Source organism: Streptomyces sp. NPDC101234, from assembly GCF_044767525.1.
In the GTDB taxonomy this organism is placed as follows: Bacteria; Actinomycetota; Actinomycetes; order Streptomycetales; family Streptomycetaceae; genus Streptomyces; species Streptomyces sasae.
This window is the reverse complement of record NZ_JBIWOA010000022.1, coordinates 1-57,671: the sequence shown is the minus strand read 5'-3', so window position 1 is coordinate 57,671 and position 57,671 is coordinate 1. Positions and strand designations below refer to the sequence as shown.

The 57,671-nt window shown below is 69.1% G+C and carries 42 protein-coding genes and 1 pseudogene (1 of these 43 running past the window's edge); 26 read left to right on the top strand and 17 right to left on the bottom strand.

Going from position 1 to position 57,671, the window contains the following annotated elements:
* Nucleotides 1–413, bottom strand: partial view of a LacI family DNA-binding transcriptional regulator gene (locus tag ACIRR9_RS34060; protein WP_403759893.1) — the start only. Its footprint begins 646 nt before the window's first position; 413 of the gene's 1,059 nt are visible here — the first part of the coding sequence; the start codon lies at nucleotides 411–413; its stop codon lies off the left edge, out of view.
* 149 nt (nucleotides 414–562) lie between these two features.
* Between ACIRR9_RS34060 and ACIRR9_RS34055 the strand changes: the two genes are divergently transcribed.
* From ACIRR9_RS34055 to ACIRR9_RS34040, 4 genes are all read left to right on the top strand, one after another.
* Nucleotides 563–1,690 (top strand): substrate-binding domain-containing protein, encoded by a 1,128-nt coding sequence (locus tag ACIRR9_RS34055; protein WP_403759890.1) that lies wholly within the window; start codon nucleotides 563–565, stop codon nucleotides 1,688–1,690.
* 104 nt (nucleotides 1,691–1,794) lie between these two features.
* Nucleotides 1,795–2,829, top strand: coding sequence for an ABC transporter permease (locus ACIRR9_RS34050; protein ID WP_403759887.1), 1,035 nt, complete (start codon nucleotides 1,795–1,797; stop codon nucleotides 2,827–2,829).
* Nucleotides 2,826–3,608 (top strand): ATP-binding cassette domain-containing protein, encoded by a 783-nt coding sequence (locus ACIRR9_RS34045; RefSeq protein WP_403759884.1) that lies wholly within the window; start codon nucleotides 2,826–2,828, stop codon nucleotides 3,606–3,608. The genes ACIRR9_RS34050 and ACIRR9_RS34045 overlap by 4 nt, the downstream gene beginning before the upstream one ends.
* A 16-nt stretch (nucleotides 3,609–3,624) precedes the next feature.
* A complete protein-coding gene (locus ACIRR9_RS34040; protein ID WP_403759881.1) occupies nucleotides 3,625–4,698 on the top strand; it encodes an aldose 1-epimerase in 1,074 nt (357 codons plus the stop codon).
* 502 nt (nucleotides 4,699–5,200) lie between these two features.
* On the opposite strand, the gene ACIRR9_RS34035 is transcribed toward ACIRR9_RS34040, so the two are convergent.
* Complete coding sequence (locus ACIRR9_RS34035; RefSeq protein ID WP_403759878.1) at nucleotides 5,201–10,180, bottom strand: LamG-like jellyroll fold domain-containing protein; 4,980 nt, start codon at nucleotides 10,178–10,180, stop codon at nucleotides 5,201–5,203.
* A 445-nt stretch (nucleotides 10,181–10,625) separates the two neighbouring features.
* Between ACIRR9_RS34035 and ACIRR9_RS34030 the strand changes: the two genes are divergently transcribed.
* The 4 genes from ACIRR9_RS34030 (at nucleotide 10,626) to ACIRR9_RS34015 (ending at nucleotide 19,020) form a co-directional block, all read left to right on the top strand.
* Nucleotides 10,626–16,931, top strand: coding sequence for an RHS repeat-associated core domain-containing protein (locus ACIRR9_RS34030; RefSeq protein WP_403759875.1), 6,306 nt, complete (start codon nucleotides 10,626–10,628; stop codon nucleotides 16,929–16,931).
* Nucleotides 16,931–17,767, top strand: a complete 837-nt coding sequence (locus ACIRR9_RS34025) for a DUF4253 domain-containing protein (RefSeq protein ID WP_403759872.1) — start codon at nucleotides 16,931–16,933, stop codon at nucleotides 17,765–17,767. Before ACIRR9_RS34030 ends, ACIRR9_RS34025 begins: the two co-directional genes overlap by 1 nt.
* A 226-nt stretch (nucleotides 17,768–17,993) precedes the next feature.
* On the top strand, nucleotides 17,994–18,536 hold the full coding sequence (locus tag ACIRR9_RS34020) for a hypothetical protein (protein ID WP_403759869.1): 543 nt from the start codon (nucleotides 17,994–17,996) through the stop codon (nucleotides 18,534–18,536).
* Between the two features lies 1 nt (nucleotide 18,537).
* The gene (locus ACIRR9_RS34015) at nucleotides 18,538–19,020 is read left to right on the top strand and encodes a hypothetical protein (protein WP_403759866.1); all 483 of its coding nucleotides are present in this window, start codon (nucleotides 18,538–18,540) and stop codon (nucleotides 19,018–19,020) included.
* A 4-nt stretch (nucleotides 19,021–19,024) separates the two neighbouring features.
* Here ACIRR9_RS34015 and ACIRR9_RS34010 read toward each other — a convergent pair whose 3' ends face one another.
* Nucleotides 19,025–19,468, bottom strand: coding sequence for a DUF6262 family protein (locus tag ACIRR9_RS34010; protein WP_403759863.1), 444 nt, complete (start codon nucleotides 19,466–19,468; stop codon nucleotides 19,025–19,027).
* Nucleotides 19,465–20,307, bottom strand: coding sequence for a tyrosine-type recombinase/integrase (locus ACIRR9_RS34005; RefSeq protein WP_403759860.1), 843 nt, complete (start codon nucleotides 20,305–20,307; stop codon nucleotides 19,465–19,467). The genes ACIRR9_RS34010 and ACIRR9_RS34005 overlap by 4 nt, the downstream gene beginning before the upstream one ends.
* Here ACIRR9_RS34005 and ACIRR9_RS34000 point away from each other — a divergent pair.
* The 4 genes and pseudogenes from ACIRR9_RS34000 to ACIRR9_RS33985 all read left to right on the top strand — a co-directional run.
* Nucleotides 20,285–20,764, top strand: a complete 480-nt coding sequence (locus ACIRR9_RS34000) for a hypothetical protein (protein WP_403759857.1) — start codon at nucleotides 20,285–20,287, stop codon at nucleotides 20,762–20,764. The two genes, ACIRR9_RS34005 and ACIRR9_RS34000, sit on opposite strands and share 23 nt — an antisense overlap.
* A 358-nt stretch (nucleotides 20,765–21,122) precedes the next feature.
* Complete coding sequence (locus ACIRR9_RS33995) at nucleotides 21,123–21,473, top strand: hypothetical protein (protein ID WP_403759854.1); 351 nt, start codon at nucleotides 21,123–21,125, stop codon at nucleotides 21,471–21,473.
* A gap of 655 nt (nucleotides 21,474–22,128) precedes the next feature.
* A complete protein-coding gene (locus ACIRR9_RS33990) occupies nucleotides 22,129–22,509 on the top strand; it encodes a hypothetical protein (protein WP_403759851.1) in 381 nt (126 codons plus the stop codon).
* A gap of 765 nt (nucleotides 22,510–23,274) precedes the next feature.
* A pseudogene (locus ACIRR9_RS33985) lies at nucleotides 23,275–23,531 on the top strand (RraA family protein); the annotation flags it as partial.
* 1,011 nt (nucleotides 23,532–24,542) lie between these two features.
* Here the strand turns inward: ACIRR9_RS33985 and ACIRR9_RS33980 are convergent.
* The 7 genes from ACIRR9_RS33980 to ACIRR9_RS33950 all read right to left on the bottom strand — a co-directional run bounded on the left by ACIRR9_RS33980 (nucleotide 24,543) and on the right by ACIRR9_RS33950 (nucleotide 33,629).
* Nucleotides 24,543–25,886: a helix-turn-helix domain-containing protein gene (locus ACIRR9_RS33980; RefSeq protein WP_403759849.1), complete on the bottom strand. Its 1,344-nt coding sequence runs from the start codon at nucleotides 25,884–25,886 to the stop codon at nucleotides 24,543–24,545.
* A gap of 232 nt (nucleotides 25,887–26,118) precedes the next feature.
* Entirely contained in the window at nucleotides 26,119–27,471 is a 1,353-nt protein-coding gene (locus ACIRR9_RS33975) for a DUF455 family protein (RefSeq protein WP_403759846.1), read from the bottom strand.
* Nucleotides 27,472–27,544: 73 nt separating this feature from the next.
* Complete coding sequence (locus tag ACIRR9_RS33970; protein ID WP_123973495.1) at nucleotides 27,545–28,669, bottom strand: radical SAM protein; 1,125 nt, start codon at nucleotides 28,667–28,669, stop codon at nucleotides 27,545–27,547.
* Nucleotides 28,670–28,773: 104 nt separating this feature from the next.
* The gene (locus tag ACIRR9_RS33965) at nucleotides 28,774–29,820 is read right to left on the bottom strand and encodes a sulfotransferase family protein (protein ID WP_403759843.1); all 1,047 of its coding nucleotides are present in this window, start codon (nucleotides 29,818–29,820) and stop codon (nucleotides 28,774–28,776) included.
* Nucleotides 29,817–31,409 (bottom strand): glycosyltransferase, encoded by a 1,593-nt coding sequence (locus ACIRR9_RS33960; protein ID WP_403759840.1) that lies wholly within the window; start codon nucleotides 31,407–31,409, stop codon nucleotides 29,817–29,819. The genes ACIRR9_RS33965 and ACIRR9_RS33960 overlap by 4 nt, the downstream gene beginning before the upstream one ends.
* 19 nt (nucleotides 31,410–31,428) lie before the next feature.
* Entirely contained in the window at nucleotides 31,429–32,523 is a 1,095-nt protein-coding gene (locus tag ACIRR9_RS33955; RefSeq protein WP_403759837.1) for a Gfo/Idh/MocA family protein, read from the bottom strand.
* On the bottom strand, nucleotides 32,520–33,629 hold the full coding sequence (locus tag ACIRR9_RS33950) for a radical SAM protein (protein ID WP_365347236.1): 1,110 nt from the start codon (nucleotides 33,627–33,629) through the stop codon (nucleotides 32,520–32,522). The genes ACIRR9_RS33955 and ACIRR9_RS33950 overlap by 4 nt, the downstream gene beginning before the upstream one ends.
* 197 nt (nucleotides 33,630–33,826) lie before the next feature.
* On the opposite strand from ACIRR9_RS33950, the gene ACIRR9_RS33945 reads away from it, so the two are divergent.
* The 4 genes from ACIRR9_RS33945 (at nucleotide 33,827) to ACIRR9_RS33930 (ending at nucleotide 38,892) form a co-directional block, all read left to right on the top strand.
* Entirely contained in the window at nucleotides 33,827–35,149 is a 1,323-nt protein-coding gene (locus ACIRR9_RS33945; RefSeq protein ID WP_403759834.1) for an alanine--tRNA ligase-related protein, read from the top strand.
* 61 nt (nucleotides 35,150–35,210) lie between these two features.
* Nucleotides 35,211–37,019 carry an alanine--tRNA ligase gene (locus ACIRR9_RS33940; RefSeq protein WP_403759831.1) on the top strand — a complete coding sequence of 603 codons (1,809 nt, stop codon included), beginning with the start codon at nucleotides 35,211–35,213 and terminating at the stop codon, nucleotides 37,017–37,019.
* Nucleotides 37,016–38,074, top strand: a complete 1,059-nt coding sequence (locus ACIRR9_RS33935; protein ID WP_403759828.1) for a hypothetical protein — start codon at nucleotides 37,016–37,018, stop codon at nucleotides 38,072–38,074. Before ACIRR9_RS33940 ends, ACIRR9_RS33935 begins: the two co-directional genes overlap by 4 nt.
* Before the next feature lie 74 nt (nucleotides 38,075–38,148).
* Nucleotides 38,149–38,892: a class I SAM-dependent methyltransferase gene (locus ACIRR9_RS33930; RefSeq protein WP_403759826.1), complete on the top strand. Its 744-nt coding sequence runs from the start codon at nucleotides 38,149–38,151 to the stop codon at nucleotides 38,890–38,892.
* A gap of 65 nt (nucleotides 38,893–38,957) precedes the next feature.
* Here ACIRR9_RS33930 and ACIRR9_RS33925 read toward each other — a convergent pair whose 3' ends face one another.
* The 4 genes from ACIRR9_RS33925 to ACIRR9_RS33910 are packed head-to-tail and all read right to left on the bottom strand — an operon-like array spanning nucleotide 38,958 to nucleotide 43,163.
* Nucleotides 38,958–39,863, bottom strand: a complete 906-nt coding sequence (locus ACIRR9_RS33925; protein ID WP_403759823.1) for a DUF4931 domain-containing protein — start codon at nucleotides 39,861–39,863, stop codon at nucleotides 38,958–38,960.
* Nucleotides 39,860–40,753 (bottom strand): sugar phosphate isomerase/epimerase family protein, encoded by an 894-nt coding sequence (locus ACIRR9_RS33920; RefSeq protein ID WP_403759820.1) that lies wholly within the window; start codon nucleotides 40,751–40,753, stop codon nucleotides 39,860–39,862. Before ACIRR9_RS33920 ends, ACIRR9_RS33925 begins: the two co-directional genes overlap by 4 nt.
* Nucleotides 40,750–42,054, bottom strand: coding sequence for a DegT/DnrJ/EryC1/StrS family aminotransferase (locus ACIRR9_RS33915; RefSeq protein ID WP_403759817.1), 1,305 nt, complete (start codon nucleotides 42,052–42,054; stop codon nucleotides 40,750–40,752). The genes ACIRR9_RS33920 and ACIRR9_RS33915 overlap by 4 nt, the downstream gene beginning before the upstream one ends.
* Nucleotides 42,051–43,163, bottom strand: coding sequence for a Gfo/Idh/MocA family protein (locus ACIRR9_RS33910; protein ID WP_403759815.1), 1,113 nt, complete (start codon nucleotides 43,161–43,163; stop codon nucleotides 42,051–42,053). Before ACIRR9_RS33910 ends, ACIRR9_RS33915 begins: the two co-directional genes overlap by 4 nt.
* Nucleotides 43,164–43,367: 204 nt before the next feature.
* On the opposite strand from ACIRR9_RS33910, the gene ACIRR9_RS33905 reads away from it, so the two are divergent.
* The 3 genes from ACIRR9_RS33905 to ACIRR9_RS33895 are packed head-to-tail and all read left to right on the top strand — an operon-like array spanning nucleotide 43,368 to nucleotide 45,867.
* Nucleotides 43,368–44,045 carry an SIS domain-containing protein gene (locus ACIRR9_RS33905; RefSeq protein WP_403759813.1) on the top strand — a complete coding sequence of 226 codons (678 nt, stop codon included), beginning with the start codon at nucleotides 43,368–43,370 and terminating at the stop codon, nucleotides 44,043–44,045.
* A complete protein-coding gene (locus ACIRR9_RS33900; protein ID WP_403759811.1) occupies nucleotides 44,042–44,692 on the top strand; it encodes a D-glycero-alpha-D-manno-heptose-1,7-bisphosphate 7-phosphatase in 651 nt (216 codons plus the stop codon). Before ACIRR9_RS33905 ends, ACIRR9_RS33900 begins: the two co-directional genes overlap by 4 nt.
* Nucleotides 44,689–45,867, top strand: coding sequence for a cytochrome P450 (locus tag ACIRR9_RS33895; protein WP_403759809.1), 1,179 nt, complete (start codon nucleotides 44,689–44,691; stop codon nucleotides 45,865–45,867). Before ACIRR9_RS33900 ends, ACIRR9_RS33895 begins: the two co-directional genes overlap by 4 nt.
* 44 nt (nucleotides 45,868–45,911) lie before the next feature.
* Here ACIRR9_RS33895 and ACIRR9_RS33890 read toward each other — a convergent pair whose 3' ends face one another.
* Nucleotides 45,912–46,901 carry a JmjC domain-containing protein gene (locus ACIRR9_RS33890; RefSeq protein WP_403759807.1) on the bottom strand — a complete coding sequence of 330 codons (990 nt, stop codon included), beginning with the start codon at nucleotides 46,899–46,901 and terminating at the stop codon, nucleotides 45,912–45,914.
* A 484-nt stretch (nucleotides 46,902–47,385) separates the two neighbouring features.
* On the opposite strand from ACIRR9_RS33890, the gene ACIRR9_RS33885 reads away from it, so the two are divergent.
* From ACIRR9_RS33885 to ACIRR9_RS33860, 6 genes are all read left to right on the top strand, one after another.
* Nucleotides 47,386–49,668, top strand: a complete 2,283-nt coding sequence (locus ACIRR9_RS33885) for a peptidase domain-containing ABC transporter (RefSeq protein ID WP_403759805.1) — start codon at nucleotides 47,386–47,388, stop codon at nucleotides 49,666–49,668.
* Nucleotides 49,656–51,089 carry a condensation domain-containing protein gene (locus ACIRR9_RS33880; RefSeq protein ID WP_403759803.1) on the top strand — a complete coding sequence of 478 codons (1,434 nt, stop codon included), beginning with the start codon at nucleotides 49,656–49,658 and terminating at the stop codon, nucleotides 51,087–51,089. Before ACIRR9_RS33885 ends, ACIRR9_RS33880 begins: the two co-directional genes overlap by 13 nt.
* 44 nt (nucleotides 51,090–51,133) lie before the next feature.
* Nucleotides 51,134–51,373 carry a phosphopantetheine-binding protein gene (locus tag ACIRR9_RS33875; RefSeq protein WP_365347969.1) on the top strand — a complete coding sequence of 80 codons (240 nt, stop codon included), beginning with the start codon at nucleotides 51,134–51,136 and terminating at the stop codon, nucleotides 51,371–51,373.
* A 5-nt stretch (nucleotides 51,374–51,378) separates the two neighbouring features.
* On the top strand, nucleotides 51,379–52,788 hold the full coding sequence (locus ACIRR9_RS33870) for a class I adenylate-forming enzyme family protein (RefSeq protein ID WP_403759801.1): 1,410 nt from the start codon (nucleotides 51,379–51,381) through the stop codon (nucleotides 52,786–52,788).
* Entirely contained in the window at nucleotides 52,785–54,611 is a 1,827-nt protein-coding gene (locus ACIRR9_RS33865) for an AMP-binding protein (RefSeq protein ID WP_403759799.1), read from the top strand. Before ACIRR9_RS33870 ends, ACIRR9_RS33865 begins: the two co-directional genes overlap by 4 nt.
* Nucleotides 54,612–54,726: 115 nt before the next feature.
* Complete coding sequence (locus tag ACIRR9_RS33860; RefSeq protein ID WP_365347975.1) at nucleotides 54,727–54,891, top strand: hypothetical protein; 165 nt, start codon at nucleotides 54,727–54,729, stop codon at nucleotides 54,889–54,891.
* Nucleotides 54,892–54,982: 91 nt separating this feature from the next.
* Here ACIRR9_RS33860 and ACIRR9_RS33855 read toward each other — a convergent pair whose 3' ends face one another.
* Nucleotides 54,983–55,153, bottom strand: a complete 171-nt coding sequence (locus ACIRR9_RS33855; RefSeq protein WP_403759796.1) for a hypothetical protein — start codon at nucleotides 55,151–55,153, stop codon at nucleotides 54,983–54,985.
* Between the two features lie 406 nt (nucleotides 55,154–55,559).
* Here ACIRR9_RS33855 and ACIRR9_RS33850 point away from each other — a divergent pair, with 406 nt between their 5' ends.
* Entirely contained in the window at nucleotides 55,560–56,654 is a 1,095-nt protein-coding gene (locus ACIRR9_RS33850) for an alanine--tRNA ligase-related protein (RefSeq protein WP_403759794.1), read from the top strand.
* Nucleotides 56,655–57,671: the final 1,017 nt, after the last annotated feature.

The window sequence follows — 57,671 nt, the reverse complement described above, 5'->3', positions numbered from 1 at the left end:
GGCACGATCACCAGCCCGTCGACCCGGCGGTCGATGAGCGCCTGGGCCAACTCCCGTTCCCGGGCGGGGTCCTCGTCCAGGCTGCCGACCAGGACCAGCACGCCGCGGGCGCGGGCCACGTTCTCGACGGTGCGGGTCAGGGCGGCGGAGAAGGGGTTCGCGGCGTCTTCGACGAGCATGCCGATGGTGGCGGTACGGCCGTCGCCGCGGCGCAGGCTGCTGGCCGTGAGGTTGGGACGGTAGCCCAGTTGGTCGGCGGCCTCGCGGACCCTGGCGACGATCGCCGGATCGACGGTGGGGACGCCGTTGAACACACGCGAGACCGTCTTGATGGCCACTCCGGCCAGCGCCGCGACCTCACGCATGGTGGGGCGGCTACGGGTGGCCAGGGGCACCGACTCGCCCTGAGTCATCGTTGTCTCCAACCGATTGTGCGTTACCTACTCGTTGCCCGCGCATGTCTATCAGCGTCTTGACGGCCTCGTCCATACGGGCCCAGTATCTCGCCCAGTCAACGTTGTCTCAGCGTCGGCCAAGGGACGGCTCCGAAAGGGATCACGCCATGAACATCTCCATCAGCCAGATTTCGAGCCGCCGTAGTCGGCGTACCCGGGCGGCAGCGATCGGTGTCACGGTGTGCCTCGGCGCCACCCTCGCGGCCTGCGGTTCTTCCGGCTCGGGCTCGTCCTCGTCCGCCTCGGGCGGCGGCGGGAAGGTGGGGGTCTCGCTGATCCTGAAGACGCTCACCAACCCGTACTTCGTGAGCATGGAGAAGGACGCCAAGGCCCAGGCCGCCAAGGACAACGTGAGTCTCACGGTGGCGGCGGGCAACAGCGACGGCGACACCCAGACCCAGATCACCGCCATCGACAACGCCATATCGCGCGGTGACAAGGGCATCCTGATCACCACCAACGGTGACGCCGTGAACGCCGCCCTCGGCCGGGCCAAGCAGGCCGGCCTGTTCGTGATCGCCCTGGACACCGCGCCGAACCCGGCCAGCACCGCGGACATCACCTATGCCACCGACAACGAGCAGGCGGGCAAGCTCATCGGCCAGTACGCCGCCGCCGCTCTGGACGGCAAGCCGGCGGTCATCGCCATGCTCGACCTGTTCAACAACCAGGTCGTCTCCGTCGACATCAACCGCGACCACGGCTTCCTGGAGGGCATGGGCATCGACCCGGGGAGCAAGACCGAGAACGGCAAGGAAGCCAAGTCCGGCAAGTACACCGGCGGCAAGGGCGGCACCTACAAGGTCGTCTGTCACCAGCCCACCCAGGGCGCCATCGACGGCGGCCGCACCGCGATGGAGAACTGCCTGTCGGCCAACCCGGACATCAACGTCGTCTACGCGATCAACGAGCCCGCGGGTGAGGGCGCGTACAACGCGCTGAAGGCGGCCGGCAAGGAGAAGCAGGCCGCGATCTACGCGATCGACGGCAGCTGCTCCGGCCTGAAGAACGTCACCAGCGGCGAGTTCGCCGCCGACGCGGTGCAGTACCCGGGCAAGATGGCGGCCCTCGGCGTCAGCTCGATCGCCAAGCTGGCCCGCGGCGGCAGCAAGCCCAGCGTGACCAACGGCAAGTCGTTCTACGACACCGGCACCGCCCTCGCCGCCGCCAAGTCCCTGGACGGCCTGACCGTGCAGTCCCCGTCGCAGGCCGCCTCCGCCTGCTGGGGCAGCTGACCCGCCGGGTGCGGCGCCCATGACCGCCGTCATGGCACCGGCGTCGCACCCGCACCTCACGCGCCCATGAGCCCACACCAGGGAAAACACCGGAAGGACCCCCTGTGACCACCCACGTGGACAGTCAAGCCACACCGGCACCGGCGGAGGAGTTCCTCAACAGGCCCGCCACCCTCAGCCAGCGCATCCACTCGGTGCTGCACCGCCAGCCGGCCCTCAGCCCGGCCATCGTCCTGGTGCTCGCCGCCGTCGTGTTCTCCCTGGTGAACGAACGCTTCTACGCGTTGCAGAACCTCTCGCTGGTCGCCCAGCAGACGGCCGTCATCGGTTCGCTCGCCGTCGGGCAGACGGTCATCATCCTCACCGCCGGCATCGACCTGTCGATCGGCGCGGTGATGGTGCTCTCCTCGCTGCTCATGTCGAAGCTCGTCGCGGACAACCACTGGCCCGGTGTGTTCGCCCTGCTGGCCGGCGCGGTCGTCGCGATAGCCGCCCAGGCTGTCAACGGCCTGCTGGTGACCAGGATCAAGCTGCCGCCGTTCATCGTCACCCTCGGCACCCTCAGCGTCTTCACCGCGATCACCCTCATCTACGCCAAGGGCCAGACGGTGGCGCTCCAGCCGGGAAACATCCTGCTGTGGAGCGGCCAGACGGTCTCCCTCGGGCAGCTGAACCTGACCTACGGCGTCCTCCTCATGATCGCCCTGTACGCGGTGGTCGGCTACGCGCTGCGCTACACCGCCTGGGGCCGCCACCTCTACGCGGTCGGCGACGACGTCGAGGCCGCCCGGCTGGCCGGCATCTCCGTCAACCGGGTCCTGCTCAGCGCCTACATGGTGGGCGGTTTCGCCATCGCCGTGGGCGCCTGGATCCTGGTCGGCCGGGTCGGCGGCGGCGACCCCAACAGCGGCCTCAACGCCAACCTGCAGTCCATCACCGCCGTGGTGATCGGTGGCACCAGCCTCTTCGGCGGACGCGGTGTGGTCTTCGGCTCGCTGATCGGCGCGCTGATCGTCCAGGTCTTCGTCAACGGCCTCGCGCTGGCCGGCATCGACCCCAACTACCAAGTCCTCGCAGTCGGCATCCTGGTGATCGCGGCTGTCTCCGTCGACCAGTGGATCCGGAGTGTGAAGTCGTGACGACCGCCACCGCCCCCGTTCTCGAAGCCAAGGGCCTGGTCAAGCTCTTCGGCAGGGTAGTCGGCCTGAACAGCGTCGACCTCACCCTCCACCCCGGCGAGGTCCTCGCCGTCATCGGCGACAACGGCGCCGGCAAGTCCACCCTGATCAAGTGCCTGTCCGGGGCCCTCGTCCCCGACCGGGGCAGCATCCTCGTCGACGGCAAGGAGGTCCATTTCAAGCGCCCCCAGGACGCCCGCGACGCCGGCATCGAGACCGTCTACCAGACCCTCGCCGTCGCTCCCGCGCTGGACATCGCCAGCAACCTCTTCCTCGCCCGTGAGATCCGCCGCAAGGGGATCCTCGGCTCGGTGTTCCGCATGCTCGACACCGGCGAGATGCGCAAGCAGGCCGCCGACCACATCAAGCGGCTCGGCATCGGCACGCTGCAGAACATCAACCAGGCCGTGGAGACCCTCTCCGGAGGCCAGCGCCAGTCCGTGGCCGTCGCCCGCACCGCTGCCTTCGGCGGCCGGGTGGTGATCCTCGACGAACCCACCGCAGCCCTCGGCGTCCGCGAGACCGGCCAGGTCCTCAAACTCGTCCGCGACCTGCGCGAGCAGGGCCTCGGCGTCATCCTCATCAGCCACAACATGCCCAACGTCTTCGACGTCGCCGACCGCATCCACATCCAGCGCCTCGGCGCCTGCGCCGGCGTCATCACCCCGCAGTCGCACTCCATGGAGGACGCTGTCGCCATCATGACGGGAGCGAAGAAACTCGCCCCCGAGGCGAGCTGAACGGAACGGCAGGGGAATGACCGCCGAGTACCGGATCGCCGAGAACCGCCTCGGCGGCGAACCCACCCTTGTCGTCTCCGCACCGGACGGCTCGGCACGCGCCGTCCTCTCCCTGCGCGGGGCGACGCTGCTGAGCTGGCAGGTCAGAAGCGAAGCCACCGGCCGGCTCACAGAGCTCACGGACGGCTACCGCGACGAGAAGGAACTCCTGTCCCAGGACGGCGTACGCGCGGGCCTGCTGGCCCCCTTCCCCAACCGCGTCGCCGACGCCCGCTACCACTACGACGGCCGTGACCACGACCTGCTCCCCGCCCACCGCGGGGACAGGCTGATCTACCACGGCTTCGCCCGCGAGACCCCTTTCGAGCTCGCCCACGCCACCACGACGGCCGACTCGGCCCGACTGATCCTGCGCACCACCGACATCCGACCGGGTCGCTACCCCGGCTACCCCTTCGCCATCGACCTCACCGTCGAATACGCCCTCAGCGGCAGCGAGTTGGTCATCGAGATCCGTGCGACGAACGTGGGCGACAGCACCGCCCCCTACGCGGCGGGCTGGCACCCCTACTTCACCCTGTCCCGCCCCATCGACGACCTGACCCTGCACATCCCCGCGCACACCCTGATCCGCACCGACGCAGCCCTCATCCCACTGCCCGGCGAGGACGCCCTGCTCTCCCTGGACGACTGCCCCGGCATGGACTTCCGGACACCGAAACGGCTGAGCGACGCGGTCATCGACGCCTGCTACACAGACCTGACCCCAGGCCCCGCCGGCCGGATCGAGACGGTACTGACCAACCCGGCGACCGGTGAGGAACTGCGGGTCTGGCAGCACAGCGGTCATATGCACGTGTTCACCGGCGACACCCTGGCCCGTGACCGTCGCGCCGCCATCGCCCTCGAACCCGTCGAGACGATCACCAACGCCTTCAACCGACCGGAACACGCCGCCACCCTCGCCCTCGAACCCGGTCGAAGCCGCGCATTCGCCTTCGGCGTCGAGTACGCGGTGGGACGCCCACAAGGCCGTCATCCGAGCTCGGGAGCGTTTCGACGCGCCGCTGACGATCGCCGGGTGAGGTGACTCCCTCTGTCCATCACGGACAGGGCGGCGTCGTTGTATGCAGTCGGCACCGGGTTGGTTCAGCTTCATGACGCTCGTTTGACGCTCAGAGGGTCTGATCGCCTGCCTCGGGAGCCCGACAACACGCTCTGAACTGGTGTTTCTTCGACTCGTGCATGATCCGACGTGTTTCCGATGACCTCCCACGTGGAGTGCGTCGTGATCCTGGAACCTGCCGGAAAGGGGCGCTGACCTGCGCGTTCTTGAATCCGGTAGGCCCGCTCGACCTCTTTCGGGGCCTCGGGCGGGTACACCGTGTGGAATGCGGCGGAGTGCCTGAATTCAACGCCGATGTGAGGGTGATGGCGCCTGACGTGAAGTGCCAGGCAATCTTGGAACAGGTCGCTTGATGCCTCCAGGCCGCTCAGGACGGGTAAAGACCTCAGTAGGGCTTGTGGCTCAAGCGGTTCGCCGCCGTGGGTGTTCCTGGCTGTTGGGTCAGGAGCACCCACGGCGGGAGGGGTCAGGGGATTTGTTGGTAGAGGGCGGTGACCTGGTTGGGGGTGAGGGCGTAGTTCCAGGCCTGGACGGTGCTGATCAGGCCGGGGAAGAAGTCGGTGTTGCTGCTGTTGTAGAGGCTGCGGCCGATGGTGAAGGCGTTGCCGGCGTTCCAGGAGGTGACGCCGGTGGCGGTGGCGGCGAGGCTGCCGTTGACGTAGAGCTGGGCGGTCTTTGTGGTGGCGTCGTAGGTGCCGACCAGGTGGGTCCAGGTGTTGGCGGTGGCTGCTGTTGTCGACTCGGCGACGGTGAAGGCCGGGTTGGTGGTGTCGGTGTTGGCGAAGGTGAGGGCCCATTGCGGGCTGTCGGTGTCTGCGTAGTCGTACTGGAGGGAGAAGGGGCTGTTCTGGGTGCCGTCCTGGGCGGCGACGGTGGCATTGCGGGTGGGTAGTGAGGAGAGTTTCACCCAAGCCGAGACGGAGTAGCTGCCGGTGGTGTTGAGCGCCGGGCCGGTGCTGGCGGCGTAGCCGGTGGTGCCGTCGAAGGAGAGGGTTTCGCCGCGGGTGGTGTCGTTGGTCCAGGTGGTGGTGCCGTTGAGGGTCAGGGTGTTGCTGCCGACGCCGGTGGTGTCGTTGACGGTGTAGGGGGTGTCGGTGGGGGCGGTGTCGTTGGCGATGGTGAAGCCGTCGCCGTCGTCGAGGGCCCAGGTGTCGTGGGGGGAGAGGATGGCGAGGGTTTCGGCGGCGTATCCGGAGTTGGTGAGGTTGACGTGGTCGCCGGTGTCGGCGGCCGTGGCGAGTTTGTTCTCGCCGTTGCTGGTGTCGGGCACGGCGAGGGCGGTGTCGAAGTCGGCGTAGTAGACCGGTGGAATGGACCAGGGGCTGCCTAGGTCCATGTCGCCGAGCCAGCCGTTGACGTCGGTGCGGTTGGCGTCGACGGTGCTGGTGCAGGGGTCGTTGGCGGTGGCACCGTCGCCGGCGAAGCCGTCACAAGAGGTGAGGGAGGTCAACGTGGTGGAGATGCCCCAGCCCTGGAGTTGCTGGACGAGAGTGGTGTAGCCATTGGCTTCCAGGTCGTCCGGAGTGCTGCCGCCGAGGAGGTCTTCGAGGCCCTCGTAGACGACGACGCTGCTGATGCCGGGTTGGTCGAGGATGTCGCGGTCGATGCGGGAGAGGGCTGAAGGACCGCCGAGGATTTTGGCGTTGTAGGTCTGCGGGTTGTCGGTCATGAGGTCGTTGGATTCGATGCCCTCGGCGATGGTGCCGTAGGGGCTGGGGGTGGTGGGTTCGGCGCCTTCCAGGGTGTCGGAGACGCGGCTTCCGCTGGCGACGGGGGTGGTGTTGGGCTGGAAGGCGTCGATGAGTCCGTCGCCGAGGACCGCTTGGGTCGGGGTGTGGCTGGTGGTGACGTCGACGTTGGTGACAAGGTCGGTGAACCAGCCCTGCAGGGTTCCGGTGCTGCCGTCGAAGGGTGTGCCGGTGGTGTCGGTGGTCTTGTCCCCGGCGCCGACGGTGGTGACGTACTGGTAGGCGTTGTTGGCGAAGGAGTGCTGGACCAGGTACGGCACGGAGTTGCTCAGTTGGTAGGAGACGAGGAGGTAGTGGTTGGCGGTGACGGGGAAGGTGAGCGGGTCGCTGTAGAGGGAGCCGCCCTCGGGGACGGTCACCGACTGGCTGCCGCCGAAGGTGAGGGTGGTGGGGGTGGCGGCGGGTACGGCGGAGGGGGCGCCGGATACGGAGTCCTGGGCGATGGTGGCGTGGCCGATGGTCAGCTTGCTGGTGCCGAGGGCGTTGTCGAGCTTGATGCGGACGGTGTTGCCGGAGATCGAGGCGGGCAGGGCGATACGGAAGGTCTGGTTGGAGAAGTTGGCGCCCTGGAAGTTGTACTGGCCCTCGTTGGGGTTGGCCCAGGCGCCGGTCCAGCTCTGGCCGGTCGGTGCGGAGACGGTGCTGCCGGTGGCCTCGGGGGTACCGGTGGTGGTGTTGCGGGTGGCCATGCTGAAGATGTGCAGGGACTGGGTGTGGTAGCCGATGTGGTTGCCCACGTCGGGCAGCGTCACCGAGGCGATGGTCTTGGCCGGGTCGATGGGTACGGAGAAGGCGTAGAGCCGGTGCGGGGTGGTGGTCTGTCCGGAGGTGTTGTTGCGGTGGGGCAGGACCACGGCGGCGATGGCGTCGGCGCTGACGGTCCAGCCGGGGACGGTCAGGTCGTATTTCGCGGTGGTGCCGTCGGTGTAGGTGACGGTGCCGGTCGCAGCGCAGGCTCCCACCGGGTCGGTGCCGTTGAAGCAGTAGGAACCACTCACCGCGGTGCCGGTCGGAACGTAGGGCGCGGTGTCGTCGTTGGCGATGGCGCCCGGCGTGGACAGGCCGGAGTAGCTGGATGTGGCGAGGAAGTCCAGGGCGTTTCCGGAGCCGCTGTAGGCGATGGTCTGGTTGGCGGCCAGGACGTTGTCCTTCTGCCCGGAGCCGAACGCGGGCAGGGTGAAGGTGGCCCCGTTGACGGTGACTTTGCCGCCGCTGGCCCAGCCTGCGGTGGCGAGGTCGGTGGCGGAGAAGCTGTCTCCGACGCCGTCGATGTCGGCCTGGCTGGGGGTGGCGTCGGCACTGATGCCCGTGTTGTTGAAGCACGCGGACAGGCTGGCGCAGGTGGTGTTCGGGTCTCCGGCGGCCAGGAACGGGTAGCCGGTGGCTCCGGAGTCGTCGCCTGCGGCGTCCACGGCGTACACCCACAGGGTGTGCGGGCCGGGGGAGTAGGGGGTGATGGTCACCGCGGCGGCGTTGCTCGTAGCGGGGACGACCTGGGAAGCGGGCGGGTTGGTGGTGGCGGGTGGTACGTCGACGGAGTAGACGAACTTCGTCGCGCTGGCCCCGCCGCTGGTGGCCACGTTGAAGGTGCCGGCGGTGCTGGCCGCGGCGCCTGTGCCCCCGTCGTTGTCGGTGTTGGGGTAGAGGCTGTTCTTCGAGGTGACGGTGGGGGCGCTCGGCGCGGTGGGTTCGGCGACGAAGTGGCAGGTCGGGGACTGGGTGTAGGCGGTGGAGTCCTCACCGTCGGTGACCTTGACCTGCCAGTCCACGATCTGGCCGCTGGTCAGTGAGCTGATGAAGCTGGACGGCAGGCTGTAGGTGGCGTAGGAGCCGCTGGCCAGGTTGTCGCTGCTGAGCCCGGTGTGCAGGGTGGTGGAGCCGTTGATCCAGTACTGGAAGGTCGCCTGCAGCTTGTCGCTGTCGGCGTCGGAGACTTTCGCCTTCAGCACGGGCGGGGTGCTGGCAATGGTCTTACCCATGAACGGGTAGTCGGGGCCGCTGGTGTCGCAGGCCGCGTCGTCCGCGCCGGCCACCGCTGCCATCGTCGACTTGGACGGGACGGACGGAGGCAGGTTGTAGAAGATCTCCAGGCTGGGGTTGTGCGAGAAGCGGGAGAAGCCGCCGTCGTCATGGCCGGCCTCGGCGGAGTCCTCGCTGAGCGTGGCGGTGAAGGTGGTCGAGTGACCGGCGGCGTTGTGGGCGATCGGAGTGAGCACGTTCAGCCCGTGGGTCACCGAACTGTTTGAGGCACAGTAGGTCGGGTTGTAGGCACGCGCGTAGCTTGCGGAGGTGGAGTAGCTGTTGTAGCCGGGCCGGTTGCTCCAGTCGGTGCCCGATCCGATGCCGCCGGACCAGTGCAGATTGACGGTGTAGGAGCTGGAGCAGGAAGCGGAGTAGATCTCCGTGGCGTTCACGGTGGCGGTGTTGACGTGCGCGCCGAAGATGGTGGAGGACAGCTTCCACTGGTAGATCGCGTGTTCTTTGCCCGTGTAGCAGGAGCCCTCCTGCCAGCCGTTGTAGCCGACCCCCAGGTATCCGTTGTCGGCGAGTGAACCGGTCTGGTTGTAGAAGGACTTACTGGGGCAGCCCTGTTTGACCTCGTCGAAGGCCGGGGCGGCCGGATCGTAGGGGTGCCAGTTGAACGTGGGGTCGATATAGACCGGGAAGACGGTGGAGCGGGCTTTCAGCATCCGGGAGTCCGGTACGAGGGACAGCCCCGAGGCGGACACCTCCGTACCCACCGGTGCCTCACGCGCGGCCAGTCCGGGGTGCGCGGTGTCCGAGGGGTCCGCGGCGACCTTGGCCTTGCTTGCCGTACGCGCCTTCTTGGCGGCCGGGGTCGGCAGCACGGTGTTGGAGTCCCACATCAGCGGGCTGGCCGCGTCCATGAGGTCTCGGCCACGGATGTCACGCAGTGCGAGGTTGTCCGCATTGCCCCGGGTCAGGCGGCCGCCGGTCACCTGGGTACCCAGACGCAGGGTGGCCAGCGCAGGGTTCCGGGCGGCGGCAGCGGAATTGACGACCAGCGTGTCGGTGAAGCCGCCGGCTGCGGTGGCCGAGACCACCAGGTCCACGGAGGGCAGCACGGACCGGTAGATCGCGGATCCGCCCTTGATGACGGGAGCGGGCAGCGTGCCTGGCCAGGAGACTGCCATGCTCACGCCGTCGTAATGGGTGATGGCTAACGGGGCGTGGCCGCCACCGGAGAAGGACACCGTGCCGTACGCGGTCGCGGCCGGAGACCAGGTGTCGTCACTCTTGTGATGCAGTGTCATGTCGACGGCGGTCCAACGGTTGTTCTTCTTGGTCCGCACGGGCTCGGGGTTGGCCGACAGCTGGAATCCGCCGCCGGGACTGGCGGTCACCTGCTGGACGGGGGTTGTCAACGAGCTGACCGTGACGGCCTTCCCGGTCTTCCGGGCGGTCGCCGCAGCGGTCTCCATCGCTGCAAGCTGCGCGGCTGACGGGCCGTATCCGTTCGGCAGCTGCGGCAGATCCGACTGCTCGGGCGTGTCCTTGGCCACCGGTGCGGATGCGCCGGAGGAGTAGAGGGCCCCACTCCCGGTGGCGTCCCCGGGGGTGTCGGCATAGGCGGGCGTCAGGCTCGCTGTGGCGGCGACCAGGGCAAGCGCGGCGGTGACGGCGGCTCTGCTGCGGCCGGTGGTTCTGCGTGCGCCGGGTATGTGGTGCCATCGCATGGGGAGATCCACCTCTGTCTGATGACCTGAAGATCCAGTAGTTCACGACGCTAGGAGTCCGCTGCTGTCCGTGACCAGAGGGTCAGGGTGGCTGGAGTCGATCATTCCGCCCGATTGACTAGGAAACGTTGTCATGTGAGCGACGTAAAGGTCTGGTCATGACTGAATTGGCGGGTTCGTCGAGCGTCAACGGGTGGGTAGCGTCCGCTCGGATCGAGTGATCGTTATGGACACCGAGGGGCGGGACGCTGTGGTTTCTGGTAGATACCGGGGCAGCAAGGCAGTCCGAACGGGCCAGGCCGTAGGAGCCTGGCTGAGCCGGATTGCACTGCGCGCCCCCACCGCAGCTCTCGCCACGATGGCGTTATGCGCCGGTGTCCTACAGGCAACACCGGCCGACGCGGCCGGTCGGCACCAGATACCCACCCCCGCCCATGACAAGCCGGTGCCCGTCACCGCTGTCACCTCGCACTACCACCAGCCCAAGCCCATGCCGGCCTACCGGCCCGCACACGTCTCATGGCCCTCCGGTACGGCGAAGGTCACCCTGAGCGGGGCCGGGACGAAAACGAAGCAGGCATCCGGTACCGCGATACGCGCCGGATCGCTCCCGGTGTGGATAGGCCCGCCGAAGGCCGCGGCGGAGCACAACGCCGCGCAGGCCAGGAAAAACGCGGCCGCCACTCCGTCGGGCGTCGGCGTGCGGGTGCTGCCCCGTAGCGGCGCAAGCGCCGCAGGCGTGAACGGCGTCCTACTGGGCCTGGACCGCAACGACGGCAGCAACGCCGAAAGCCGTGTCGGCCTCAAGCTGGACTACTCGGCGTTCACCGCCGCCTTCGGCGCCGACTGGGCATCCCGCCTGCACCTGGTCACGCTGCCCGCATGTGCTCTGACCACGCCGCGGCTGGCTCGCTGCCGCACCCAGACGCCGCTCATGTCGGCGAATGACAGCACCACGCACCGACTGAGCGCGAACCTCACCCTTCCCACGGTGAAGAGCAGCACCGCGACGCAAACAGCGTCGGTGGTGGTGGCGGCGACCTCGTCGGCGGGCGGAGGCGGCGGCGACTACTCCGCCACGTCACTGAAGCCGTCCGGGTCATGGCAGGCGGGCGGAAGCACCGACGCCTTCAACTGGTCCTACCCCATCGACACACCGTCGGTACCGGGCGGGCTCGAACCGAAGATCTCGCTGGACTACAACTCACAGTCCCAGGACGGTCTGACCTCCTCCACGAACAACCAGGCCTCGTGGATCGGTGACGGCTTCGAGTACAGCCCCGGCTATGTCGAGCGGTCCTACCAGTCGTGCCACCAGAACCCGACCGGCACGACCAAGACCCAGGACAACTGCTGGTCCAGCAACAACACGATCACCCTGTCGCTCGGCGGCCAGTCCACGACCCTGGTCAAGGACGACACCACCGGCGACTGGCATCCCCAGGACGACTCCGACGAGCGGGTGCAGTACAAGACCGGAGCCACCAACGGAGCCCAGAACGGCGAGTACTGGGTCGTCACCACGGACGACGGCACCCAGTACTACTTCGGGCAGAACCAACTGCCGGGCTACACAAGCGGGAACACGGCCACCAACTCCGTGTGGACTGAGCCGGTCTACGCCACCGCCTCGGATCAGCCGTGCTACAGCGCGACGTTCTCCAGCTCCTGGTGCCAGCAGGCGTACCGCTGGAACCTCGACTACGTCGTCGACACCCACCAGGACACGGTCTCGTACTTCTACACCACCGAGATCAACTACTACGCCCGTGACTTGGGCACCACCGCCAACACGTCGTACATCCGCGGCGGCTACCTCAACAAGATCATGTACGGGCAGCGAGCCGGAACGGTGTATTCCACCTCCCCGGCCGGCCAGGTCACCTTCACCGTCAACGGCCGCTGCTCCACCTCCGCCGGCGGTTGCGCGACCTCGGGGCTGTCCTCCTCGACCGCGGCGAACTGGCCCGACGTCCCGTACGACCTGAACTGCGCTAGCGGCGCCTCCTGTTCGGTGAACTCCCCGACCTTCTGGTCGGAGTACGAACTCACCGGCATCCAGACCCAGGCCCTGGTGGGCACCACCGAGACCAACGTCGACTCCTGGACCTTCGCTCACTCCTTCCCGGCCACCGGCGACTCCACCACCGCCTCCCTGTGGCTGTCCTCGATCACCCGTACCGGGCAGGACACGGCCGGCGGCGGATCGACGTCTCCGATCACGATGCACGCCGTTGCGCTCAACGGCACGCCGCTCTCCAACCGCGTCAACGTCACCAACGGCTACCCGCCCATCACCCGCCACCGGCTCAACACCATCACCACCGAGACCGGCGGCATCATCAGCATCGCCTACTCCTCGGCGGCCTGCGCATCCGGGACCCCGAGCGACCCGAGCCAGAACACCAAGCTGTGCTACCCGGCCTACTGGACCCCGGACGGGCAGACGGCTCCCATCCAGGACTGGTTCAACAAGTACATCGTCACCGGCGTGACCCAACAGGACCCGACAGGTGGCGGCGTCAATGACACCATCGCCACCCACTACACACCGGTCGGCTCCCCGGCCTGGCACTACGACGACAACCCGCTCACCCCCTCCGACCAGCGCACCTGGAACCAGTGGCGCGGCTACCAGGGCATGAAGGTGACCACCGGCACCGCCCCGGACCCGGTCACCGAGACCGACTACACCTACTTCCGGGGCATGGACGGCGACACCCTGCAGGGCAGCGCCACCCGGACCGCGACGGTCACTGACTCTCGCGGCGATACGGCTGTCGCCGACTCGGATCAGTACGCCGGTGACACGTACGAGACGATCCACTACAACGGCGCGGACAGCGGCAAGGTCGTCACCGACACCATCGACGATCCGTGGACTTCCGCCGCGACCGCGACGCACGGCCTCGGCAGCGCCCTGCCTGCCCAGCACGCCTACCTCACAGGCCAGGCCAGGGAACGCGTCTACACTCCGTTGTCCAACGGCAGTACGCGGGAGACGGAAACCGATTACACACACGACACCTACGGCAGAGTCACCAAGACCAACGACCTGGGTGACGCCTCCATCGCCGCAGACGACAAGTGCGCCACGACCAGCTTCGCGGACAACACCAACGCCTGGATCCTCAATGCGGTGGACGAGACCACCACGGTCTCGGTGAGCTGTTCCGGCACACCCTCTCTGCCGAGCGACGCGGTCTCCGACACGCGCAGTTTCTACAGCGGTTCCACCGTCTTCGGTGCGGCGCCCACGACGGGTGACGTGACGATGACGCAGAAGGCCGCCTCTTACAGCGGCTCCACCCCTACGTTCGTCACCACGTCCTCCATCACCGTGGACGAGTACGGACGCACCCTGACCGCCACTGACGCCGACAGTCGCACCACACATACGGCTTACACCCCGACTACCGGTGCTGAGCCAACGTCGGTCGCTGTCACCGACCCGCGCGGCTACGCAACCACCACGACGTACGACCCGCTGGGCGAACTCGCGCTGCAAACGACCGATCCGGGCGGTTACGTCACCAAGCAGCAGTATGACGCCCTCGGGCGGCCAACGGCCGGCTTCAAGCCGGGCATCTCTTCAGCCACCCAGAAGTTCAGTTATGCGATGTCCAACACCGGACCGTCGGTGGTCACCAGCCAGACACTCAACGACGACGGCTCCTATCGCACCAGCGAAGTCCTCTACGACGCGCTGCTGCGACAGAGAGAGGTGCAGGTCAGCGCAGAGGATGGCGGCCGACTGATCACAGATACCGTCTACAACACCGACGGCCTGGTGGCGAAGAGCACCGACTCCTACTACACCACGGGCGTGCCGTCCTCGACCCTGGTGCAAGCACAGGACGGAGACATCCCGTCCGAGACGGGTTACGTCTATGACGGCGCCGGCCGCCGGACAGAGGGCATCGCTTACGCCCTGGGCACCGAAACCTGGCAGACCACCACCAGCTACGGCGGCAACGTCATCACCACCGTTCCGCCCAAAGGCGCCACGGCTCAGAGTACTTTGACCGATGCCCGCGGTAACACCGTCGACTTGTACCAGTACCACCAGGGCGTCTCCGCCGACCCGGTCAACGACTCGGCCGGCGACTACTCTGACACTCACTACACCTACGATGCCAGCGGCAACCGCATCGGTGAGACCGATGCCGCCGGCAACGCCTGGTCCTGGACGTACGACCTGCTCGGCAACCAGACTTCCGCTACCGATCCGGACACCGGAACCTCGCACTCGACGTACGACAACGCCGGTCAGCTTCTGACGGTAACGGACGCCCGCGGCAAGCAGACTACGTACACCTACGACACTGACGGGCGGAAGACCTTCGCCTACGACACCACCGGCGGCGCGGCCACCTCCACCGGTGATGAGATCGGCGCCTGGACCTACGACACTCTGAAGAAGGGCTACCCGACGTCGTCGGTCTCGTACCAGCAGGGCACCACCAGCCCCTCGGCGGCGAACACGATCCTCGCTTACACCGGCCTGGCCAAACCTGCGGCCAGCAAGGAAACCCTGGCGAACCTGCCCTCCAACGAGGCAGCCCTCGCCCCGTCCGCCGGCTACACCACCAGCTACACCTACACCCTCACCGGAAACCTGGCCTCCCAGGGCGACCCGGCATCCGGCGGCCTGCCCGCCGAGACCGTCAACTACGGCTATGACACCTACGGCCGGCCCACCAGCCTCGGCAGTGACGGTGCCACCACCGCCTGGGACTACGTCACCGCCGTCGGGTACTCGGAGTACGGCCAGCCCCTGCAATACACCATGGGCCCTTCCGGCTCCTGGGTCGCGCTGTCCCTCACCTATGACACGCAGACTCGGGCGCTGACCGACGCCAAGACCACTGACGCCACCGCCGGCAGCGTGGTCGACGACACCGGCTACACCTACGAGGACAAGACCAGAAACGTCTCGGCCGGAGCGGGCCTGGTCACCTCCACCACCGACAAGCAGAACGGTGGCGCGGTTACCGACACTCAGTGCTACCAGTACGACTACGCCACCCGGCTGTCCGCGGCCTGGACCGCCACCGACCAATGCGCCGCCACCCCCACGCCTGGCAGCAGCGTGTCCGTCGGCGGCCCAAATGCGTACTGGCAGAGTTGGACCTACGACGCGGCCGGTGACCGTAAGACTCAGACAGACCACGACACCTCGGGTAGCGCGGCCAACGACACCACAACCACCTACAATTACCCGTCTCAGGGCTCGGATACAGACCAGCCCCATACCCTCATCAGCACCACCGCGACCGGTCCCGACGCTGCCAAGAACACCGTGTCCTACGTCTACGACCTGTCCGGCGACACCACCGGTATCACCGGGGGCGCCACCGGCGACCAGACCCTGACCTGGAACGATCAGGGCAATCTCGCCACCGACACCACCAGTGCCGGTACCACCAGCTACCTCTACGACGCCGACGGCAACCTCGTCCTGCGGACCGACCCGGGTCAGGCCACACTCTTCCTGGGCGACGAGCAACTGGTGGAGAACACCTCTACCTCGGCCCTGTCCGGCACTCGCTACTACTCGATCGGCGGCACGACGGTCGCCGAACGGTCCAGCACCGGTGACATCCAGTACCTGATCCCCGACCGGCAGGGCACGGACAGCCTGGCCATCGACTACCAGACCCTGACCGTCACCCGCCGCCAGTACCTCCCCTTCGGTGGCACCCGCGGCACCGCCCCCACCACCTGGCCCGGCGACAAGGGCTACGTCGGCGGCACCCCTGACCCCACCACGAGCCTGGAAAACCTCGGCGCCCGCGAATACGACCCGGCCAACGGCCGCTTCCTCTCCGCCGACCCGGTCTTCAACGCCGTCGATCCCGTCCAACTCGCGGGTTACGACTATTCGGGTAACAATCCGACCACGCGATCCGATCCTACCGGGCGTGACAACTGGTGGGCCGACCCCACCATGAACAAGCCTGTCGGCAAGGGGGCCAAACCCATCAGCCGGCAACTGGCCGACGAGCAGGGGTTCGGCGGCGAATGCACTCCCGAAACTTGCTCGGAGTCTCCCGTCGTCGAGTACAGCAAGGAATATCAGGCGAAAGTAGTGACGGACTCGCGCGGCCACAGGTACCGGATCGGGGAAGAGAAGGCGAGGAACACACAGGAGCGAGAAAAGGTCGCGGAAGAACGATCCGTTCGCGAGTACCTCAACGAAGCCCTAAAGCTGGGAAAGGAATTCTCCGACGGAAGCGATGACGGATCCGGTGAAGAATTCCTTCCAGTAAACCCGATCAAAGGTTCCAAGCGGGGGTCGGGGACAGCCGATCTTGTCAGGTTGACCTGGGAAGACGGGGAGTTGGTTGACGTCAGGGCGGTGGATATCTACACCCCAGAAGAGGGAAAAACCGACGTTGAACCCGTTATGAAGAGCATCGCGAAGAAGCAGGGGCAGGCCGACGAACTTGTCGTGAATATGAAGGGGCTCGGGAAAAAGCTCGGCGAATCACTCGGGCAAGCTATATCGTCGGCAAAGCTCAAGTTCGACTCTGTGCGTGTCGTCGGCAATGATGGATACGACACGCGGATCATGGGTGAGGGCAGTGCACTTGATGCACCGTCGGCCAACTCGAAACCTCAAGCGGAGACGGTACCAGACGGGACCCCTTGTGACTGTGAAGGTGCGGATGGAGGTGTCGGCGTGGTCGATCCACTCACTGAGGTCATGGACGACATCCTGGGTGACGAGGCAGAGGGAGGAGCGTAATGAGGATCGGAGGTGAAGCTGGACTTGAGAAATTGTCGAGGCAACTTTTCGGCTCGTCATTCGGCGAGGTGCAGTTCGAAGAGATTCTCACCCCCGACGGACTGTTGCTGTGTGGCTTCAGGAGCGATCGGGCGGATCTGCTTGAACTATGGTCGAAGGCGAGAAGCCTTCATTCTGAGACCGGGCTCTGGCCGATCATCAGTCACGATGGTCCGCAAACGTGGGAGTGGTTTCCGGAGGAAACCCGGAGGGCAAGGAGGGCGGTAGATCATGCCGAGGCGGGCGGGGCCGGAAGGACGCCTGAAGGGGTGATCGCCGGGTTGGTCGAGGCAGTATGGAAAGGGGAAGAGGGCTGCAGCGGTTACCGGACCGCATTTGGGGGCATTGATCTGGCTGAATTGGCCGCCAAGATCGAAGAAGTGCCGACCCCCGCCGATCCTCGGAGTGAGAAAATTCGCTTCATGGCGGGGTTCATGGGTAAGCCGGAATGGTTGTGCCTGATCCCCGCGGAAAATTCCTGGGAACTTCCTGTGCTTCTGGATGCGCCCGACACTCCGAACTGGCTGGGGTCATCCACGCACCCATCTCTCACTCTGGCGGACCACGCATCCGTCCTTGAATCCTGGCACCGTCGCTTTGGCGCGGAGGTGTTCTACCTCGGATCCACAGAACTGGGCCTGACGGTGACACGTCCCCCCACCGATCCACTGATCGTGGCGGAGACGGCGATCGAGCACTGGAGCTTCTGCTACGACCTTGACCAGATCATCGGCGACATCGCCAAGGTGGGGAAGCTCCAAGTTCCCGCTGACCACTGGCTGTTCTGGTGGGATTGACTGCGGATCCCGACACGGCGCAGGGCAGTTGGTCTCGCGGCCTTCTCCGGGTGCGCGCAAGAATGAGCCGATCTCCATTGGGTGTAGATCCAATGAGGGTGTTGTCGATCAGGCGGTGAGTATGAGCTGGTCGCGGTAGCGGGCCTGGTGGTTGCGGGTGAACTCCTGCTGCTCGTGCCAGGCCCAGTAGGCGTCGAAGTCGCCGTTGGCGCGGATGGCGCGCAGCTTGAAGTACGGCTTCGGCGCCGGACAGGCCCCAGCGGGCGCCGGTGATGTCGAGGCGGTCTTTGACCAGGTGGCGGTAGGCGCCTTCGACGATTCCGGTGGCGATCGGCCAGCCGCGTTCCAGGGCGGTGTCGTAGCGCAGGTGTTCGGCTTTGCCGGTCAGGTAGTTCACGGCCTCGTCGATGCCCTTGCGTTTGGTGCCGCGCAGTTGGGCGGCACGGGCGGCGGACTCGAGTGCGGCGGTGGTCTGCTGCACGCCGCCGGTCAGGAGGGCCCGGGCGTGGCGGGCGACCCAGGCCTCGGCGGAGGCGTCGTCGGCCTCGTGCAGGCACCAGGCCGCTCGCCACAGGTAGCCGAGTTATCTCCGGTTCGAAGATTCTTTGATCGCTACTTCCCAGGTCGGGATGTTGTTGCGATGGCTGTAACGAGCCCGAGCGCGGCCCGTTGTCGCCGTCCTCTGGTGATCTGTTGCCGGGCGCCGGCCTGGAGCCGGCGGTGGTCGGTTAGCATCCGGCGTGGCCACGCACTGGAAGAACAGTCCTGAGATGTTCGCGCTGATCCTTCGACGTCATGGACTTGCCCCGGACGCCGTCGATGACGTTGCGCGGGCGTGGTCTGCGTTCCAGGAGTTCGTCCAGGTGGAAATCGACGGGATTGAGCCTGCAGAGGACGACGGCGACGGGTTCATCGTGCAGTGGGGGCGGTGGAGTTGGAACGACGACCGTCCCGCACTGGTCTTCACCAGGCAGTTCGCGGTGCAGGGCGAGGGTGACCAGGATGACGAGTTCTGGCAGCCGCAGCGCTGGAGCGTAGACCTCGAACTGTTCTTCACCGATGCCCCGGCCTGGGCCGACTTGGGCGACATGGCCTGGTCCGACAGCATGGGCTTCGACTTCGATCCCATTGGTCATGAACGGGCCGCAGCGCTATCCCAGATTTCCACGTTCATCGAAACGCTTCCGCAGGTCAGCGCGATGTGGCGGGCGGTCCCGGTGGGTAGCGCCCTCAGGCTGGAACGCGCGGACTGAGCTGTCAACAAGCCCCCCGCTCCTGGGTTCTGGGTGTGGCGCGACCGCGGCGGTCGAGTTCGCGGCGGAGTTCAAGGTTCTCGTTGTGCGCCTGAGCGAGGGCGTCCCGCAGAGCCTTGTCGGTGTCGCGGAGTTGCTTCTTCAGCCGCGTGATCTCCGAGGTCAAGGCAAGGACGATGTTGTTGTTCTCGCCGGCCGAGGTCGAAGCCCGTGAGGCCGCGGTCCGGTGCTGTCGCCGGAGGTGTTCGATGCGCTCACGCAGGGTGGGATGGGTGTAGAGGAAGGAGTGGGAAACGCCTGCCTCGCGTTGGACGGCCTGGAAGGTGACGGACTCGCCGCGCTTGATGAGAGTGCGGATAGCGGCTTCGGTGGCCTTCGTCTTGGCCTCGGACTTGCGGCGGGCGGCCTGGTTGAGGGTGTCAATTCGGCGCTGGCGCGGGTCGTTCATGGCTGCGGCTTCCGGTGGCGGGTCAAGTCGATGGAGACGGGGGTTGGGGTGCTCGGGCTGCCCGCTCCCTGGATGGCGCGGCCGGGGCTGGCTCGCATCGCGTCGAGGAGCTTGGCGAGGGCGTCGCGTTCGGCCCGGCGCTGGAGGAGCCAGACGTTGTCGTCGGGCATGGGGTGGCCGTGCCGTTGCTCGAACCGTGCGGTGTCCCGCTCGATCAGCGCGGTCGTCTCGGCGAGCTGTCGCTCCAGGGTTTCCAGGTGGCTGTCGTCGGTGACGAAGACTCCGCAGGTCAGGCAGGCATTGCCCTTGTCGCATTTCTGGAGGGGCGGCAGCAGGCAGTAGCCGTTGGGCAGGAACCGGTCAGCGCGGTCCAGTAGGTGCAGGGCGTCGTGGTCTTCTTGGGAGAAGACCACACGGGTGCCGTCGGCCTTGAACTTGCGGGTGGCCAGGAATGCCTGCTCGGCGTGCTCGTCACGGCGGGCGACGTAGTGCATGGACATCGTCGGCGTGGAGTGCCCCGCGTAGCGTTGCAGGACGTGGATGGGCAAGCCCAGCTCGGCGAGCTTGGTCAGCTTGGTGTGTCGGAATCGGTGGGTATGACTGAGGCGAACCGGGCGTCCGGTCGCATCGGTGATTCGCGCCAGATCGCTGAACAGCCCCAGTACCCGGCCGTAGTTGGAGTTGCCGTAGGGCTTGGTGCCATGGGCGTTGGCGCGCTTTTGTGGGAAGAGGTAGGGCAGCGTGCGTCCGGGAAATCGGTCATGAAGCCACTGCCGCTGTTCCTCGATGACGGCGACGACCTCCGCATTGACCAGGATGCTGTCCGGCGCTCCGCCCATCTCGCAGGACCTCGCCAATGCGCAGGGTTTAGGTGACAGCGGCAACGCGCACAACTGCTCCGGGTACTCGCCGTACAAGAAGCCCAGCTTCAGGCGCAAGCTCATCAACGCGATCCAGGACTACGAGCGCAAGGAACAGCAGCAGAAGTCAAAACTGCACCAGTGGTGGCAGAGCCTGAAGAACTACGGCCACGCCATCCTCGACAACGGCCCGAACCTGGTCATCCACGCGGGCGAGACGTCCCTGGGAATCGTGATCGCCAATGCCGGCGGCGACATTGCCGCCGGCGGGGTGATCATCTGCCTCAGCGGTTTCGGCTGCATCGTGGGGGCACCAGCCGCTGCGGTAGGAGTGGCAACAGCCGCAGCCGGAGCCTCCCTGGCGGGCTATGAAGGGGCTCGCCGACGACATCGGCAAAGTATTCTCCGAAGCGTCGAGCGACGGCGCAAGGAATGAAGCTGCTTCGGAGGGATCTTCCGGCCGCAATCTCATGGACCCGCAGTCCATGATTGGTGCTTCGCCGGAAGAGGTGAGAGAAATGGCGGCAGCGAAAGGTTCCGCGATGGAGGATGCCCCCCATGCAACGGGAGGAGGATTCTTTATCACGAAGGGAAATCCGACTATTTTGCATGAAAATGGACTCCCTGGAATGCGGCGACTCGACCAGCAGGGGCCTTATCTTAAGTACCAAGTGGGAAAGAAACTAACTCGAATCCCCCTCCAGGGTAATCCCGCCCTTCCGTAGTTGCTGCACCGGCGTGCCGCAGAATATCGTCTGCGGCACACCGGTGTCGGCTTATCGATTGGTGTCACCATGGAACGCCTCAGTGAAATTGAAGAGTGCATTCTGATTAATGCACGAGAGATGTCCTCGCTGTGGTCTGTGCTGGCAGACTGGATCGAGTCTGAAGACGAGGAAGTATGGGTTGAATTCGAGCCCGTATTTGCTTCGGTGATGGAATCATGGGTTGAAAAAGGATATCTCGAAATTTATGAGGGAGAAGAGTGGCCTGCCCATGAAGCGGGGCGTCTGGTTCCAGTGAGCGAGGTTCATGACATGCTGGCGAACCATGAGGCGTGGACGTATTCAGAATCTCCGACGCGTGTAATCAGTTTGCTGCCGGGGAAAAATTTTGGTGATCTGCTAAGGAGGCTAGGGGGATAACTCGGGATCTTGCTGAGTCGCAGACGATGGCAGCACCAGCGTCCTGGGTCCGGGGTGGGAGCGCTGCCTGCCGTTCCCTCCGAGCGGGTCAAAAAGGGACTGGTTCTGGCACGCAGCGATCTGGTGGGCGCTGGCGAGTGCCTGACGACGGTAATCCGCTATGTGGAACGCGGGATCTTTAAGTCGGCGCCGGTTGACGTCCTCGCATTGCTTGAAGAGCTTATGCATCGAATTGATCGCCTCGGTGGCGTCGCGTCAGCTGGCGACCAGGCGTGTGGAAGATCTGGCTAGCTTTTATTTGGCGGCCGGAGAGGCTGTAAACGGGCCGGGGGGATATTTCGGGTCCACGCTTATGGCCCTTGAAGACTGTTCGGGAGGGGGGTATGGTGCGAACGCTCCGCTCACGCTGGTGTGGGAGAGTTTTGAGGTCGCTGAAAGTTCCCTTTCGAGAGGGTTTGTGGAAACCGGAGATGGCTTGGCGTCTTATTTCGATATAATTCTGGAGATTTTTTCGGAAGGGGGGTGAAGTGGTCAGGTCGTAGTGGATGCGTGCGGGCATTATGAAGTCGGCCGAGTTCGGCAGAATTACGGTCTACGTTATGAGCTGGATGGGAAATTGGCATCAGGGCACTCGGCAGAGGGGGGTGGTAATTCGGTGAATGATCTTGAACGGCTTTGCGAAAAGGTGTCAGATTTCGCGGGATACGTCATTGACCGGCTGTCCATGTCGCGCACCGAGGAAGCTGACGCGCTCGATATTGGGTTGCGTTGGGGTCCGGGGAAGCCGGATGTAACGCTATCCTTCCGGGACGTCTACTATTTCACGATCGGTAGGATTCCCGGGCCGGGAGCCGAACCGTTGGACAGGGTGGCAGTGCAAGTTCTGCAGCCGCAGGACCAGCCTTGGCCGGACGGGCTCAGCATGGATCTTGTGCGCTCGGCCTCGCTCCCGACGCTGATCTGGGTTCGCGCCGAAGGTCCAGTTCAGCTCAGTGTGGTAGCCGCTGTTGCCACTGTCTTCGTGGAAGTGAGCTGATGGTGGGTCCACCCTGGTAGTGGCCAGGCGCCTGCTGTCTCTCCCTGTGCCCCATGATCTGGCGCTTGCCGGTCAGGGGGCTTCCGGTGTTGGCCTCTCGAATCCATGGCGCTCCGAGAGGGGGGCGGCGCCAACTCGCGCAGTCCCCGGTGGCGGGGCCTGCCGGTGCGTAGCCTGTGAGTACGGGGCGTCGACTGAGATCTGTGCGGGTCTGACGCACGGCTGTGGCGGTGACGCACGAATGACGCACGAGGCTCCCTGGGGGTTCTGGATTTCACCCTCGAAACCGCATCTGACCTGCATGTTTCTGCGAAGGTGGCAAACTGCACACCTTCCCGATGACGCATCACGTGGAGTGCGTCGCCATCCTCGAACCGGCCGGAAAGGGCTCCTGACCTGCCGTTTCCTGATTCCTTCGGTCGGCTCGACCTGTTTCGTGGCGTGGGAACAGTCGAAGCCGGACAGCGCCGTGTGATCTGCGTATCCGTCTGAGGGGGTGGCTTGTGCGGCGGTGACGGGGCGCGTTGGTTTTTGCGGCGTGACGCACGAATGACGCACGGGCTGAAAAACCGTCAGGTCCTTGCAGGGCCTGGCTCAGGTGTAGAGACGAGTCGGCCGGCCTCCTCGTACGCCCTTTGTTGTCATGCCGCTCGGTCACAGCCGGGAGGCCCGCGCGCGACAGGGCCTCCCGTCCTGGCCCGTCGCCCGATGCGCGGCGGAGGGCAGCCGCGCCGCGTCCCGTGATCAGGCCGTCCCCAGTGGTTTCGATGCCCGTCCGGCGACAACCTTATGCTCCACGCGGCCATCCACCGGACCCAGCCCGGCTCCGTCATCGTCGTAGAGTCCGGGGACACCGACTCCGCACTCGCCGGTGGCAACGTCTGCGCCGTCGCCCGGCGCTGCGGGATCGCCGCTTCGCCCTCGACGGACTGATCAGGGACCTGGGCGAGGTACGAGAGATCGGCGTGAGCGTGACCGGCGGAGACTTCGTGGTGGCCGACGAGGAGGGCGTCGTGGTGGTGGATCGTGGGAACAGGGCCGCGACCTCTCCTCCCTTCTTCGCGAAGTCGCCCCCGGCACCGCCGCCACCGCCAGATGCCGCGTCGAGTACGTCCACCTGCCGCGGGCGGCAGACGCCAACACCCGGGTCATCGCGGTCGGCGAGCGCGCTCCGGAGGAGGAGCGGGTCGCACTCGCGGCCGCCCACAGCTGGTCGGACCGGGTCGCGGTGAAGAGCCGGTCGACCGGGTCCGGGCGGGCGCGGGCAGTTGGCCCGGAGACCGTGTTCCGGCGGCCCCCGGCCGCGGTTGACGCCCTTCTGGTCGTCTTCGCGCATCAGCCGCTTGACGGTGCGGCAGGTCGCAGTGACACCCTCACGCCGCGGCCGGCGTTGGATCCTGCGGACGCCATGGGGCCTGCCGGTGGCGGCGTGAACAGCACGGATCTTGCCAGCAGTTGTCACCCCGCCCGGCTGCCGCCGCTTGCACAGCCGAGATCCGGTCGGCAACCGCCTCGAATTCCGCCAGCCCACCGTCTGAACCCGCCCCCGTTCCGCAGCCCGCGGAGCGGTGCCGGACAGAGTCCGCCCCGCGTGGCGGTGGTGGTGCCCGTCGCGCGCGCAGGTGTTGCACGAACCGATCGTCGACGTCAACCCTGTTGCCGCTGGCGGCCGTTCGACGTCCTGCTGCGTCGTGACGGCGACGCCGTCCTCACCGACTTCGGTATCGCGGCCCTGGACGACGGCGGGTTCCTGACCACCATTGGCGAACCGGGCCGGCTCCCTTGGGTACATGGCACCGGAGCGGGTGCGGGGAGCGAAGGCAGGCCCGGCCTCCGACCTGTGGTCTCTGGGCGCGACCCTCGCCATGGTCCGCGACGGTCGGTCCCCGTTCCGCGCTCCCGGCCGTACCTTTCGTGACTGCCTCATGCCAGGCAGCTCCTCGTTCTCTGAGGCCGTCCGGGAAACCCATGAAAGAAGCAGTTCCTACCGGTTCACCGGACGTCCGGGACGTGTGACGCGGCCGGGGAACGGGTCAGTCCTGCCAGACCCGGCGGGGGGCGTCGGCGATGAGCGAGCCGCGGTGCCCCATCAGCCGCATGCCCTGCCGGTAGGCCCACACGGCGCGTTCGCTCTCTCCGCTCTTCTCCAGGATCTCGCCCAGTTCCGACCAGGCGAAGGCGGCCTGCCGCCCGGCCTCGGAGGCTTCGAGCAGCAGGGCACTGCGCTCGTACGCCGCGTGGACCGCCTCGTAGTCCTCCTGGATGAGGTAGGCCGCGGCGAGGACGAGATGGACGCGGGCGCTCTCCAGGCGGTGCTCGGGCCCCAGCCGTCGCAGAGCGGTCTCGGCGTGCTGGATGGCGTTCTCGGGCTGGCCGAGCATGACCTCGGCTCGTGCGAGCGCGGCTTCCACGTACGCCACGTCGAGACTGCTGCCCAGCGTCCGCAGGGTCGCGGCACTCTGTTCGAGAAGCTTCTTGGCCACTTCGGGGTTGGGGCTCTCCGACTGGAGGAGCACCGTGGCCTGGGCGTTGCGCACCCGGGCCAGGGCACGCTCGTCGTCGCCCTCGGCGTAGATGGCGACGGCCTTCTTGATCAGCTCCAGTGCCTCGCTCGACCTGCCGCGCCGGTGCAGCACGACACTCGCGTTCCAGTAGGCGCCGCCCAGCGCCCTGCGGTCGGACATGACCTCGGCCCGGCTGATGGCCTCGCCCGCGAGGAAGTTCGCCCGGTGCAGGTCGCCACGCTCGCAGTACACGCCGATCAGCGTGGACAGCAGCTCCAGCTGGGGGACCGTGGGGGGCAGGTCCTCGGCGTCCGCTTCGGACAGGGCGGACTCGGCGACGTCGATGGCATGCGAGAGATCACCGAGTTCGCGATAGCACCGGCACAGCAGCATCACCACGCCGAGCCGCTCCAGCATGCCACGCCCCTGCGCGGCCGACTGCTGCAACAGCGCCTCGAAGCGGCGGACGGCCTCCTCCAGTTCTCCGTGGTGTTCGAGGCACTGGGCGATGCCGAACTCCACCGCGAAGTGGAGATCCGTCTGCTCGCTCTCCGGCAGTTTGGCCTGCAGGGCGGTGAAGGTCTTCAGCGCCGTCCGCGAGTCGCCGTTGCGCAGGGCGAGCTGGGCGTAGTTCAGCTCGATCTCCAGGTCCACCGAGTCGGGCTTGGAGATCATGCCGATGAGATACGCGGGGTCGCACTTCAGCCGCTCGGCGAGCTGAGCGAGTACCTCCTCCGAGGGGATCCGCTTACCGGCTTCCAGAAGTGAAATGTAGCTCGGGGAGAGATTCGGCTTCGCCAGTGCCTCCTGGGAGAGGCCGGCCGCCCTGCGAAGTCGCCGAATGCGCGAGCCAAGACCTTCGTTCACGGTCATTGTGACTCCTCACTTGGCAAGCTTCGAAAAAGCGAACTCGAAGCGAACCTGTCCCGGATCGGCCGATAAGAGTGGCAACTACCCACAAGTATCGCGTGTATCTCGGCCTGTCTGCCAGCTGCGAGCCTGATCGGTGTGATTGGCGAGATGTAGATAATGCGGGCCTTTTGGCTGGAAGAAGCACGCGATTGGTCGATCATACTGACAAGGTCAGTAACATTTCAACCGGGCTTCAGTGAAGATATTCGTGGGTGTTCGTGTGGACTCCTGTAGGGCAGGGCGCCGGGGCGTCGTCGGACGTCCGGGGAGCCCGCGGCTGCCGTGCCGCCTTCTGTTCGGCGGCGGCACGCTCCCGTGCCCATTCTTCCTGAAGTGCCGCGATCTCCTCCGCCGAGAAACCGGACAGGGCGCGGTCCTCCACATTGATGGGGATCATATGGCGCACCGGCATGTCGTGTCCGGCGAGCAGATCGCGTACCCGGGCGTCCAGCTCGTGGACCTCGTCCGCGCCCCCGAGTAGTTCTTCCAGCCAGTGGTTGGCGTTGCCGACGTGCGTGACCTCGTCGGCGTTGATGTAGTCGAAGATCGTCGCCGTCCGGGTGTCCCCGATCTGCTGGAGCCAGCGGTAGACGCGCAGCCCGCCGTCCAGGCCGATCCCCTCGCCGAGCCGCTGTTCGATGAGGATGCGTTCGGGAAGGGTCCGGCCCAGACGGAACTTGTCCCAGATCTGGAAACGGACGGGGTGTGAGCCGACAGTGCCGCCGAGTTCCCGCATCCGGGTGATGAGCAGCTCGAAGTGCCGGCCCTCGTCGCGCACCTGGCGGGCGAGGTCGTGGCGCAGCCCCCAGGGAGCCTCCGGGTGCAGCGCCAGAAGGGTGGCGCAGATCTCCGCCGCGCACAGCTCGATCTTGAAGGCGACATCGTGCAGGGGATCCGTGATGTCGACCGAGGACGACAGCTCGCCCACGCCGGCCGGGTCGATACCGGGCCGGTGTTCGCGCAGCCGGGGGTCGCGGCCGGGGCGGACCGGGATCTCCGTCAGGGCGGGCGTACTCGTCACCGTGACCGGTGGCTCCGCTTCGCCCGCTCGCCCCGCGCAACTGTCGAAGAGCGGCGAGGGCCCGCCTTCCTCGGCGTCTCCGAGGGGGCGGTGCAGGGTGCCCAGGCGGTCCAGTACCCAGGTCAGGCACTGGTGGCCGGCTTCGTCGACCAGGGGGTCGAGCCGGACCAGGAGTGCCGCGGTGGCCGCGCGCAGATCGGCGTAGGCGACGCGCGTCAGCCGGTCGAGCTGACGGTCGGGATCCTCGATGGCGGCCAGGTCGTTGCACAGCTGCACGTAGGCCGCGTTGATCGGCCTCGCGGCCTCCTTCTTCGAGCGCAGCCCAGGAAGGCGCTGCCCGAGCGTGTCCGCGCACTGGGCCAGTCCCCAGACGTCCTGGGAGAGTGCCACCTTGGCCTCGGTACTCGCCGTACGGACCAGCACGGCGGAGGCGATCTCCATCAGGCGTATGCAGGCGAAGCGGAGTCCTTCCGTGGCGTACTGGTTCTCGTGCACCAGCGGTATCCGGGAATCGGTCGTTTCCATCACGGGATCACTGTCTTTCCGGAGGGTCGTCACCGTCCGCGCCGCAGGAGGGGCGCGAACGGGGGGCGGGACGTCAGCCGCGCTTGACGTCGAGAGGCAGCAGCCGGCGGCGGTACGGGACGACCTCGCCGTCGTCGAACGCGTACGCCTTGGGCAGCACATCCGCCTGCTGCCAGATCTTGCAACCGCCGTAGCACCGGCCGTCCTTGCGCCAGCCGCAGTCGACACACTGCTCGTAGGGATAGAACCGCAGCTCGTCCCGGAACTCCCGGGGGCGGCCGGAGTGCCACAGCTCCCAGAACTCCTCGGGTGTCAGCAGCTCCAGGTTCTCCCGGTCCTTGTAGATGTTGATGAGAGGGTGGTCCACCCAGTGCGAGCAGCCGAGGACCTTGCCGCCCGGCTCGATGACCACGGTGTTGCCCTCGGCCGCCTCACATCCGGTGCCGATCACCTCGTCCGCGAACATGTCCTTGAGCGTGTCGTGGTCGAAACTGCACAGCGGGATCTTGTTCTTCTCGCGGTTGAAAATGAATCGGACCCCGAGTTCCGGTTGCAGCCGGAAGAGCTGCTCGGTGAGCCGGGCCAGTGCCTCCGGTCCGGACGCGACGCCGGTGTCGAGCTGCTGTACGACGTTCGGCACGCCGTAGTTGATGTAGATGGTCCGGCATCCGAGGGCGGTCAGGTTCTCCACCACCCGCAACACGTTGGGCAGGTTGGAATCCATCACGGTGAGCATCGGGTACAGCGGCCAGCCGCGCTCCACCGCGTGCCGTACGGCTGTCATGGCCTTGTCGTAGCTGCCGGGTATCCGCGTCGCCGTGTCGTGCTCCTCGGCGGTGTGCCCGTGCAGACTGATGCAGCCGCCCTTGAGCCCGGCGTCGATCATGGCCTGGCCGAACGCGGGATCGGAGATCTTGACGCCGTTGGTGACCACCCAGGCACCCATGTTCTTGGCACGCGCGTAGGACACCACGTCCAGCAGGTCACGGTGGATGGTCGGTTCGCCGCCGAGCAGGGTGAAGGTGCTGATGCCGATGCTCTCCATGAAGTCGATGCCCTTGTACGCCTCGGCGGTGCGCATGGTCTTCGGGCTGCCGAACACCTCCGCCCCCGCGTAGCAGAACGAGCACTTCAGGTTGCAGGCATAGGTCATGACGAGCACGCCCTTGCCCATGGTGATCCTCTGGTCAGCCGGCATTGCTTTCTCCTGTCGGGCCGGTGGAAGGGGCGAGCGGAACACGGGGGGACGGGCGGCCTGCCGGGCTCTCGGAGCGGGCCCGGCGGGCCGGTACGGGAGCGGTCCTAGCCGGAGGCCGCACGCAGCAGTTCCGCATGGGCCCGGCAGCCTTCCTCCACCACGGCGATGTCGTTCGCCGACAACTCGTCGGTGAACGGACGGGTGTTGGGGGTAGGGGTCGAGGACGACAACGGGAAGCGCTTGGAGGGGTCGCGCTTCGGATCTCCACCGGCGTCGGCCAGCATGACCTCCGGGGGCAGTCCCAGGTAGCGGGCCAGCCGTGTCACCTGGTCCGTCCGCTCGGCGGGGGCGGTGAGCCGGTCGTAGTCGACGATGAGCAGCCGGTCGGGCGCGTACGCGGCGAAGGCCCGGGCGGCTCGTGCGCTGTCGCACCAGTCCCGGACGAACGCGGGCGCCGACATGACCAGCCAGGCGACGCTCCCCATCGGAGGGCGTCCGTCCAGCTCCGTCCGAGCGCGGTGGACCATGGAGGCGAACACGTCGACGGGGGAGCGGTGGATGAAGACGAAGCGTGCCTCGGGCAGTGCCGCGGACAGTTCCGCGAACCGGTAGTAGTGGAAGGGGAACTTGTCCAGGACCCGTTCCGAGCCGCCGCTTCGCGCAGCCAGTTCCAGGAACTCGCGGACCACGCTGGTACGCCGGCTGATGCGCATGGCGGCGTACCGGATCCGCAGCCGCCGGTCGGCGCGGGACCAACCGCGTACCGCGACGCTGTCCACGTCACTGGTGAACTGTTCGAAGACCCGGTCCCCGAAGACGTACGAGCCGAGCGCACGCTCCAGCAAGGTCCGTCCCCGGCCCGGACGGCCGAGGCGGGCGAGGTACGCGTCGAGGCCCGCCGCGCCGCCCAGTGCCTCCTGCCAGTGGGGCCAGCCCTGGCGGCCGATCCGGTCGAGGTCCAGCAGCGGGCTCATGAAGAAGCTCAGCGCGGTCTCGTGCGCGGAGTCGCCCATCGTCCGTGCCCGTTCGGCGGCACCGAACTCCGGGTACCGGGCGAGCATGCGGTACAGCAGCGTGGTGCCGCTGCGGGGGTATCCGGCGACCAGGACCGGGGCGTTGCGCAGGACGGAGGACCGGGCGGCCGACGTCATCGTTCGACCTTCCAGCTCGTGACGCCGCCCCGGCGCAGGAGGAGTTCGAGGCTGCCGGTCAGCGGGCCGAGGCTGCGTACCACGAAGGTGACCGAGGCCGCGGCCAGGGAGGCCAGCAGCAGCCGCACGGGGAACTCCCTGACCCCGGACAGGTCCGCGGCGCCGGGAAGCGTGTGCAGGTGCCGCCAGGTCTGGAGGTACCCGCCCTGCACATAGGCCAGGTGCAGAGCCACCAGCACCGCGGTCAACGCCCACCGGGCGTCGGCCGCGGCCAGTGCGGTGGCCGTCACCCAGGCGGCCGCCCGCCAGGCCCAGGCGATGTTGCGGCCGTGGCCGACGGCCAGCAGGTACCACCACTGGAGCCGGCTCGGTCGCACCCCCAGCTCGTCCCGGAAGGCGCGCAGATCGGTGGCGAACCGGGCCGATCCGTGGAACCAGAACCGCGACTGCCGGACGGAGGACAGCGAGTCGGGGGCCACGTCGCAGTAGTCGAGAGCGGGAACGGGACACACCTGGGCGCCCAGCAGTGAGGCCTCGTAGCCGAGGGCCAGGTCGTCGTTGGGGCTCAGCGTGGGGAACCCGCCGATCCGCTCCAGGAAGCCGAGGGAGACGAAGCAGCCGTGTCCGATGCAGTAGGCGAGCGGGCGCAGCCCCCCCGCGCGGGCCTGCTTCGTGTACCTGCGGAAGAGGTCGTACTCGAAACCGAGTGCCCAGCGGGTCTGGGCGATCGCGTCCGACAGTCTCAGCGCTGCCCGCATGCCACGCATGGCGCCCATGCCCCGGCAGTAGCTGGAGACCTGCTGGAAGATCTCGGGAGGTTCGTGGCCCGCGACGGCCTCGGCGTGCACGATGTCGGTCATGGCCCGGAACGCGGCCGGGTCCGGCTTGGAATCCGCGTCGTAGACCCCGACGTAGACAGGGACGTCGCGCGCGCGGTCCCGTCCCTCCTGCCACCTGCGCAGCGCGGCGTTGAGCTGGCCCACCTTGCCGGTGGCGGTGGCCGGCGCGGCGGTGTGGTGGAAGACCTCGCGGCCCAGCGAGGCGTTGAGTTCCGCGATGACGTCCGCGGCCGTCTCGGCTGTGGTGGGCCGCTGTCGCTCCGCGACGATCCGCACGGCCTCGTCCGGGCGGCCCGTCTCCAGCGCGTGCCGGAACGGCGCGTGGGCCGCCGGCACCAGGGCCCGGGTCAGCGCCTGGTCCAGGTCGTGGCGCAGGCCGCCGCGGTCGGCGGCCGCCCGGAGCTCGGCGAGGGCCTCCCGCCGTTCCTGTTCCTCGCGCTCGGTGGTGGCGATGACGACCTGGAGGGCGACGCCGTCCTTGACGGCACGCACCAGGTGCTCACAGGCCTCCCGCACGACCCGGTCCTCGCGCAGCATGGGCATGAGGATCACGAACTCGGGTCCCGCCGCGGGCTGCGCACCGGTGCGGGAGGTGTCCGCCGTCGCGGCCTGCGTGCGCCCGGACTCCGCCCGCGGCCGGAGCGCTCTGACCGTGCGGACCTCGCCCGCGAAGGCCCGCACGGTGACGAAGGCGAAGTACGCGGCGGTGGGAAGGCCCACCAGATAGGTGACGAAGTCGAAGGGGGTCATGGATCGCACGCTCTCCTCATCACGCGTGGCTGGTTCCGGGCGCCGTGCGCTCCGTCCGGCAGGGCACCCACAGGTCCGAGGAGAGGGACGCGGACACGGCGAAGGTCTCCTCCGTGAGCCGGACCAGGTGGTCCCAGTCCTCTTCGGCGCCCCGGCCCGCGGCCAGGTCGTCGAGGTAGTCCCGCATCGAGTGGCCGAAACTGTCCGGGAACCAGCCGGTCTCCAGCTGCTCGCCCGGCAGGGACTGGCCGGGGCGGGGCAGGTGCCACATGCGGACGGTGTTGCCGCCGGGGTCCGCCAGGGCCACCCGTTCGCTGCCGGCCCGGATGACACCCGACGAGCCGGAGATGACGACCTCTTCGAAGGGATGGCCCTCGGCGAAGGAGAACTCCGGCAGCGTCCAGTCCTCCAGGAGCTGCACCACGACCGCGTCCGGGTACTCCAGGGTCGCGCTGATCCAGTTCGCCTGCTTCATCAGCTGGCCCGGGTGCGTGCCCGCCCGCCCGGTGACCTTGACGGCCGGCCCGAACCAGTAGGTGCACAGGTCGAGATGGTGTATCGCCATCTCGAACACGATGTAGTCGTCGATCGTGTGGTCCCAGCGCCCGGGTTCGCGGTCCCACCAGTCCCGGTTGCGGATGGTGCACAGATACGGCTGCCCGATCGCCCCCGACCGCAGCAGGTCGCGGACCTTGCGCCACGCGGACACCTGACGGCCGGTCATGTTGAGCCGGACCCGGGCTCCGAGGTCGCGCAGCCGCCTGATGCCGTCGAGTTCGGATCGCGTGGTGCACAGAGGCTTCTGCACCAGCATGGGCTTGCCGGCCTCCGCGACGGCCGTCATCAGCTCCAGATGGCTGGCCGGCGGGGTGGCGATGTCGATCACGGCCACGTCCGGGTGCGCCACGAGGTCGGCGGCGTCGCGGAACCTGTGCGGTATCCGGAACTCCTCGGCGACATCGGCCGCGACGGTCTCGTCGACATCGCAGACCGCCGTCACGTTGAGCCCCAGGCGGCGGTACGCCGGCAGGTGGGCGTAGCGGGCCACGCCGCCGACGCCGATGATCCCGATCCCCGGGCCGGTGGCGGGGGTGGGGGCGGGGGCGCCGGTCACGGGAACTCCCGGTGGGCGTCGAAGTTGTTGACGAAGTGGATGATCTTGTTGAGCTCGTGGCCCTTGCACAGCGGTGGGCACCGCTTCACGTCGATCATCGCGAGCACCGAACGCCGCTGCTCGCCCGCCCAGATCTCGGTGAACCGGCGTTCGTTGATGTTGCCGAACGACCAGTTGCTCTCGCCCTTGAAGGCGCAGCACACGTCGACCGACCCGTCCGCCCCGACGGTGGCGAGGAGTTCGTTGCCCCGGCACACGTCGTAGGTGCGGCCGTAGTCCTCCTGCCGTGTGACGTCGTCGAACTTGTGGTCCAGGTAGCGGATGTCGAAGTGCTCGTCACGCAACTGGCGCACCTGCGCCATCTGTTCCTCCAGGACCGTCCACAGCGACGACTCCTGCTCGAACTGCTCGTTCGACCGCTCGTAGTGGACGATCGGCTTGACCTGGAAGTAGTCGACACCGGCAGCTTTGGCCCGGCGGGCCCCCTCGGCGAGGTCGTGGACGTTGGACTCGTCCACCAGGAAGGAGAAGCCCATGACCAGGCCGGAGCCCGCGGCGTCGCGCTCGGCCGCGAGGGTCGTGATGTTGCGCAGGACCACGTTGTGCAGCGCCTTGTTCACCCGGTGGGTGCGCGCGTAGACGTCCGGGGTGCCCGCGTCGACGCTGAAGCGTATGTAGGAGAAGTGCTGTACGAGGGTACGGCGCAGCCGCGGCCCCAACTTGACCCCGTTGCTGTTGATGCCCTGCCGGAAGCCCAGTTCGGCCGCCCGCTCCACGACCTCGTCCAGATCCTTGTGCACGGTCGGCTCGCCGCCGCCGGTCCACGTGACCGACTGGACGCCGAGGCTCCTGGCGTCCTCCAGCAGTTCGAGCATGCGCTCCTTGTCCAGCACCTCCTTCCGTTCGTGGAGATAGCCGTACGTGCACCACGTGCAGCTCTGGTTGCAGATGTTGATCGGGTTGATCTCCAGGTTGATCGGCCGCATGGGTTCCGGCTGCCGAGCGGCAACCAGCACCTCGGGATGGGCCAGCAACTTCATGGTGGAGAAGTTGTCGGAGGTGTCCAGGAGCGCTCGGCGCGCCATCGGCTCCACTGCATCGCTCATGGTGCCGGACCTTACCCACGTCTATGACAAGCTGTCAATGGAATATTGACTACCGTGAAACGGGTATTCCGAGGTCTTGCATTCAGTATTCCTGCAGGTCAGATGCTTCCTTGACTCGATAGTCAAGTCGTGAGTTGCTAGCTGTCAATAATGTGCCGTATGCTTTTTGCAGAGCGGTCAAGTACCGAGGGGTGGGTGTGGAGCATCATTTGGCCGACGAGCTGGTAGATCAGCTCGGGCGGCGCTTCGGGCATCACAGGATCGAGCCGCGCAGTGTCGTGGCACCCGCGGACGAGTCCACGCTTTTCGTCTCCGCGGGGATCCAGCTGTGGCGCGACTGGGCTCTGTCCGGACATCCCGGCAGGACCGGTCGCGTGGGGCTCCAGTGGTGCGTGCGCACGAACCGGACGGACGTGCCGGCGCGACGCGGTGTCTCCACCTCCTTCGCCATGGTCAGTCATGTGTCGAGGGGCGCCGTCGAGCGGGAGCGGTATTTCGAGGGGCTCTTCGAGGCGTTCCACGCCGTAGGGCTGCCCCCGGACCGGCTGGCGTTCATCGCCAGCGCGGACGAGTCCGGCGGGCTGAGCGACACCTCGTCCGTCGACGCGCTGACCCGCATGGGATTTCCCGAGCGGCGGATCGGCTCGACCGCCCGCCGCTTCGCGGCACCCCTGACCGGCGGCCCGTTCGGGCCGAACCTCCTCGTGCTGGCCGACAACGGCACCCCGTGCGGGCCCGGTTGCACCTCGACCTGTCCGTGCGGCCGCTGGTTCCACTTCTGGAACTGCGAGTTCCTGGACTTCCGAGTGGAGGGCCCCGGTGCGGCCGCCGGTGCGCAGGAGCCGCTCGTCGACTCCGCCGGCGGCGCGGAGCGACTGGCCGCGGCGGTGCTGGGCCTGTCCGACATCTACGAACTGCCCACGTTGCGATCGCTGTACGCGCAGGTGGTCGCGGTCTGCGAGGGCGACCGGGACCATGACGCGGAGACGGCCGAGGGGCTGCTGCGCCAGGTCGCCGACCATGTCCGGACCGTGGCGCTGATCATCGGCGCGGGAGTCTCGCCCGGGCCCAAGCGCCAGGGGCATGTACTACGTCGGTTGCTGCGTCGCGCCTTCCTCGGCCTGGAGCTGCTGGGCAGCCCGCCGGACCGGCTGGTCGGGCCGGTCGCCCTGGCCGCGGCGGCCTACCGTCGCTGGCGGGGGTTCCCCGGACTGCCCGACTCATCGCTGGGCCTCGTCCGGGCCGAGGCCGAGAGTTTCCGGACGCTGATGGCGGCCGGCCGGCGCGAGTACGAGAAGCTCACCCGCGACGGGTCCGCCATCACCGCCGAGTCGCTCTTCCGGCTCAAGTCCGAGCGGGGAATCCCGGTCGAACTCGTGCGGGCCTGGGCCTCGCGCGACGGCACAGAACTCGACGCCTCGGGCATGGCCGGTCACATCACAACGGAACAGCGGCTCTCCCGTGACCAGTTCGTGCCCCGTAGATCCGTGTCGTCATCCGGCACCCCGTTCACACCGTGACACGGCAGACGTTCCGAAACCGCTCTGCCCGGCCCAGTCCCTTCCCTCCGAGGTTCAGACCATGAAGCACATCGATTCTCCCGGCCAACTGCGCACCAGCTACCTCGACTTCTTCGCGGCGCGCGGGCACGCGGTGATCCCCAGCGCCTCACTCGTCCCCGACCGCGACCCGAGCGTGCTGTTCACGACGGCCGGGATGCACCCGCTCGTCCCCTACTTCCTGGGCGCCGAACACCCCGCGGGAACACGCCTGGTGGACTACCAGAAGTGCGTCCGGACCAACGACATCGAGGAAGTCGGCGACCCCACCCATCTCACGTTCTTCGAGATGCTGGGCAACTGGTCGCTGGGCGACTACTTCAAGCAGGACTCCATCCGGTGGAGCCATGAGTTCCTGGTCCGCGAGGACTGCCTGGCCATCGACCCGGACCGGCTGTGGGTGACCGTCTTCGCCGGCAACGACAGCGTTCCCCGGGACGAGGAGTCGGCCGCACTGTGGCGTTCCCTGGGGATCGCCCAGGACCACATCGTCTTCCTCCCGGAGGAGCACAACTGGTGGGCCGCCGGGCCCGAGGGGCCGTGCGGCCCGGACACCGAGATCTTCGTCGATCTCACCGGCACCCGGTGTCCCGACGAGGACGCCGCCACCTGCCTCCCCGGACTCTGCGGGAACGCCCGGTTCTTCGAGATCTGGAACAACGTCTTCATGACGTTCGACCGGCGTGACGGCGTCATCCGGCCCCTGCCCAGGCGCAACGTCGACACCGGCATGGGCCTGGAGCGCACCATCGCCGTCCTCAACGGCGCGGCCACGGTGTACGAGACCCCGTGCTTCGCCCCGATCATCGACGCGCTCGTCGGCAAGGGCGCCTACCCGCCCGAGGAGATCCGCTCGGACGCGAAGCTGACCCGCGCCCTGCGCATCCTCAGCGACCACCTGCGCACCTCCGTCTTCATCCTCGGCGACCGCGGCCAGGTCTCACCGGGCAACCAGGGCGCCGGATACGTGCTGCGGCGCCTCATCCGCCGGGCCGTCCGCTACACCCAGCACCTGGGCGTCAAAGCCTCCGACTGGGTGGCCACCGCCGACGTCGTCGTCGACATGTACGGCGAGGCCTACCCGGAACTGGTGGAGAATCGCGGCCGGATCCTCGCCGAACTGGCCAAGGAGCAGGAGCGGTTCGCGCAGACCATCGAGCGCGGCACCGCCAGACTCTCGCACGCCCTGGCGGAGCTGCGGCAGTCCGGTGGCGACACCCTGCCCGGCGACGTCGCCTTCCAGCTCTACGACACCTTCGGCTTCCCGCTGGAGTTCACCGTCGAGATCGCCGCGGAGTCCGGTGTCGGCGTCGACACCGACGGGTACCGGCGGCAGTTCGCCCTGCACCAGGAGCGCTCCCGTTCGCAGGCCGCCAAGAGCGGCCTGGCCGACGACAGCGAGGAGAGCACCCGCTACCACACCGCGACCCACCTCCTGCACGCGGCGCTGCGCGAGGTGCTCGGCCCGCACGCGCTGCAGAAGGGCTCGAACATCACCAAGGACCGACTGCGCTTCGACTTCTCCCATCCCACGGCGATGACACCCGAGGAGATCCGCCGGGTGGAGGACCTCGTGCGGAGCTGGATCGGCGAACGGATCGAGGTCACCCACTCCGTGATGCCCCAGGCCGAGGCCCGGTCCGAGGGCGCCATCGGCGTGTTCGACGAGAAGTACGACGGCACCGTGTCGGTGTACCGCATCGGTGAGCGGTCGTTGGAGTTCTGCGGCGGACCGCACGTCCGCAACACCGGGGAACTCGGGCACTTCAGGATCGTCAAGGAACAGTCGTCCGGCGCCGGTGTGCGTCGTATCCGCGCAGTTCTCGCGTGACCGGAGCCGCCGTCCGGCCGCCGGCCACCACCGCCCGGTTCGGCCGGGCGGTGGTGGCCAGCGCGCCCCTGCGTATCTCCCTGGCCGGCGGCGGCACGGACCTGCCCAGCTACGCCGACCGGTTCGGCGGCGCGGTGGTGGGGACGACGACGGACCGGCGAGTGTGTGTGATCCGGTACCCGGGGCTCTTCGGAGGCGGTGTGCGGACCGCCTTCGGAGAACCGGAGGAGGTCGCCGAGGCGTCACAGCTGCGCAACCCCTACGCCCGTGCCTGTCTCCTGCGGGCAGGCAGCCCACGCGACCTCCAGATCGGCTGCTACAGCGACGCGCCGGCCGGATCCGGGCTGGGTGGTTCCGGCGCGTTCACGGTCGCACTGACCGCGGCGTTGCGCCATCCGGAAGCTCCCGGGCCGGCGGAACTCGCCGAACAGGCGAGCGCCGTCGAGATGGTGGATCTGCGGCGCCCCGTCGGCAAGCAGGACCACTACCTGGCGGCGTTCGGGGGCCCCTGCCTGCTCCGCATCGCCCGGGACCGCTCGGTCGAGGTGGAGCGGCTGCGACCCCACCCCGCGGTCGCCCGCTACCTGGACGAACGGCTCATGCTGTTCCGCCTCGGCGGGACGAGGGACGCCGGGCACGCCCTCGCCGCGCAGGCCCGTGGCGCGCTCAACGCCGACCCCGCCGTGCTGCGGAGCCTGCACGGCATCAAGGACCTGGTGGAGCCCGCCGTGGAGGCGCTCCGGCACGGCAGGGTCGACGAGATCGGGCCGATCCTGGACGCGCACTGGGCACTGAAGGCGGCGCTGTCGCCCACCACGGCCGACGACAGCGTCCGGAACCTCTACGCACTGGCCCGGGACAGCGGCGCCGACGGCGGAAAGGTCCTCGGCGCCGGCGGTGGCGGGTTCCTCCTCCTCAGCTCGGCACGCGGACGCCAGCAGGACGTACGGGCCGCCATGACCGCCCGTGGCCTGCCCGAACTCCCCTTCGGCACGGACGGCGCGGGCGTGTACGTCGGCCCGGTCGCCACCACGCCGGGCACGCCCGGACCGTGACCGGCCCCGACCGGGATCCGCAGCCCGTGTGTCCCCGGTCGCCCCACCCGCACCAGAGGAAGGACAGGGAGACCATGACAGAGACCCGGACCGGCACCTATCCGGTGGATCCTCATGCCACCGCCATGGACGACTACCTGCGAGGCTGCTACCGGCCGCCGTTCTGCTACGTGCGCAGTGACGGGAAGGTGTCCGAGGACCCCATCGAGCGCCGCTTCGAGGATCCGTCGGACTTCCGGGACTACGAACGGCGGGCCTTCGACAAGGCGTCCGGCAGGGTTCTCGACATCGGCTGCGGCGCGGGCAAGCACCTTCTGCCCCTGCAACGGGCGGGCCTGGAGGCCGAGGGAATCGACATCTCCCCGCAGGCCGTGCGGATCTGCCGTGCGCGCGGCGGCCGGAACGTCCAGGTCATGGACGCCCTTCGGCTCACCTACGCCCCCGGGACGTTCGACTCCGTGCTGCTGTTCTCCAACGGGCTGTCCATGGGCGGCACCCCGGCCGGAGTGAACCGACTGCTCGCCGAATGCCATCGTGTCACCCGGCCGGGCGGGCGCGTGCTGCTCGGCAACACCGACGTCGCGCTCTCCACCGATCCGGCCGATCTGGCCTATCAGGAGGAGAACGTGCGGCGCGGCGACCCGCGGGGACTGGTCCGCATGCGCACCTCCTACGCCGGCGTCAGCAGCGACGAGTTCGACTGGCTGTTCGTGTCTCCGGCGGATCTGGCCGTCGCCGCGGCCGAGACCGGCTGGAGTGTCACCGACGTCGACGCCACCGCCTGGGGCGGCTATGCGGCGGTGCTCGACCGGGAGTGAGACACCCGAGGAACACGGCGATGCCCGCGACGCGCCTGCGCCGCGGGCATCGCCGTACCCGTTCCCTAGGCCTCGCGGAGCCTTCCGGCGGCCACGGCCGGCACCAGGGGATTGACCATCACCCCGGAACCGTGCTCACCGGCCGCGACGTGCCGGCGCCTGCCCGGCGCGTGCCACAGACCCGTCACATGCACATGCAGGTGCGCCTGGGGCCAGTGCCCCCGGGTGGGCCGCTGGTGGATCCACATCATCGACGGCATGGTGCCGCCCACCACCCGGTCGAGCCGGCGCAGCGCCTCGCCGAGCGTCCAGGCCATTTCGTCGCGGGACTCCGACGACAGCGACGGGAGGTCCGGCACATGCGCGCGGGGGGCCAGGCGGAGTTCGTACGGCCATCCCGCCGCCCGGGGCACCCAGGCGCGCCAGCCCCGGGTGCCGAGCACGACCAGGTCGTCCGCAACGCTCTCCGCGCACAACGCGCAGGTGCCGGAGCGCAGTTCACGCATCGGGACGTCGGGCGGCTCGGGGAACGCGAAGATCTGGCCGTGCGGATGGTCCACGGACGCCCCCGCCTCGCCGCCGCGGTTCTCGAAGACGAGGACGTAGCCGGTGTCCGCCCTCCGGCCGAGCTCCGCGGTGCGCTCGGCCCACAGGTCGACCACCTTGCGCACCTCCTGCTGGCTCAGCCGGGCCAGGGAACCGGTGTGCCGCGGCGTGTACAGCACGACCTCGCTGGCTCCGGGCAGCGCGGGCCAGCGGTTGGGGAAGGCCTTGACGTCGTACGGATCCGGGGCCTCCGTGCCGCCGGGGCAGAACGGGCACGGTCCGGTCCGCGTCTGCGGCCTGTCCTGCCGGTGCCCGGCGATCAGGACCTGCTGGCCGGTGAGCGGGTCACGGAGCACGCCGTCGCCGGCCCCGGCACGGCGGTCCGCGGTCCGCGGCGGGTCACCGAGGAGCGGCGCGTCGGTCATCGCGCCCCTCCCGTCCGGTCCGGGCCGCTCACCGCACCGGCCCGCTCCGGTGCGGTCCGTACCCGGGGGAGTCCCCGGCGGGCCGTCTCCAGGAGGCCGGCCGCATGCGCGTGCAGGCCGGTGCCGGGTTCAGGGGCGGGCAGCACCTCGATGGACAGCGGTCCGCGGTAGCCGGCCCGGTGGACGGCGGTCAGCAGGTCCGCCGTCGGCTGCGTACCGCGGAAGGGCGCGGTGCGCGGACCGCTGTCCGCCGACCGGGGCGTCCCGTCCGGGACCCCGCTGACGTGCACCCAGCCGATCGCGTCCGACGGCAGTGCGTCCAGCCACTCGGTCCCGAGTCCCGCCCGGTAGAGGTGGAAGGTGTCCACCAGCAGCTGCGGCCGCTGTCCGGTGACCCCCCGCGCGGTCAGCAGGATCTCCGCCGCGGCGGCGAGATGGTCGGTGTCGTTGAGCTCCAGGCACATCCGCAGTCCGTGGCGTGCCGCCTGTGCGGCGAGCCGCCCGGCCCGGTCGGCGAGCCGGTCGCGGGTGAGCACGGCCATGCCCGGGCGCCGCCCGTTGAAGAAGGCGGAGACGCGGGTGCCGCCCGCCTCGGCGACGAGCGCGAACACCCGGGGGATGTCCCGGAGCCGCTGCTCGAACACCTCGTCGGGAACACTGCCGTTGTACGGTCCCGACCACGGGCAGGAGAAGATCCCGGCCCGTACCCCGTGCCGGGCGCACAGCTCGGCGAGCTGCTTCGGTCCGAGCGCGGCCAGTTCGGCCACGGGGACCTCGACCGCGTCGTAGCCGGCTGCCGCGGCCACCGCCACGTACTCGGCGAACGGCACATGGAATCCGAGGGTGCCGGGATCGAGGGCCCAGCCGTCGAAGGCGGCGGCCGGCGTCATCGCCGGGTGCCCGCGGGTCGTGCCGAGGCCGTGAACGCCCGCGCCGCGGGCAGGGCCCGGGCCAGGGCCCGTGCGATGTCGGCGGCGTCGTCCGGTGTGATGCCCTCGTTCCAGTTCATCACGAAGCTCTCTTTCAGGAAGCGCTCCGCATGGGGACAGTCGCCCCGGCGGTAGACGGGCGGTTCCGGGTGCAGGGTCCAGGGCAGGCCGTGGCGTCCCTCCGTGCCCCGGCGCTGGAGGGCGGCGCTCAGATAGAGCGGCGAGGTGCCGATGTAGCCGGGGCTGAACGGCACACCGTCGGCCCGCAGCGACTTCTCCACGGCCGCGGCCAGTTCCGGCTCGTCGGCGAGCTCGGGCCAGCGCACGCACAGCGCCCACCAGCTCGCTCGCTCTCCCGGGCGCTCGGCGGTGATCACCGGTCCCGGTTCGTCCCGCAGCGCCTCGACGACCACGGCGTACGACCGCCGCCGCCGGGCGATGATCTCGGTCGCCCGGCGGAGCTGGCAGAGGGCCACGGCCGCGGACAGCTCCGGCATGCGGTAGTTCAGGCCCACCACCGGATAGGCCCGGTTGCCCTGCCGGCCTCTGAGCCACCCCTTGTTCTGGATGAGTTCGGCACGCTCGTGGAACCGGCCCTCGGCCACGACGATGCCGCCCTCCCCGCAGCTGACCACCTTGGACTGCTGAAGGCTGAAGCAGCTGAGGTGGCCGTGCGTCCCCGCGTAGCCCTCGCGGTCGAAGCTGAAGTGCGCCTGGGACGCGTCCTCGACCAGAAAGACCCCGTGCTCGTCTGCCAGCTGACGCAGTGCCGCGGTGTCGGCGCAGCGGCCGAACAGGTGCACGGGGAGGATCGCGCCGGTGCGCGCGGTCATCGCCGCCGCCACCGTCTCGCAGGTCAGCATCCCGGTCTCCGGGGACACGTCCGCGAAGACGGGCACCAGGTTGGCCTGGAGGATCGCGATGACCGTGCCCATGTCGGTGACCGGGGTGGTGACCACCTCGGATCCCGGTGCGAGGTCCAGCGCTGCGAGGGCCACGTGCAGCGCGGCGGTCCCGGACGACACGGCGAGCGCGTGCGGCACGCCCAGGCGTTCGGCCCAGGCGCGTTCGAGGTCGTCGACGGCGGTGCCGCCCCACCGGGTGAGGGTCCCGCGGCGGAGCACGTCGCGTACGGCGTCCTCCTCCTCCGGGCCGAAGATCCTGCCGGAGCCGTCGTAGGCCACCGGCAGCGGGGTGGTGCGTACGGGTTCCCCGCCCAGGAGAGCGGGGACTTCCGTGGTGCGCAGCAGCTCGCCGTTCAACGCGCCGCCTCCGTCCGTGACTCCAGGCGTACGGACTCGCCGGTGCGGGAGGACTCGTACACCGCGTCGAGGGTGCGCAGGACGTCGACGTGCCGAAGGGCGGCGAGTTCGCTCTCCCGGCCCTCGGCCAGTGACGCCAGGAACTCGGCCATGGGACCGGCGAAGGCGTCCGGGAACCACGACGTGGCCGTGGTGAAGGTCTCCTCGCCGGTGTCCGTCGTCACCCGCAGTTCGGTCGGCGTGGCGACCAGGGTGCCACCGGGTCCGGAGACGACGATCTGCTCGGCGTCCGGGTGGTAGTGCCAGACGCCGTCGTCGCGGCAGGCCCAGTCCTCCAGCAGGTTGGCCACGGCACCCGACGCGAATCGCAGCACGATGACCGCCACGTTGTCGCCGTCGACGCCGAGCCCCCCGACGTTGCGGACCACCGAGTACACCGAGCTGACCGGCCCGAACGCCCAGTGCAGCAGATCGACGTGGTGCACGGCCATCTCGTAGGCGATCAGCCGGGGGAGACGGCTGCGCCACTGGTCGCCCTCCTTGCGGTTGAGGCCCCGGTTGACGAACGAGACGAGGGGGTCGGGACCCACCAGGCCGCGTGCGAGCAGCTCGCGTGCCTTGCGGAAGGTCGGCACCCAGCGGCCGTTGAGGTTGACCGCCATCGGGACGCCCAGGGCCGCGGCGCGTTCGGCGAGGTCCCGCGCGGCGCCGCTGTCCTGGGCCAGTGGCTTCTGCACCAGCAGCGGCGGGCAGGCCGACCCGCAGACGTCGAGCAGCTCGGTCAGGAAGGCGTGATGGAGAGGCGACGGCAGGGCGACGTCCAGGACGTCCAGCCCGAGGGAGGGCAGTGCCTCCGCGAACTGCCGGCCGGAGGTGAAGACCCGGGGGCGTGGCGCGTCCCCCATCGCATCCAGCGCCCGGTCGATGGAGAACGGGTCGTTGTCGAAGAGGACGGCCGGGGTCAGACCGAGCTGCAGATAGGCGGGGATATGAGCAAAACTCGCGATACCGCCCGCCCCCGCAATTCCGATCCGGGTGCCTGCGGCCGGCCTCGAGTAGATCGGAGTCTCATCCAGGGACTGGACGCGATGTCCGGTCTGCGAGGGCATGGACAAATTTCCTCCCGTAAAGGAAGCGGTTTGTGACTGGATTCGCCGACCGCATTGCAGTCGCGCTCCCGAGAGCCCGCGTAGCGGTGGCGGCAAAGGTCGACTCTTGATTGTGACTGATGACTGTGACAATCTGTCAAGGTGCGATTGGGTGCACAGTCACGACGCGCTGTTGTGAGGATGTCTCACGCGAGGGGAACCGGAATGCCGACCGATCAGGCCAACGGCGGAAACCGCCAGCTGGAGAGCTACCTGGGGGAACTGGCGCGGGCCCTCGCCCTCCTGGACCGGTCGGCCGTGACCCGGTACGCCGAACAGCTGGGCCTGGCGCGGGCGGAGGGGCGGCAGGTGTTCCTCCTCGGCAACGGCGGAAGTTCCGCGACGGCCAGTCACCACGTCACCGACCTGCTCAAGACCAGCGCCGTGCCGGACTGTGCGCCGCTGCGGGCGTTCTGCCTCAGCGACAGCACCCCCCTCACCACCGCCATCGCCAACGACATCGCCTACGAGGAGGTGTTCGCCTACCAGCTGGCCGCCTACGCCCGGCCCGGGGACCTCGTCGTCGCGCTGAGCTGCTCGGGGACCAGCCCGAACGTCGTGCGCGCGGGGGACACGGCCAGGCGCAACGGCCAGCGGCTCGTGGCCCTGACCGGTGACACCGCCGCCGGTGTGGCTCCGCTGGCGGACCTGCACATCCGGGTGGCCAGCAGCAACCACGGCGTCATCGAGGACGTCCACATGACGGTCTGCCACGCGGCCTCGCAGCTGCTGCGGGCGGACCTGGAGCGGCAGTCCGTACGGCCCGCCCGCGACGCCTCCCCGCGGCGCGAGGACGGCCCGCCCCCGCAGACCTCGCTGGTCAACGTGCCGGAGCCGGCGTGACCGTGCCCGCCGCGGGGACGCGGCCCGCGGTCTTCCTCGACCGGGACGGGACCCTGATCCGCGATGTGCCCCACCTCGGCGACCCCCGGCGGGTGGAGCTGCTGCCCGGCACCGGCCGGGCCCTGCGCCGTCTCACCGCCGCCGGTTTCGTCACCGTACTGGTGACCAACCAGTCCGCCATCGGCCGCGGGCTGATCGACGAGACCGCCTACCGCGCGGTCGGCGCGGCTCTGGACACGCTGCTCGCCGACGAGGGCTGCCGTCTGGACGCCTCCTACTTCTGCCCGGAGGTTCCGCGGGGCGCCGACCGGACCGTGATCGAGCATCCGGACCGGAAACCGGGCCCCGGGATGCTGCTGCGTGCGGCGGCGGACCTGGGCCTGGACCTCGCGGCCAGCTGGATGGTGGGCGACATGGTGAGCGACGTGCTCGCCGGTCTGCACGCCGGCTGCCGAGGCACCGTGCTGGTCGGGGCCGCACCGGCCGGCGCACCGCCCGCACCGCCCGCGCTGCCCGCGGGCTTCGTGCGCACCGCACCCGACGTGGCCGCCGCGGCGGACCTCGTACTCGCCTCCCTCCGTACCGACGCCCCCTCACCGCAGGCCCGTCCCGGCGACGCCCGGACGTCCGAAAGGAGCAGACCATGACCCACCCCATGTTCGACGACTACTCGGTGACCGATCCCAACACCGCCATGCACGGCATGACCGAGACCGTCTCCGCCTACGAACCGACGATGAAGGCGCTGTTCGTCAACACCTACGACGAGGTGCGGGTCCTGCTGCGCGAGCGGTCCCTGCAGAACGCCAAAATCAGTGATCCGCTCATGGGGATGCTCCCTCCGGAGCAGTACGAGCTGCACCGGCCCATCAAGGAGTTCCTGGCCCTCTGGCCCCTGTTCTCGCACGGCGACCACCACGAGGCTCTCAAGGAGGGACTGCGTCCGGCGTTCACCAACGCGGCCCTCGAACCCGTCCTGGACTCGGCGCGGACGCGCTGCGCGGAACTCGTCGAGCAGGCCCGTGCCGCCGGGACCGTGGAATGGGTCGGCGGCTTCGCGTACCCCTTCGCCCGGCATCTGATCGCCGCCCTCTTCGGGGTTCCCGAGCCTCGGCTGCGGCCCGCCGTCGCGGCGGCCGAGGGGATCGTGCAGTACATGGCGAAGCCGCTGTCGCTGACCGACGACGACCTGGCCCTGACCACGCGCAAGGCGCTGGACGCCCTCCGGTCGGAGATCCACGGCACCGTACTGGCCACCGGCCAGGGGCCGGCGGCGGAGGCGCTGCGTGCCATCGAGGCGTCGCCCGGCCTCGGCCCCGAATCCGCGGTGGCCGCCGCCGCCCAGATCCTGACCGGTTCCCTGGACCCGCTCGCCGCGCTGCTCACCGACGCCGTCCGGCACTGGGGCCGTGCCGAGGAACAGCGGGACCATGACGCCGACGCGCTCACCGAGGAGACCCTGCGGCTGGGCTGTCCCTTCCGCTTCGTACAGCGGCACGTCAGCGCCCCGCTCACCGTGGACGGCCACGAACTGCGCCGCGGCGACCGCATCCTGCTGGGACTGGGGCCCGGAAACCTCGACCCGCGGCACTTCTCCGACCCGCTGGCCTTCCGCCCCGGCGACGACCGGCTCGCCCATCTGTCCTTCGGGTTCGGGCCGCACTACTGCCCCGGGGCCGCGCTCGCCCGGGGCAGCATCACGGCACTCTTCGACGAGTTGCGGCGGACCGGTGCGGTGGTGAGCACCGACGAGACGGAACTGCGCCGCTCGCCCTACCTGTCGGTGGGCAAGGTCCTCGCCCTGCCGGTCACCTTCCGCTGAACCGCCTTCCGCTGAACCGCCTTCCGCTGAACCGTCGCGCCCGGTCAGCTCCGGCGGGATTCAGGGTCCGGGGCGTCGCCCGGCGGCTCGTGGCCCTCGCGTCCGGCCGCCGGCACCGCCTCCCCGGTCATGGCCCGCCGGGTCAGGGCCGGCGGGCGAGGTGCCGGCGGAAGCTGGGCGAGCCGGGTGCGGCGGGCATGCCGGACGAGGTCCTCGGGCGAGAGCGTGTCGAGGCGCGCACGCACGTGTTCCAGCATGCCCTTCGCACAGGCCAGGACCGCGTCGTCGGTCAGCGGCCGGGTCTCCACGGCCATCCTCTCCCCGGCGATCTTGTGGAGGCTGCGGAACAGGTCGCCCATGTGGACCTCCCGGACGGTCAGCGACAGATGGGCGGACAGCCCGCTGTCGCCGGTGGCCCGGTGGGCGAAGCCGCGGGGAATGTACAGCACCTCGCCGGCCCTGAGCGTGGCCTGCATGACCTCCGGCGGCGGGTCGTCGTCCACCCTGCCCTGCTGCCAGTTGCCGTCGGCCGGGCCCTCGTGCACGTGCCAGTGCTTGCTTCCCTCGGTCTGGACGACCAGCACGTCGGCGTCGTCGCGGTGGAGGGGTACCCCCTGCCGGCCGGCGGGGGTGACGAAGCAGAAGGCCTCCACGGGCAGGCCCAGCTCGCCGGTGAGGGCGGCCAGCAGTTCCCGGGTGGGCTCGTGCCACTGGTCGACGCGGCGCAGCAGCAGGGTCGCGCCCCGGTCCAGCAGCGCGGAGATCTTCCGCTCGTCGGCGAACCCGTCGTGCCGGTCGCTGTACATGGGCCGCGAGGAGAGGTAGTCCGAGGGGCTGAGCGTCAGGTCGGCGCGGGTCATCTCGATGTAGGGCTCGCGCAGCAGTCCCGTGGCGAACGCGGCGTCGACGTCGGCGAGCGTGAACGGGCTCGGCGCCCCGCCGTCCGGCCGGAAGACGCCGGGGCGCCGGCGCCAGTACGTGGTCATGAAGGCGCTGGTGTCCCCTACCCACCGGGCGAGTGTCGGAGCGTGCATGGGGGCCTCCTCGTGAGCTGCGGAGCTGCCCGGCGACGCGCCTTCGGCACTCCACCGGATCACACTGACTTTGAGGGTGACAGCGATTGTGACTTGCTGTCAATTTCTCAGTCAAGGCTTTATTTCTGGGGATCGATTGGGTACGGTCTCATTGCCGTGGTCGACCCGATGTCCGCCACGGTGTTGTTTCGCTTTCGAGAAAGGGAAAAACATGACCGAGAACCAGGTCGACATCACCAACCTCTCCGACGAGGAGCTCGACGACATCGTGGGCGGCACCTTCCACGTCGACTCCAAGTGCGTCATCTGAAGTAGCTGAACCCGTCGCCGGCTCCGTCCCACGGAGACCGCGCGGCCGCCCCGGGTGCCGCAGTCCTCTGCAGCGCCCGGGGCGTCGGTACGGAAGGTGCCGCAGGACCCGGTCGGCGTGCCGGAGCAGTCACCCGCTCCCGGCATGCCGCCGCCGACAGGAAAGGGCAGGAGGATGTCGGCAGATTCGCGCTTCCGCACGGAGGCGCTGGAGCACCACCGGCGGGCCGACGGGCTGGGTCCGGTGCTCGGGCATGACGCCTCGGTACACCGGCCCAAGGGGCTCAGGGCCGTCGTCGCAGCTGCTCGGGAGGGGCTGGGCCGGTCCCGTCGAGGACGCCTGTCCGTCTGCTACCAGACCCAGGTCAGCGACTGCGGGCCGGCCTGTCTGGTGACGACCCTGCGTCACCACGGCGTCGAGGTGGACCTCGACACGGTCCGCGCCCGCGCGGACTCGGGCCGCAACGGCTCGTCCGCCCGCACGCTGCTGGAGATCGCCCGCTCGTTCGGCCTGCGCGGCAGAGGCGTCCGCGCCGACCTCGACGCCCTCCCGAAACTGACCCCCGGCGCCATCCTGTTCTGGAACTTCAGCCACTTCGTGGTGCTCGAAGCGGCGACCAAGGACTACGTGGACGTCATCGACCCGGCGTTCGGACGCCGGCGGCTGAGCCGCGCCTCGGTGGCCGAGGCGTTCACCGGCGTGGCGCTGGAGTTCGAACCGCCCCTGGCGCAGCCCCGCGCCAAGACGGCCCAGAACTCCGCGCAGGGCCCGTGGCGACAGCTGGGCCAGTTCCTGCCCCGCGGCCGTGAACTGATCCGGCTCGCGCTGGCCTCGGGCGCGTTGATGGCCTTCGAGCTGGCGCTGCCCCTCAGCACCGGCTTCATGGTCGAGCATGTGGTGCCGGACCGGGCCGCGACCAGGCTGTGGCTCTTCGCGGCCGTCCTCGGCGGCCTGGCGCTGCTGTTCCTCGCCCTGCAGGTCGTGAGGTCGTTCCTGGTGACCAGACGGCAGGCGGTCATAGAGAAACGCCTGACCCTGGGCATCGTCGGCCATCTGACCTCACTGCCGTACGACTACTTCACCGTGCGCAACTCCGGCGACCTGGCCATGAGAGCCCGGACCAGCAGTGTGCTGACCCAGGTGCTCAGCCTCACCGCGGTCTCCGCCGCCTTCGACGTGCTGCTGACCGCGGCCTACCTGATCGCCATCGTGCTGGTCGACCCGTTCCTCGCCGCGGTGGTGATCGCGCTGATCGCCGTCCAGGCCGGCGTGCTCGTCCTCACCTGGCGCCGGCAGACGGTGCTCAGCCAGGAGGTCCTGGAACGGCAGACGACGTCCCAGGCAGAACTCATGGAGATGCTGGAGAGCATCACCAGCCTCAAGGCCAGTGGCATGGAGGGACGTTCGGCCGAGCGCTGGTCGCACTCCCTGGTCCGCGAGGTGAACAAGCGGCTGCACGCGCGCCGCAGTCTCGCGCTGACCACATCGCTGAGCAGGGCGACGCAGTTCGCGGCCCCCCTCCTCGTACTGCTGCTCGGTGTCTGGCGCGTGCTCCACGGGCACACCTCCCTCGGCGCCGCGCTGGGCTTCATGACGCTGACGATGGCGCTCTTCGTCCCGCTGGAGGGCGTGTTCGACGCCGCCTCCCAACTCGCCATGATCCGGCCCACGCTGGCCAGACTCGACGACGTCCTGCGTACGCCGCCGGAGCCCCGCGGGCTGCTCGCCGACACCGGGGTCACGGAACCGGGCCGGATCACCGCGACCGGAGTGGCCTTCCGCTACGCCGGTGCCCCCGCCCCCACCCTCAAGGACGTGGAACTCGCCATCGAGCCGGGCCAGTTCGTGGTGGTCGTCGGCAGGTCGGGGTCGGGCAAGTCGACCCTCGGCATGCTGCTGGCCGGGCTCCACGTCCCCACCGCCGGCATGCTGACGGTCGGCGGGGTGGACATCGCCGAACTGGACCGGCCCACGTTCCGGCGGCAGATCGGCTACGTCAACCAGGACGCCCGGCTCTTCGGCGGCTCGATCCGCGAGAACATCCTCTTCGGCGCCGACGAGGACCTGGCCAAGGACGAGTTGATCGACACGGTGCGGCCGGCCCAGATCCACGACGAGATCCAGGCCATGCCGATGGGCTACAACACCCTGGTGGGCCCCGGCGGACACGGGCTCTCCGGCGGGCAGCGGCAGCGGATCGTGCTGGCGAGGGCCCTCGCCAAGAAGCCGCGGCTGCTGATCCTGGACGAGGCGACCAGCGCCCTGGACCCGGCGCTGGAGAAGCGCATCCTGGACGGCCTGCTCGCGGCGGGCATCACCGTGGTCGTCATCGCGCACCGCCTCACCGTCCTGGACCGGGCCGACCAGGTGATCGTCATGAACGGCGGCCGGATCGTGGAATCGGGAGCCCCCGCTGAACTCCTGGCGGACGGCGAGGAGTTCGCATGTCTGATCTGAGCGACCCGCGGAACACCGGGAGCCGCCCGCAGGACGGGACACCGGTGCCGTCGGGACCAGCCGTGGTGCCCCTGACCTTCGAGCAGCAGCGCTACCACGCGAAGATCAACCGGGCCGGATGGGTGCACAAAAACGTCCGGATCTCCTTCGAGATCTCGGGCGGGCTCGACACCTCCCGGCTCGTCGAGGCCCTGGACGCGTTCGTCCGCAGGCACGACGCCCTGCACATGCGGCTGGTCTCCGGTCCCGGCGGCCCGCGCGGCCAGCAGGCCCACCCGCCCGGCACCGACGAGCGGTCGGTCACCGTGCAGAGCGTGCGCGCCGCCTCGGCCGAACAGTTCGCCCGGTACGCCTCGGCCGTCCTGTCACGCGACGTGGTCACCGAGTGGGCCGACGGCTCCCGGCCGTTCGCCCTGCGGCTGCTGAGCCACGGCGACGACCGGCACGCGCTGCTGGCGACCTTCCAGAACATGGTCTTCGACGGCCGCGCGCACCATCTGTTCGCCCGGGAGGTCTGGCGCGACTACGAGGCTCTCGGACGCGGCGAGACCCCACCGGCCACGGCCCCCTCGCTCGCCGCCGCGGCGATCCGCCAGCACGCGGGCGCCACCCCGGAGCGGACCGTACGCGCCCGGCGGGACTGGAGCCGGCGGCTGGCCTTCGAAGCCGCCAACGGATGGACGCGGCCCGCCGCGGCGGCCGGCACCGAGGACGGCGTGGTGCGGATCGAGTTCCCGGCCGAGACCGTGGCACCGCTGAGGCGGCTGTGCGAACGCGAGCGGTGCTCGCTGCCGCAGTGGGTGGTCGCCTCCTTCGCCCGGGCCGCCGCACGGGCCGCCGGGCGGGACCGGCTGGCCGTCCGGACCACGGTGGACACCCGGTCCACCCGCGAGCGGGACCTGGTGGGCATGCTCGCCGGCTCCGCCCCGCTGGCCCTGACCGGCCTCGACCAGCGCCTGCCCGACGTGGTGGACCATGTCCGCGGCGGGCTCCTCGACGCGCTGCGTCACCAGATCATGACCCCCGAGGACATCGCCGACTGCACGCCCGAGCCGGTAGCGGGCGGCCCCCTGCGGGGCGGCCAGCAGGTCATCGTCCACCTGCGCACCTTCGAGGGCGACTACGCGGCGACCCGTGAGACGGGACCGGCACGGATCACCACCGACGCCTACCCCCTGGTCCGCATCGGCACGACCCAGGACTCCGCCCTGCTGCTGAACTGCAACGCCTACCGCGACCGGCTGTTCCTCGGTCTGCGCTTCGACGGGGCGACGGTCGGTGGACCGCTGGCCCGGAGCATCCTCGACGCCATGGCCACGGACGTGATGAACACCGTGGCGCGCGCGGGTGCACCCGCTTCCCCGCGGCCGGACACGAGCCCCGACGCGGAGTTCCGCCCCGCCGTACCCCAGGTCCGCTGAACCGACGACGCGGCCACGCCGCACCGGATACCTCTGGAGAACCCATGTCCGACACGCCCCTCGGTCAGGTGCTGACCGCCGCGTCCGAGATCCTCATGCGCGAGGTCGGGCCCGAAGACGACTTCTTCTCGGCCGGCGGCGACTCCGTCGCCGCCGTGGAACTCGTCACCGAGCTGGAAAGGATGTTCCACACCGAGATCGACCTGGAACTGGTGCTGACCCAGCCGGACTTCGCGGCACTGGCCACCGTACTCGCGGACGTCTCCGCCGGCCGGGACAGGTGAGGCACATGCGGCCCTATCTCTGGGACCCCTGGAAGACGGCGGACCGGTTCCCCCACCGCCCCGCCGTCGTCGTCACCGACTCGGAAGAGGCCTTCACCTTCCGCGAGTTGAGGCAACGGGCCGATGCGATGGCCCGGGGACTGAAGCGGGCGGGGGTGGCGGAGGGCGCCATCGTCGCCACGGACATCCCTACCGGACCCCGCTTCTTCGCCTTGGCCCTGGCGGGGCTGCGCCACGGCTACGGAGTCTTTCCCGTGGGCGCCCACCACTTCGCGACCCCGACGGCCGACGCACTGCTCACCGGCACCGCCGCCGCCGTGCTCGTCACCGACGGCGCCCGGTCCCTCGGACCGCTGCCGTGCCCGGTCGTCGGGGACGACGAACTGGCCGCGGCGGTCGAACCGCCCCCCGCCGCCCCCGAGTCCGCGCGGCGGCCACGGGCCGGATACCTGGTGTTCGCCACCTCGGGCACCACCGGCGTCCCCCAGGCCGTGCTCCGCCCGCGCCCGCCCCGTCCGTACAAGGGCGTCGCCGTGGCCGAGCGGTACGGCGCCGGCACCGACCGCGGCGCGCACGTCATGGCCAACCCCACCTACCACCTGGGCACACTCGGGCCGGCCCTCTACGCCCTCCAGGCCGGCAGCGCGGTGGTCGTGCAGCGCGACTGGTCGCCCGCCGGCTTCTTCGCGGCGGTCGACCGGTACGAGGCGGACAGCGCCATGCTGAGCCCCGACCGCCTGCTGGAACTGGTGGAGGACGGGAAGGCACCGCACCACCCGCTGCGCGTGGTCTTCCACGGCGGATCGGCCTGTCCGCCCGCGGTCAAGCGCAGCGCCATCGACCTGCTGGGCCCCGTGCTGCACGAGTACTACGGCACCTCGCGCGGCACCCTCACGGAGATCGGCTCCGAGGACTGGCTCGACCGTCCGGGGTCCGTCGGGCGGCCGCTGCCGGGCATCGGGATCGAGATCGCGCGCGACGGGCACGCCGTACCGGCGGGCGCCGTCGGAGAGATCCGCGTGAGTCTGCGCGGCGCCGATCGCGGCGACGACGAGGAACGCTTCATGGACACCGGGGACATCGGCTTCCTGGACGCCGACGGATTTCTCACGGTGGTCGGCAGAGCGGACGTCTCGGGAGATCCGGACCAGGCCCGCCTCGAGTTCGAGATCCGGCTGATCCCGGGGGTGACGGATGTCGCCGTCGTCGGCGCCGACCTCACCTGCCATGTGGAGGTCAGCAGGCACTGCCCGGCCGATGTGACCCCCGCCGTACAGGCGGCGGCACAGCGTCTCGGCCTTACCCTGCGCGGTGTCGTCACCGGGCCCACCGGATCGCTGCCCCGTACGCCCAGCGGCAAAATCGCACGGGCGGCGCTCGCCGCGGCCCCCGCGCACGCGGACACCGGTCGGTGACGAGCCAGGGCCCCCTGGTGCCGACGGCGTACGGCTGGCTGCGACAGCACGCCCGACGCCACCCCCGACGCACCGCGGTGACGACATGGCGCGACGGAGCGGTCCGCGCCTCGACGACGTTCGCCGAACTGGCGGCGCTCGCCGAGCACTGCGCCTCCGTTCTGCGCGCGGACGGTGCCGCACCCGGCGACCGCGTCCTGCTCGTCCTGCCGAACGACGCCTCGTTCACGGCCGTCTTCCTGGCCGTCGTCGGGGCCGGTCTGATCGCAGTGCCGGCACCAACCCCCGAGGCGTCCCGTCCCGGGGCGTTCCGTGACCGGCTGCTGGGCATGGTCCAGGACTGCGATCCCGCCCTGCTGATCACGACGGACGGGTGGCACCAGGAGATCCGCTCGCTCCTGGACGGCCGGGGCGGGCGGTGCGCCGTACGCTCCTGGGAACGTGCCGCCGCCCCGGGCGCGCCCAGCCGTACGGTCACCCACGCGCAGGCCCACGACATCGCCTTCCTGCAGTACACCTCCGGGTCGACCGCCGATCCGAAGGGGGTGGCCGTCAGCCACGGCGCGCTGCTGGCGAGTTGCGGCCAGGCGGCGCGGACCTACCGGGAGCGGTACGACGACGTGGCCGTGACCTGGGTGCCGCTCTCCCATGACATGGGCCTGGTGACGGGGGTGCTGCGGCCGATGTTCACCGGGTACGGATCGGTGCTGATGCCGGCCCGTGAGTTCGCCTGTTCACCGGCGTCCTGGCCGGCGGCCGTCAGCGCGTGCCGGGGGACCCTGTCCAGCGCCCCCGACTTCGGCTACGACCTGTGCGTACGGCGCGTTCCGCGTGCGGAGGCCGACGCCTTCGACCTCGCCTCGTGGCGGGTGGCCCGCAACGCCGGGGAGTTCGTCCGGCCCGGCACGCTGGACCGGTTCGCGGCGCACTTCGGCGCCGCGGGCTTCCGGCGCGCCGCCCTGTGCCCTTCCTACGGCATGGCGGAGGCCACCCTCACCGTCACCGCGAGCACCCCCGAGCGACCTGCCCTGCGCCTGGAGGTGCTGCGGCGGCCCCTGGCCGAGGGCGCGGTCGTTCCCGTGGAGCGGGGGAGTGCGGTGGACGAGCCCATCGCATCGCTGCTCTCCTCGGGCATCCCTGTGGCGGGGACGCGGGTCGCCGTCGCAGGGGCGGCGGAGGGCGCCGTCGGCGAGATCCTGCTCCGGGGACCTCAGCTGTTCAGCGGCTACTGGCAGCAGCGGGACGCGGCTCCCGTGCGGCCTTCCGGCGGCGGGGAGTGGCACGCCACGGGAGACCGGGGCTTCCTGTACGGGGACCATCTCTTCGTCCTGGGACGGGCCGACGACGTGCTGGTCCATCGCGGGAAGCAGTTCCACCCGGCGGACGTCCTCGCCGTGTGCGCCGCGTTCCCGGAGATCAACCCGGGCCGCTGCGTCGTGTTCGCGACGGATCCGCCCGGGAGCGGGGAGGGCGGACGGGGTTCGGACGTCCATCTGGTGGCCGAACTGCGCGTGAGCACACCTCCGGCCGGACTGGCCGGTCTCCTGAGGCGTCGGCTGGCGGGAGAGCTCGATCTCTACGTCGCACAGGTGCACTTCGCGTCCCGCGGGAGCCTGCCGGTCACGACCAGCGGGAAGCTCCGGGCGTCCGAGGTCGCACGCCGTTTCCGGGCGGGCACGCTGCCGCTGCCCGGCCGTTACGCCGACGACACGCCCGCTGCCCCGAGCCACGGGAAAACACCCTCAAAAGTATATTTCGACAGAAATGAAATGCATCAAACCATGACAAGTGATGCTCATGCTCCAGGCTTGCCGCCGTCTTGACTGCGGCAGTCATGTAATTTCGTTCGTATGGGCGATCGGCCCCGCCCGCGGTGTCGGCGCGCCGCCCTGCAACATCCCGTCGACTGGTGTGCAAGGCAATCGGGAGAGAAAACGTATGAGAAGCACCGCTGCTGCCCGCTCTCTGTTCGCCGTCCTGGCCCTGCTCTGTGTCCTGGGGGCGGCGTCGTCGCCGGCCGGGCCGGTCCGGGGTGCGGTCGCCGGCCGGGACGTCCGTGCTGCGGGCGGCCCCGATGGCCCCGACCTGCCCCTGTGCTGCTGAGATCCGGAGCCGCCGGGAACGATGGTCGAAGAGCCCCTCGAGTTGCTCGGGGGGCCCTTTCGCGCGGTGCCGCCGCCTTCCCCGGACCGTCTCAGCAGCAGAGCGGGATGTCGCCGTCGGTGCCGCTGGTCGGCCCCCCGGCCGAAACGGCCCAGCTGGTTTCGTGAAGGCTCGTCGAGCGTATGGGGAGCGCTCCCACGGTCGTGATGCCCATGAGCAGCAGCGCGAGGGTGGTCAGGGAAAAGGCGGCAAGAGTGCGCACGGTGGGACCTCTCCGTCACTTCGGTTTTGAGTCACTCGGTTCGACTGAGGAAATCTTGACAGTTCATGACTGGTCTAGTCAAGAAACGAATGTCGCAGACGATATGCCGTAAATGAGGCCCTTTGAGAGTGGTCTCAGGTCGCGATATCGTGGCATTTATTTATCAATTTGGGTAATCTTTGGGCTCGGAATTTTTCTTGTTACATTGGGAGTCATAAGTGAGTCACTAATGAATTGGGGGACGGTAGGGTTGGCCGGAGCGTCGACAGATATTCAGCAGGCGTCCGAGGTCCTGGCCGCCCGGGGCTACCGTTGGCAGCCGCCGCCGACCTTGGTGCCGCCCGACCGCGCGGAACTGTTTACGAGCCACCTGGCGCCCTCGTGGATCGACCCGCTGCTCAGTTCGGTGTCCCGATCGTGGGGCGGCGTCTACACGGTGCGCTGGTCGATCGGGACGCGGCCCATGGGTGCCCTGCCGGTCGCCATGCCCCCTTCGGCCCAGCGGGTGCTGAGCGCCGTCTGGGCGGGGCCACGTCCGTTCCACGTCCCCATCGAGCACGTCGTGGAAGCACTCGCCGGTGTGGGGGTGGACGCGGGCAGGCTCGCCTTCGTTGTGCCGGCGCACCCCGCCGACTCCGACCCCCTGTGCCGGGCCCTTGCCCACCTGGGGATGGCGGGGCATCGGATCGGATACGACTGGCGGACCGTGTCGACCGCGAAGCGGGCGGTGCTCGCCGGCGGGCCTCGGCTCAGCATCGAGTTCCCGGTCGGTTCCCCCTGTGGCGGCGCCTGCGGTCCGGGATGCCGGTGCGGACGCTATCTCACGCTCGCCCACCTCCAGTTCAGCCCGGCCTCCCAGGGCCGTTCGCTGCTGGAGGTCGCGATCCTGGAGAGCGAACTCCTCAGCGCCGTGGACGACACCCGTGAACCGTTCGGTGTGCGGCGCTTCGAGGCGCTGGTGAAGAGTGTCCGTGACGTGCTGTCGGTGCACGGGACGCGCGGCACACAGGCCCAGCGGGTTCGCCTGCTGGTCGACCGGGTCTTCACCGCTGCCCTGCTCATCGGGTCGGGCTTCGTGCCGGGGCCCCGCGGGCGGTCGCATGTGGTGCGCAGGTTGCTGCGTAACGCGGCCACGGAGCTCGCCCTCACCGGCGTGTCCCTCACCTGGCTCGAAGGTCTCGTGCAGGTCGCGGACCAGACCGCACGCACGCAGCTGGGTTTCACACCGCTCACCGACTACCTGCTGGAGACGGTGCGCGCGGAGCGGGAACGCTTTGCGCGCGTGCTGGCGAAAGCGCCTGCCCTGCTGGAGAGCGCGGTGACAGCGCGCCATCCACCTGCCGAACAGGCGTACGCCCTGCTGCGGTTGCGTAGCGACCACGGCATCCCGCTCGGAGTCGCCGTCGCGTGGTGCCGGGAGCACGGCATCGCCGTATCCCTGCGGCAACTGGCCCGGCTCGACCGCGACCGACACGTCGAGAAGGGCCCCTGGCCGCCGTGACGCCCGCGAGGGGCCGGGCGGTGGCCGACGGCGATGGGGCGGCGGATTTTCGGAGGGGCACCGTGCACGCCTGGCGCGGCAGGACGGTGTGGGCCGAGACCGGCGGGTCCGCCGGGTTGCCGACCACGATCTCCGGCCGACCGGTGCCGGTGCTCTCGGTCGGTTCCGGACCGGACGAGTTCGAAGAAGGGACGGGTGTCGACGCCTTGCGCGGACCGGCGCGGGCGAACCGGGAGTGGCCGGCCCGGGCGCGGGGGCGCGGTCGGCCGGGCGCGCGAAGAAGACTTCGGCCTTTCCGCGGTTGACGCGTGGGTGCCGGGGGCGACGCCGCTGTCGCGTGCGACGGCGAAGTACCGGCCCGTGGCGGTGGGCGCGAATGGCCGGTCGCTCCCGAACAGGACATGTCCGGGGCGGGCGAATATGAGCGGCGTGGGCAGGGCGGTGGGGCTGGAGGGGAGCGTGGCGCCGAAGAGGGAACCGCAGAGGCCGTCGAGGGTGTCGAAGGGGCGGAGTCCGGTGTCGGGGTGATGGCGACGGCCGTGTCTCCTCGGGCGAGGTTCAGGACCTCCTCGGTCGACCCGTACAGGCCCAGTGCGCAGCCTGCCACCGTGTAGCCCGTTGTTCGGCCATCGATCGGTATCGGCGCGCGTCTGACGCACGGCCTGGCGGTGGCGCACGTAGGACGCACGAGGCTCCCGGAGGGGGCTGGATTTCGCCCTCGAAACCGCCTCCGACCCGCCGGCGGTAGTGGGCGGTGGCCATAGCCGGGGGCACCTGAGGGGTCAGCGGCGCTGGGACTTGGTGAGTGGGCAGAGCGCGCATCAGCGCCGGGGTACCGAAGGCGAGGTGCTGGAGGTGGAGGACATCGACGCTGGTCTACGCGGGCTGTCCGAGGAGATGTAAAGCAGTGGTGGGGGGGGCCCAGGGCAAGCGCCCCCCCCGAGCGAAAAAAAAGGCCCAGACACGATTTCATGTGCAACCCCCCCACAGGCCCCCCCCCGGCGCCCCCCCCCGAGG

What these genes read in the sequence shown, in the direction of transcription:
- ACIRR9_RS34015 (WP_403759866.1), top strand. Translation starts at nt 18,538, where the DNA reads ATGTTCGCGCTGATCCTTCGACGTCATGGACTTGCCCCGGACGCCGTC.
- ACIRR9_RS33965 (WP_403759843.1), bottom strand. Translation starts at nt 29,820, where the DNA reads ATGACGTCGGCCGCCCGGTCCTCCGTCCTGCGCAACGCCCCGGTCCTG.
- ACIRR9_RS33925 (WP_403759823.1), bottom strand. Translation starts at nt 39,863, where the DNA reads ATGACCGACGCGCCGCTCCTCGGTGACCCGCCGCGGACCGCGGACCGC.
- ACIRR9_RS33870 (WP_403759801.1), top strand. Translation starts at nt 51,379, where the DNA reads ATGCGGCCCTATCTCTGGGACCCCTGGAAGACGGCGGACCGGTTCCCC.
- ACIRR9_RS33910 (WP_403759815.1), bottom strand. Translation starts at nt 43,163, where the DNA reads ATGCCCTCGCAGACCGGACATCGCGTCCAGTCCCTGGATGAGACTCCG.
- ACIRR9_RS34035 (WP_403759878.1), bottom strand. Translation starts at nt 10,180, where the DNA reads ATGCGATGGCACCACATACCCGGCGCACGCAGAACCACCGGCCGCAGC.
- ACIRR9_RS33975 (WP_403759846.1), bottom strand. Translation starts at nt 27,471, where the DNA reads ATGGAAACGACCGATTCCCGGATACCGCTGGTGCACGAGAACCAGTAC.
- ACIRR9_RS33980 (WP_403759849.1), bottom strand. Translation starts at nt 25,886, where the DNA reads ATGACCGTGAACGAAGGTCTTGGCTCGCGCATTCGGCGACTTCGCAGG.
- ACIRR9_RS34010 (WP_403759863.1), bottom strand. Translation starts at nt 19,468, where the DNA reads ATGAACGACCCGCGCCAGCGCCGAATTGACACCCTCAACCAGGCCGCC.
- ACIRR9_RS33940 (WP_403759831.1), top strand. Translation starts at nt 35,211, where the DNA reads ATGAAGCACATCGATTCTCCCGGCCAACTGCGCACCAGCTACCTCGAC.
- ACIRR9_RS33920 (WP_403759820.1), bottom strand. Translation starts at nt 40,753, where the DNA reads ATGACGCCGGCCGCCGCCTTCGACGGCTGGGCCCTCGATCCCGGCACC.
- ACIRR9_RS33905 (WP_403759813.1), top strand. Translation starts at nt 43,368, where the DNA reads ATGCCGACCGATCAGGCCAACGGCGGAAACCGCCAGCTGGAGAGCTAC.
- ACIRR9_RS33960 (WP_403759840.1), bottom strand. Translation starts at nt 31,409, where the DNA reads ATGACCCCCTTCGACTTCGTCACCTATCTGGTGGGCCTTCCCACCGCC.
- ACIRR9_RS33880 (WP_403759803.1), top strand. Translation starts at nt 49,656, where the DNA reads ATGTCTGATCTGAGCGACCCGCGGAACACCGGGAGCCGCCCGCAGGAC.
- ACIRR9_RS33890 (WP_403759807.1), bottom strand. Translation starts at nt 46,901, where the DNA reads ATGCACGCTCCGACACTCGCCCGGTGGGTAGGGGACACCAGCGCCTTC.
- ACIRR9_RS34000 (WP_403759857.1), top strand. Translation starts at nt 20,285, where the DNA reads ATGCTGTCCGGCGCTCCGCCCATCTCGCAGGACCTCGCCAATGCGCAG.
- ACIRR9_RS33860 (WP_365347975.1), top strand. Translation starts at nt 54,727, where the DNA reads ATGAGAAGCACCGCTGCTGCCCGCTCTCTGTTCGCCGTCCTGGCCCTG.
- ACIRR9_RS34025 (WP_403759872.1), top strand. Translation starts at nt 16,931, where the DNA reads ATGAGGATCGGAGGTGAAGCTGGACTTGAGAAATTGTCGAGGCAACTT.
- ACIRR9_RS33970 (WP_123973495.1), bottom strand. Translation starts at nt 28,669, where the DNA reads ATGCCGGCTGACCAGAGGATCACCATGGGCAAGGGCGTGCTCGTCATG.
- ACIRR9_RS33895 (WP_403759809.1), top strand. Translation starts at nt 44,689, where the DNA reads ATGACCCACCCCATGTTCGACGACTACTCGGTGACCGATCCCAACACC.
- ACIRR9_RS34040 (WP_403759881.1), top strand. Translation starts at nt 3,625, where the DNA reads ATGACCGCCGAGTACCGGATCGCCGAGAACCGCCTCGGCGGCGAACCC.
- ACIRR9_RS33885 (WP_403759805.1), top strand. Translation starts at nt 47,386, where the DNA reads ATGTCGGCAGATTCGCGCTTCCGCACGGAGGCGCTGGAGCACCACCGG.
- ACIRR9_RS33950 (WP_365347236.1), bottom strand. Translation starts at nt 33,629, where the DNA reads ATGAGCGATGCAGTGGAGCCGATGGCGCGCCGAGCGCTCCTGGACACC.
- ACIRR9_RS34055 (WP_403759890.1), top strand. Translation starts at nt 563, where the DNA reads ATGAACATCTCCATCAGCCAGATTTCGAGCCGCCGTAGTCGGCGTACC.
- ACIRR9_RS33930 (WP_403759826.1), top strand. Translation starts at nt 38,149, where the DNA reads ATGACAGAGACCCGGACCGGCACCTATCCGGTGGATCCTCATGCCACC.
- ACIRR9_RS33995 (WP_403759854.1), top strand. Translation starts at nt 21,123, where the DNA reads ATGGAACGCCTCAGTGAAATTGAAGAGTGCATTCTGATTAATGCACGA.
- ACIRR9_RS33875 (WP_365347969.1), top strand. Translation starts at nt 51,134, where the DNA reads ATGTCCGACACGCCCCTCGGTCAGGTGCTGACCGCCGCGTCCGAGATC.
- ACIRR9_RS34005 (WP_403759860.1), bottom strand. Translation starts at nt 20,307, where the DNA reads ATGGGCGGAGCGCCGGACAGCATCCTGGTCAATGCGGAGGTCGTCGCC.